Origin of the sequence: Chryseobacterium endalhagicum (assembly GCF_016745235.1) — a bacterium.
Lineage (GTDB): Bacteria > Bacteroidota > Bacteroidia > Flavobacteriales > Weeksellaceae > Chryseobacterium > Chryseobacterium endalhagicum.
The window spans coordinates 2032358-2090028 of record NZ_JAELVM010000001.1; the positions used below are offsets into that span (position 1 = coordinate 2032358).

The window sequence follows — 57671 nt, forward strand, 5'->3', positions numbered from 1 at the left end:
GGGATCAAATTTCGGATAATCCAGGATCTCATCCATTTTATCAAAAAATACCTGTGAATGTACATGTTCAAGCTGTTCTGCAATTTCATGAACATTTTCCCAGCCAAAGTTCATTTTTTTTACAAGAAACATCTCTGTAAGCCTGTGCTTGCGGACTACCAGAGCGGCTTCACGTTTTCCGCTTTCTGTAACGACCAGCGGCTTATACGTTTCATAAATGACCCATTTTTTATCTGCAAATTTCTTCATCATGTTATTCACGCTGGGCATTTTCACATTTAAAAATTTGCTGAGTTCATTGATCGTCACTTTCCCTTCATTGTCAACTAAATGAAACAAAGCCTTCAGATAATTCTCTTCTGTTAATGTTGTTCTCAAAATGTTAGATGATTTTCAATACAAATCTAACAAAATATTATGTAAAATCCTCTCTTGTTATTTTAACTTTTTTTAATTTTACTGTATGAAATTTTCATTTAGAAACGACTATTCAGAGGGATGTCACCCGAATATTCTCCAGGCACTTGTAAAATATAATCTTGACCAGCAAGCTGGGTATGGTGAAGACGAATATTCTCTGCAGGCCAAAAAACTGATCAAAGAAAAAATTAAAAATCCGGAATCCGAAGTCTATCTTGTTTCCGGAGGTACCCAGGCTAATCTTATTGTCATCTCATCCATTTTAAGGCCTTATCAGTGTGCCATATCAGCAGCACCGGGGCATATTCTGAACAATGAAACGGGAGCTATTGAAGCCACAGGCCATAAGATTTTGAGTATTGAAACAGAAGACGGAAAACTGAGACCGTCTGATATTATTCCTGTTCTTGAAGGCCACAGCAATGTTCCGCACCAGGTGATGCCAAAACTGGTCTATATTTCAAATTCTACAGAACTTGGGACGGTTTATCTGGCTGATGAACTGAAAGAACTTTCGGATTTCTGCCGTCAGAAAGGACTGTATCTGTTTATGGACGGAGCGAGGCTGGGACATGGCTTAACTTCTGAAATCAGTGATCTGACCCTGGAAAAAGTAGCAGAACTGACTGATATTTTTTACTTAGGCGGAACAAAGAACGGAGCTTTGATTGGAGAAGCTATTGTGATTAATAACAAAGACTTACAACCCGATTTTGCCTTTAATATCAAACAGAAAGGAGCATTATTAGCTAAAGGACGTCTTCTTGGAATCCAGTTTATGGAGCTGATGACCAATGACCTGTATTTTGAACTGGCCAGACATGCCAATATTCAGGCGATGAAGATCAAGAATGCAATGAAGGAGAGGGGAGTACAGTTTCTGTCAGACACCTATACCAACCAGATTTTTCCAATCATAAGCAATGAACTCATTGAAATTCTGTCTGAAAAGTTTGAATTTTATGTGTGGAAGAAAATGGATGAAAAATCTTCAGCCATTCGCCTCATAACCTCCTGGAATACGGGAGATGAAGCGGTAAATAATTTTATTTATACTATAAAAATGGAATTATAATGAATAAAATTCTTTTTATTTTGAATAGTAAATATGATTGATAATCCCTTCATTTGTTTTGTTATCTTTACCGATAAACATAAAACAAATGAATAGGACGAAAAAAAATACTCTTTTATTGTTGATTTTGTTAATTTACGGAATATCTGTAAACGGCCAAAATGGTGCAATAAATACATTGGCAGATAAATACAGGAATTGGCTTGTCGGAGAAAATGCAGATTATAACAATAATTTTGTGAATTTACGGTACACCAGTTTCAAAAATGCTGGTACGCAAGCCATGAACCTGCTGCAGTATGACTTTGTAAATCCCGGAAATCTCTGGGATTTTGGAGCAGATGCGGATAAAAATGAATATTTCAATATTACTGAAAAATCCCTCATCCGTCTTGTTTACCTGTATAAAATAAAAGGTCCGGCTTCTTCACCCAATCCATATTATAACAATACTGCTTTAAAAGAAGATATTTTAAAGATTTTCAAATATATTGAGGATAAAGGAGTCTCTGCTTCTACTAATTTTGAGTATGAAATTCTAGCTGATAATGAAGAGGTGATCACAAGCCATCATGGTGTTGCACTGAGGTCTTCCGCTTATGCTTCCGCAATATTGCTTATGAAGGACGAATTGAAATCTGTTGGGAAATTTAGCCATCACATGGGAGCTCTTGATGGTATTACCACTTTTCTGTCACCCGGATTTCCTCATTTTCACTTTACTTATCCTGGGTATAACAGTGATGTGATCAGGGCATCTTTGCAGCAAAGATTTTGTTATGTACTGGCCCAGGAAGATTCCGAAGTTTCCCGGGCAGGTAACATGGAACATCTGAAAAACTTTATTAACAATGCGCTGCTGGTGTCAAACGGATGGGCAGACGCCATAAAACCGGATTTCATTACCTTTCATCACAGGGGAGCTTATTCCAATTCCTATGGAATAGATGCATTACATCAAGCATCCATTTTAAATATGATGCTTAAAGCTTCTCCATACGAATTATCATCCATAGCTCAGCAAAATCTGAAAAAAGCTGTTATTAATTACAGAACCTTCAGTAAAGACTTCACCATGCCACGGGCTCTGGCCGGACGTTTTCCTTTTACAACTGCATCTTATAATATTTTAAGACCTGCGCTTGCTTATTTATATACTGCAGATCCTGTGGGGAATGAAGATGCGGGCAGGGAATTCGTAAGATTATGGAATATATCTTCAGATGCCAATAACAGGCTGGTAAAGGAAAATACAGTCAGCATTAATCTTATACACTCTCTTGGAGGGATGCAGAATATGGCTGATATAACAGGAGCAGGCCTGATCCCTCTCACTGAAATCAATTCCGGACATTTTGGATTTCCATATGCTGGTCTCAGTGTTCATAGATTTAATGGCTGGCAAATAAGTGTAAAGGGGACCAGTAAGCATGTCTGGCATTTCGAAAACAGCATGAGCGAAAACAGGCTGGGAGCTTATACTTCTGCCGGTGCTACGGAAATTCTTGCCCGGGGAAATTCTGTCATAACGAATGATGTGGCACAACTATATAATGGGTGGGACTGGAGCCATGTTCCAGGGACAACGGTTGCCAACGTTCCTTATAATATTCTTGCAGGTTACATCATGAGACAAATGAATGGTAAAAACTTTCTCGCTCATGCAAATCTGGATAAAGAGAAGGGGGTTTTTGCCATGGATTATAAAGATTATAATTCCCAGACAGGAATGACGGCTCTTAAAAGTTACTTTTTCTATGGTGGCAAAATTCTGTGCCTGGGCTCTGATATTAAGGATACGGGTGGCAGCTATCCTGTTCATACCACTTTGTTTCAGACGCTTATTCCCAACACAGCCAATACTTCTTTGATTAATGGAAATCCTGTTTCGGGCAATAATCATACTTTTAGTGCAAATGGAGGTGGATTATGGGCTACGGATTCAGACGGCAATGGATATGTCGTACCTTCCAGCAGCTACAACAGCTATCCGATAACCATCAAAAGAAGCACTCAAACCTCCCCAGACCAAGCCAATAACGGTAGTACAACAGGTGATTTCAGCATGGCTTTCATTGATCATGGAACAGCGCCTGTATCTTCATCCTATCAATATGCCATTCAGTTACAAGGAGGATCTGCCACAGAAGATTTACTGAATAATTTTAATGCCTATTTCTCTGTTTTGCAGCAAAATACCCAGGCGCATGTAGCAAGCTATGTTCCAGAATCTATTTATAATTATGTGATTTGGGATGCGACGGCTATTTTTAATTACGATGTATTGGAGAAGGCAGACAAACCGGCTGTGGTTATTACTCAGAAAACCAATAACAATAAAAAACTGAAAGTGAGCCTTACCAATCCTAATCTGGGTTTGCTGGCCAATAATGAAGCCTATACATGGGGACAGATAAGTGGTACGGCTTCCAGGCTGCACAGGGTTGCTCAAAATGAAATAGTAACCATCAGGCTGAAAGGTCTCTGGGAAATTGATCTTCCAAATCCAAATGTAAGCTTACAGATTTCCGGAGGTTCTACTGAAGTTTTATTTACTACTAAAAATGGCTTTACAGAGCAGATTTTACTGAAACAAGTACAGACATTGTCCTTGCCATCAGTATCAAAACGAAACCTTTATAAAGTGTATCCAAATCCTGCCACAGATGTGGTTAATATTATTGCGGATAGCAAAATAACTTTACCGGAAAACATCCGTATTTATAATAATGCAGGACATTTTGTAGAAAAAGGAATGAGCATCAAAATTACCGGAAACAAAATTTCGGTTAATCTTAAAAATTTACCTGAAGGTCTTTATTTTATACATATTGGTGATGAATCTTTTAAAATTTTGAAAAAATAAATCATAGAAATTAAAAAGGTGGCTGAGAAAACTCTAAGCCACCTTTTTTATTATTTTTGTTCAGAAAGGATTTTCTTAATTCCCTCAATAACTTCATTCTCAAACTGTTTTACTTTCTGTTTTTTCATCATCATATAAATGCCGATCGGAAAACAGAAAATAAGGTAGAGAACTGCGGAATCCAGACATGTTTCCGTGCTTAGTTTTCCTATTTCAGGATTGGTATTGAGTTTCACGTTTCCTGTTAAGGTGAAGCCGCTGGTTCTTACCTGAAGTGCTCCGAAGCCTGTCTGAATTTTATATTGAGGAAAAGTCTTCTTTAAACCTTCTACCAATTCGTTTTTTGAAAACGGCTGAAATTGAAAATGCTGCATAATAAGTATTTTATTGTTGTATCAAATTGAGACATTACAATAGCAAAAATCATGCAGAGTATTTCAAATATGGGAGAAATAATGTTTTTTCATTGCTTTAACCGGAATTCAGGCTAAAAAAATAAGAAGCTATTGATTGAACATTGTTAAGATAATCCTTGTCAAGATTCTAAATCTTGACAAGGATAAATAAAGAGTTCGTTTATTTTAAAGCTTTGGCAACTGCTTTACAGTCTGCAGATTCCAGTTTCTGTCCGTCTTTGTAGCTGATCTTTTTCTCATCGGCATATTTGGACTGGCCGTCTTCCTCTTTGTGATCACCAATTCCTTCCGTTAAGGTATTATCCTTCTGAATAAAGAAAATATCTCTTTTGCTTTTTGTTCCTTCAGATTGGAATTCATAGGTCAGTTTAAGGGTGTCGCCGGCTTTATAACCTGTAACATCGCCTTTTGAACTGTCCTTTTCATTGTTTTTATAGGCCAATTTTCCGGTAATGGTTCCAAGATTATCATCAATGGAAGCAAAAACACTGTCTTTACCGGTGACTCCCATGTAGCAGAATGATTTTGGTCCTAATGTATCTACCACAGGTTCAGTCACAGCCGCTGTGTCGGTTTCTACCTTTGGAGCAGGTGTTTCCGTTTTTTTATTGCAATTTATAAGCAAAACCGATACTGAACCCAGTAAGATTAATTTTTTCATACCCAATGTTGTTATATTAAATTCAAATTTCAGTGCACTAAAATAGCAATTGTATTTAAATATGAAAGATAATTGATTATAAATATTGATTATTTAAAAAGGATGTAAGAATTTTTTTTAAATATGATGAATGATTTTCTTTGTTTAAATCAAAAAATGTTTACTTTTATCACAACCAAGTAAATAACTCGTTTTGAGAAGAACTCTTAAACTTATTATCGCTTAGTATCAGTCTTACAACCACAGGCTGATCATTCTTCAGTTCGGATAATTCTATCTGAACCGGTTTTCATTTAATCCTATTATTTATCGTATTACCCTCTGTTATTTCAGTTTTTGAAGCTGAGATAGGAGGCTGGTTATTATTTGAACCTTTTAAAATGTTCAATTTTCAGGCTTGCTGTATCTTATTCCGGCATCTGCATCTGATCCTGTAATACGTGGATAATAGGTAAAACCCAACAAGAATATTAAGCGCGATTATAAGTAATGAGTATAGAATATAAATGGGAGGTAAAAGCGAAAAACTCGCCCCTTCTGAAAAAGAAATGCAGCCACTGTGACGGCAGCAGGTTTCAATGCAGTGATAAATTCAGGCTGAATGCCCAAAAGAAAAATATTGATATATGGTTAATTTACAGATGTGTAGAATGCAGCAGCCGGTATAATATGACCCTGTTTTCCCGGATCAGGACAGAGTCTATCAGTAAGGAACTGTTCAATAAAATGTCGGAGAACAATACTGAAACAGCATGGGAATATGCTTTTTCACACGAAATAAGACGAAAAAATAATGTGGAAGCAGATCTGAGCAGTGTTGAGTATGAGATTGAACATGAGGAGATTCCGGTAAAGGAAATAATAAATTCTACTGATGAAGTGATAACATTTAAAATAAAATGTCCTTACGATTTTAATCTCAGGATATCGGCCATTATCAGAAAATGTCTGAGCCTTTCTTTGAGACAGTTAGATCAGTTCGTTGAAAATGAGGTCGTTTTTCTCAATGAAAAACCTTTACAGAAGAAGCATAAAGTGAGAAATGGAGACCGGGTTCAGATCAACAGGCAGGATCTGATTGCTTTGTTTTTAGCTCAAAAAGAGGAAATCAATTGATCGATGTTTGAAATAATTAAACACAAAACCCACAAATTTCTGTTTGTGGGTTTATTTATCATTAAATCTCAGAAAAGACAGTTTAAATTTGAAGCCCGCATCACGAAACCCCGAAACTCGCACCGCGAATCCGAACCCCGTTACACCTTAAGCATTCCCCGAAATCCTCTTGCTGCATAATAAGAATCAGCTCCGTTGTGATACATAAAAACGGTATTGTATCTTCGGTCACAGAAAATAGCGCCTCCCAATTCCCGGATTTGAGCCGGAGTTTTTACCCAGCTTGATGTTTTAAGATCAAACTTTCCAAGTTCCTGAAGCTCGCGGTATTGTTCTTCGGTCAGCAGTTCTATTCCCATTTCGGCGGCTTTGTCGATGGCATTATTTTCAGGTTTATTGGCTTTTCTGGATTCCCAGGCCTGGTAATCGTAGCAAAGGCTTCTGCGTTTCGGGCTTTCGGGGGAACAGTCGAAGAAAATGTATTCATCTGTTTTTTTGTCGTAGCTTACCACATCGGGTTCGCCTTCTGTTTCTTCCATCTCGTTCAGGGCCCAGAGTTTTTCAGGAGCAGCTTCCAGTTTTGCCTGGATCTTTTCCCAGTTCAAACCCTTATGGCGATTCATATTTTTCTCAAAACGAAGTTGTAAAGCCTTTAAAAGTTCTGTACTTTGTTCAGTGGTTAATTTCTTTTTGCTCATATCAAATTTTGTTTAATCGTTTTTGTCAGTGACTGGTTTCCTAATGATTAATGACCGGTATTTTTCTGTCTGCAGGTCTGAAATACCATGAAATAAGGACTAAAACCAGCAATAATAAAGCCGGAAGAGTCCTTCCCAAAGTATCCCCAATAATGATGTGCGAGATCAGTGCACCCGACATGACGAAGAAAAATCCCGCATAGGCCCATTCTTTTAGCAGAGGGCGTTTGGGAATTAATACGGCGATAACGCCAAGAATTTTCCAGACTCCGATCATGATCATCAGGTACGCAGGATACCCGAGATTGGTGAAATTGGCAAGCTCGTCTTTGTTCTTCATCAGCTGTACAATGGCTGTAGAAAACATTCCCAGCGCCATCCAGATCGTGAAGATCCAGTAAATGATCTTGTTTCTTTTTTGTGATTTGTTGTTTGTTTCCATGAGTTTTGTTTTAAATATTAATCATTCAGTCCTTTTCCGGTAAGGATCTGCGGGATGTATTTTTCAATTCTTGCTTCCCTGGTTTTGGGTTGTTTTGCAGAAGAAAAGTGGAGGAGATAAGCCCTTTGTCTTCCGGGTGTCAGTGCTTCAAAGGCTTCTTTTAATCCTGAACTTTCATCCAGCTTATTTTTAAACTCTTCCGGCATTTCAAATTCCCGGGTTTCTTTCATCGGAACTTTTATACCTGATTTTTCTACTTCTAAGGCTTCATAAACATAGGTTTTGATCGCTTTTTCCAGATCCACAATTTCTTTAAGAGCTGTAAAACGGATCTGGCGTGCGGCCTGAACATTTTCTGTCTGCTGGATCAGAATGTTGTGGGTGTCATTTAATAAAGCACCTTTAAAAAAGAGCAGGGCACAATATTCTTTAAATCCGTGGATGAGCACAATATTTCTGTCGTGATAGGTGTAGCATGGACAGCCCCATTTCACGTCCTCTTCAAGTCCGGTATCAAGAAGGATGGTTCTTAATTTTTCAAATTCTTCCTGCCATTGAGCAGCTTTATCAAAGAAAAAATCAGCTTTTGGATTCATGTTTTTAAATTTAAGAGTGAGTGGATGGGTAAGGGGTTGGAGGGTATTAGAGTAGGAGTGTTGCGGGGTTCGGGTTAAGTGATCTTGGGAATAATTTGAGTGATCCACGGACCTACCACCCATGATCTGCTACCTGCTCCCTAACAACTCCTGTAAACGGTTATGAGCCATATTAATTCCCTGTGCAAATGGCATTTTCAGATGCTGGTCTCTAAAGTCTACAGATTTATAAATGGTTTGAATGGTGATTTTGCTGGTGGTATCCGTTAATTTTTCAAACTCTAAAAATTCGAACTGGACGGGGAAAGGCGTATTTTCCATCTGGAAAGTCCTGGTGATTTTTTGTTCAGGGATAATGTCATGGATGGTTCCATTGGCACTGAAAACGACGTCTCCATGCGGGTTTAATGTTTCAAAACGATAGCTTCCGTGTGGCTTATTTTCAAATTTTGTCACTTTTGTGCCCATCCATTGCTCGAAAAGCTCAGCTTCTGTATATGCTTTAAAAAGCAGTTCTACAGGAAGATCAAATTCTCTGGTAATGAATATTTCCTGTTTGCCGTCTTCGGCGTGGATTTTTGTTTTGAGTTCCATATTTTGAGTTTGAGGGTTTGTGTGTTTGAGAGTGGAAGAGTGTAAGGATAGATGGTAAAATATTACTTATTGCCCATTACTCATTACTTATCTTTTTCTGATAGGCTTTCATTACACTTTCCAGCTTATTGAACCGATCGTCCCACATTTGCCGGAAGGGTTCTATAAAATCAGCTATTTCTTTCATTTTATTGGGATTAAGGTGATAGATAATTTCGCGGCCATTCTGTTCAGATCTTAAGAGTTCGCATTCTGTAAGGATCTGAATATGCTTGGAAACGGTAGGTCTTGCGGTATCGAAATTCGAAGCTATGGCCCCGGCCGTCATAGATTGTGCGGCCACCAGCATCAGGATAGATCTTCTGGTAGGGTCTGCTATAGCCTGAAATACATCTCTTCTTAAATTCATTGTGTAGTTATTTGACTACAAATTTAAATGAAGTTATTTGACTACGCAAGTTTTTTTGAAGATCTTTTTATTCTGGAAGGTTAGATTTATACAAGAAAAAATATTCTATTGATGCATAAGAATTTTTTAAAATATTTCGATAGAGTAAAATTGTGAAGCAATTTATTGTAATGTATCAAAATCATTAATATATAAAGATGAAATATCACCAAGAGCTAAGTTTTTATTAGTATGTCCTATATCTTTTCTGATTTGGCTCATGAATTGTTCTTGATGAAGAATAATATCCCTTAAACTTACTCCTTGGTTATTTGAAAAATTAGTTAGATTTTGTTTCCATTCTATATATGATTTTAATATGTTATCAGGAAACCAAATAATCGCTTTTTGATTAAACTGTTGAAAAAATTTGACCATTTGGTCTGTTGTTATTTCCTCATCAGTATTACTTTTAAAGATGATGCTAAAGTAGAATTCGAAGAACTCTTCATATATTGGGATTTTTTTATTCCTTATTTCTAACTCAATAGTTTTTTTTCGCTCTAAATACCTTGTTATGAAAAAGCTAGTTATAGTAATTGTACCACCAATAATGGCTACGAAAATATTTATATCAATTTTATTGAAGTTTAGAAAAACAATAATGATTATTTTGTAGAGCAAATATCCAATTCCCACAATAAATAGAAGTGCTATTATCCCTCCAACTACTTCTGTAATTTTTTTCATGAATCTATAAGTTATTAATTTTTCGAAAATTTTTGATTTTGAACAAGTTAAAAAAGCTGTAGTTATTTGAATAATATAGATGATTACTTGTTTAGCAATTTTTCTAGCCTTTCCATCATCTCATCTTTTTCCTTTAACATTCTTTCATAAAGTGCAATCTTCTCTTCATGTAGTTGAATGAGTTTATCAACAGGATGAAATGTCGGATTGTTATTAATAACAGCTGAATTATCGTTGAAGGTATTAGCAATTACATTCACAGCCTGTTCCTCATCAAAATTCTCAATCGCCTCAACAGGCACTTTCAGAATCTGAGCTACCTGTGCCAGAATATCAGATTCTACCATTTCTTTTTGCTCTAAAAGGGAGATTTTCTTCTGGTTCCAGTCGTCGCCCAGCTCAAAAGCCAATGCTTCCTGTTTGATGCCCAGCATTTCACGGAAACGTTTGATGTTTCGGCCTTGGTGTATTTTTTTATTTTGCATATCAGTGTGAGTCATAATAACAAATATAAAGCTTTAAGACAAAAAAATAATGCTCCTTTTTAAAATAAATGATATTCTAAATTATCCATCTTTTTGAATAAAATATCCTTTTCCTAACTGGAATATCTTTGTGATTATTTCTTGATTTGCTGAAAAATAACAAAGATGAAAAAGATGATCAGTATCCGGGGTAAATATAAGATAATCACCCGCCGAAACCTTACGGTTTTCCATAAAGCATTTGGCAGAGCTTATCACAGGACAGTCTTTTTTCCTGAAATCAGGATCGCAGGGAAGTGGGTGCAGGAGTGCGGCTTTGAAGCAGGAGACAGGGTAGCGGTTACGGTATACAGAAACCAGATTGTATTGAGGAAAATATAGTGTTTTGCTATGATTTAAAAGGAATTATAGAGTGAATAATTAAAACGCAGGGAATAAAAATTCCCCGCGTTTCGTACAAATTGTCAGCTTTTCCGCCTAACCGAAATTAAAGTCTGCAAAACCACCGAAGCAATGATCAATGAAATTCCTATATAAAAGGAAAATCCGACTTCCTTGCTTTCGCCAAAGAATAAAAAAGCCATGATAATCGCATAAACGGGCTCCAGATTGAAGGTTAAATTCACGGTGAATGCAGGAATTTTTCTTAAAACTTCTGCAAATATCACGTAAAGGCCAACCGTACAAAAAAGTGCTAAAATGCCCAAATAAGCGGTGTTTTTTAAGTCAGGTACTATGCTATCTGACGGGAAAATAACGAGATAAACGGGCAAACATGCTCCAAGGCATAAAGTTCCGGCAAGCATCTGGTAAAAGTTGATGACTTTGGTGTCGAAATGCCTTACCAAGCGGTTATTATAGATGGTGTACAATGCACCAACCGCAGAAGAAATTACGCCTAAAACAATCCCCAGCTGGTAAGATGTATCAAAATGGAAGATCAGGCTGATTCCCATGATTGTAAACGTACTGAGGAGAAGTTCGGAAACCTTAAATTTCTCTTTATCGATCAAAGGTTTGAACACAGCGGTAAAGAAACTGGTCAGGCAGTAGCAAACGACGCCAATGGAGATATTGGAATATTTAATGCTGGCATAGAAAAAAAGCCAGTGAAACGTAATGAGCAGCCCAGGTTTCATTATACGGATCTTTTCCTGGGCGGAAATGCTGTAAGAGATTCTCAGCAATTTCAAAACTGCCCATAAAATGACGGATGAGAATAAAAGTCTGTACCAGACCAGAAGTCCTTCATTAAGTGTAATCAGTTTTCCGAAGACGCCTGTAAAGCCGGCCAGGATTACGGCCAGATGCAATAATAAATATGATTTTTTCATTGAGAATAAAACTGTTTGTAAGATTTTAGAAAATATTTTTTGTAAGAATCTGAAGCATTAACAAATAGGCCGGTAAAAATTTAACGGCAAAAAAAACACTTCAAAATTCATTTGAAAATATTATAATCCTGGAGGAGGCAAACAGCTTGCTTGGTTCATATTTATAGAATTGATGAACAAAGATAAAGAAAAAATAGCCTTTAAAAGGCTATTTTTTTATAAACAACAGGTTCTTGATTCAGGAATACAGCTGTTTGTTGGTCCGCACCAATATTGGCCTTTAGAACATACTGAGGCAGATCCTTTAATGGTTTTTAAGGCCTCGTTTGAAAGTTTTTTTAAATTTTTCATATCGAATAATTTTAATTTGGTCTACCAAATGTAATGAAAAAATAAGGACGAATAATTATATTTAATAATGAAACTCATTATTTTTCAAGTCATTAAATAAAGAAATTAAGAAAATCAGGGATTAACAGGATATTTGAAGATTAGGGCTGGAAAAGTTTGAAGTTGGCTATATACTTCCTTTGATAATTTTATCCTATAATTTATATTATGTTAAATTGAATATATTATGACATTTCAAAACCAATCTAAAAGACATTCAATTATCCTACTCATCTAGATATTTCCCTGATTGAGGAAAAATGATAATATAGTATCAGATATTGCAAAAAAAGATAAGCCTGAACAACAAGATATATAGTAATTTTAGAAATAGAAGATTATGGGAACATAATTTTCAAAAATGATCAGGAAGGGATAAAAAATTTCTTTAAGGCTTAGACTTAAAATTTTACTACTTTAAATATATCATTATGAAAAAACTACTATTGTATTTCTTTGTTTTATGGGGATCGCATGTGTTTTCACAGCTTTATCAGGTTCCCGTCTATTCAGGGACATCTTTGCAGCCGGCACAGTCTGGAGCTGAATTCGCCAAGTTGCTTGACGGCGATAATACCACGATTTACCATTCGAAATGGTCTCAGAGCGGGATTCCGGATGAGCTTAAATTTTATTTTACGTCCAATGTCACCAGCATTAAAAAACTGGTTTACACGCCCAGACAATCCGGGACAAACGGGATGTGGACCAATGTAAGTGTTTCCTACAGTACACAGGCCGCTCCCACTACTTTCATCCCGGTGAGCAATAATTTAATCTGGGCTGCCAATGCTCAGGATAAGGAAGTTATTTTTCCAACAGCGATCCAGAATCCTTACCTTATTAAAATTTCGGTAAATGCCGGCGTGGGAAACTTTTCAAGCTGTGCAGAGATGAAATTCTTTTCTGAAACACAGCCTGTGATTGCTGACGGTACAGACTGTACCATCAATACGTCAGAATTAAGTATTAATGGCGCTAACGATGTGAAGGCTGCCATCATCCCTTCAGGAACTACCGCATCATCTTATCAGTCGGGAGAAAATATTGATAAATCTTATGATAATAATGTCAATACGCTGTATCACTCTTCGTATGGGAATACCATTTTTCCGGTGGTGCTAAATTACAGATTAGATGGGGTCACTCCTATTGATTATCTGAAATATACGCCCAGACCCAGCGGAGACAACGGCCGGTTTGGAAGTGTGAGTATCAGTTACAATACTACGGCAAACAGTACATTTGTTACGTTGATGTCATTCGATTTTCAGCATTCTTCTTCTCCTGTAAATGTCTATTTTCCGAACCAGATTACTCCTTTAAATGTAAGAATTACCGTAAACAATGGCCAGGGAAATTTTGCAAGCTGTGCAGAAATGGGCTTTTATACAGCGGGCTCTTCAGGAGCTGTAAATCCTTACACAAATATTTTTGCCAATACTCTTTATTCAGCCTTAAAGCCTTCTGTGACTCAGGCGGATATAAATGGGATTGCATCGCCGTTCTATAAAGGATTGGCACAGTGCCTGTTCAACGGAACTTATGTCAATAAATACAGGGTTCAGGATTATAAGGTCTACCCTCCTATTGCGGTTACTACCGGTAATTTAAAGGTGGGAAGCGGTTATGACAGTTTTGAAAATCCTACAGGAATTGTGTTTGCACAGGGAAATAAGGTGGCCTTATTTGCTCAGAATATCCCTTCCGGCGCCAGTATTTCCTTGCAGGTGAAAGATTTTTCTACTGTTCTTGGCGGAACGACCTCCTATTATGAACTTCATAATGGTTTGAATGTATTTCAGCTGACCAACAGTGGTTTGGGATACATCAGTTATTATAACACAAATACGTCACTGCCTGATATCAAAATTAATATTGTTTCCGGTAAGGTCAATGGGCTTTATCATTATCAGACGTCTACGCAAGGTGACTGGCAAACGGATCTTACCAATTCAGCTTATCATATGATTGACGTTGTGGGACAGCATTCTCATTTGGTTTATAAAAAAAGCATGCTGAAAAATTATGTTCCTTTTAGTCCTGCGGAACTTATTTCAAAATACGACCTTATTGTAAAAAATGAGTGGCTGGTGATGGGATTGTATAAATATAATTTAGTTCCGAAAAACCGCATGTTCAGCTATAGTAATAACGGCGGAGGCTGGTATGCCGGTGGATTAGGGATCAATATGGATTCCGATTGGGGCGAAGAGAGTCTGGTTGATGTCAATCAATTGTCTTTATGGGGAATTGCGCATGAATTCGGGCATATTAATCAGATAAGACCGGACCTTAAATGGATTGGAACCACAGAGGTTACCAATAATATGCACAGTACCTGGGTAGATTATCATTTGAATCCGCAAAACGATGGTATGTCTCGTCTGGAAAGAGAATCTGTAGAACCGGCAACAGGAATGACCAGCATCGCGGGAGGAAGAATAAACGGAGCCATCTTGAATACAACCGTAAATCAGGAAGCTTTACAAGGGAATGCCAATACGGATGTCTTTAAAGTACTTGTCCCTTTCTGGCAGCTTGAACTGTATTATCAGCTGGCGGGAGCTTCACGAAATGCCCCGGTTCTTTCCTTAAATTATCCAACCAATTATACAGGAGTAGATTATGCGCACTGGTTTGGTACAGTTGCCAACAAAGCAAGAAGTTTCAATGCTTCAGGAGTTTCCAATGGTGAGCTGCTGCTTAATTTTGTGAAAAACACCTGCGATGCAGTTCAGGAAGATTTAACCGGATTCTTTATTAAAACCGGATTTTTAAAGCCAATAAACAGATCCATTGATGATTACGGTATTGGCCAGCTTACCATTACGCAGGCTCAGATTGATGCTACCATTGCATCCATACAGGCTAAGAACTATCAGAATCCTGTTTCCCCGGTAATGCATTATATTTCATCCCGCAGTGTCGGGGCTTTCCGTAACCAGCTTCCGTTAAGCGGACAGACAGGCCAGGGAGCTACTTTAAGCAGTAATTATCTTACGGTACAGCACAGTGTCTGGAAGAATGCAGTAGCTTATGAAACATTCAATGCCAATAATCAGCTGATTTATGTATCTGTTATGGGTACGGGTGACACGACCAATCAGACGACGAAAGTGTACTACCCTTCCAATGCGGCATCTGTTTATGCGGTAGGCTATGACGGCCAGAAAATTTTGGTTTATCCTTCTTCGCCACCTGGATCACTCAGAGTTACGGAAGCGGAAAACAAAGACTTTGAATTGGTGGTCTATCCTAATCCTGTGGAACAGAATGGCTCCATTCACATTCAATTAAAAAATGCATCAGGAGATTACAGTGCACAGATTTCCGCTATGGATGGTAAAGTACTATTCAGTTCGAAAGGAAATCTTGAAGCGATTGAAAAATCCATCAATGCAGATCTTCCTAAATATCCTGCTGGTACGTATTTGCTTTCTCTTAAAGATGCCAAAGGAAATATCTTTAAAACGGCAAAGATCATCAGGAAATAATATTTTTTGAATGTATTTAAAATAGAAAGCACAGATCTTTTGGTCTGTGCTTTTTAATTTGAGAAAGGATGACAAATGCCATCCTTGTATTATTAAAGTCAAACAATTTTATTTTAGAAATAAAAATCTTTGTGATAAATCGGATATTCTTTCTGGATAAGAGGAAATGTGCCTTCATACCTGAAAGGACTGATCCCGAAGCCATAAAACAGATTGGCCTGGATTCTGGCTTTCAAATCAATAACTCCTTTTCTTTCCGGGATAAGAACGACTCCTACAGAAGGAACGGCAGACACACGGCCTTTTAAACCTGAATTAGCAATAGGAACTGTAATAAACATCAGACCGACAGCGCCCTTCGCTTCTACCCCAGCCTCTGCATTAACGTTACCTTCCAGATTGGTTATTCTCAGATCATCTTCTTTTTTCAGGGAAACATTCATGGATGGATTTCTTCCGACCAAAATATTGGCATTTCCTGTAATATCAAGCAGTTTAATCTGTGCTTTCCCGGTAGCGGCTATTCCTACATAAGGACCTGCTGAAACAGTCGGACTTAATATAAGACCTGTAGGTCCCAGTACTATTGGCGCAATGGGGATATTAAGATAATCCGTTATACTGGCAGTGTAGCCCAGGCTTCCCTGAATGTTGGCAAACGTCTGCAGGGCTATTTCGTCCAAAATAAAGTTGACCTCAAAATTGGTTAATCTTCCGAAAGAGAAATTAATTTTATAATCAATTTTTGGAGTGAATCCTCCTTTTATATGAACATTGGATGCTACGGATACCGGACCTGCCTGTTGCGTAGGCAGTGGAATTGTTTTATCAAAATTGAAGCGGTTGAATTCGATAAGTTTTTGAGATGAGTTTGCCGATTTTCTTTCCAGATTTTCAATACCATTCACCAGATTTGGAGTAATGAAACCTTTCAAAGGGATATAATTGGCCATTTTTCCATTAATACTGATCGGTGTATTTTCAGCCGGATCATATGTTCCACTGATGGTTCCGCTATAAATAAATTCTTCAAGTTTTGCACTTTCCGTTTGTACGAAGATCTGATTCTGCACCTTAGATACGGAAGTAACTTTAGCAAGAATAGTATTTACCTGATCTCCGTCTAACTGCGTTCCGGTAACGATGCTTCCCGTATGGATACTGTCTGTTTGTGGTGAAGACCTGCTGAATATGATTTCATGATTATTGGTGGAAGAAATGTTTGATATCGATTCCTCATTCAGAATAATCACATTTTTCTGAAGGGTAATATCCCCCAGCTTTTTCAGATTTTGGGCTTCAGGAGCACCTGAAGTACCGTTCCCTTCCGGTTCATTTTGTTCACAGGAAGTAAGCATTAGAAATGAAAACAGATAAAAGATGATCAGTAAAGATCCTTTTTCATAAATTCTTGATTTTTGGTAGTTGTTTTTCATATTGTTAAATATTTCACAAAAGTTAGAATTTATATTTTTTATGACAAAAGAAAGGATATTAATTTTCTTTTAAACTGTATTGTATACATAATAAAATTATGTCTTAAATTTTACATTTTCTGTTCTTTTTGCCTTGTTTTGTTGTAATTCATAAACCAGATAAATAATATTAAACACATGGATGGGAAAGAGAAACTTATCCTTTGAAATATCTGCTTAAAAAAGCAAAAGCGATTCACCCGAACCGCTTTTGCTATTAAACTTATTTTTTTATAATCTTATGACTCTTTTCTGAATTTCCTTCTTTTATCCTTACAATATAACTTCCGGTTCTGAGTTCTGTTAAATTAATTTTAGCACTTTCTGAATTTACTTTTTCCTGTTTCTGCAGTTTTCCTGTCATGTCGTAGATATTAATTTCAGACATTTTATTTTTACTGTCAATATTTAATACATCAATAACCGGATTCGGATACATAGATACTGTTTTCTGTTTCGCCTCAGATACTCCAAGCATATTGCCTGATATTACAAAATCGTCTATCCCGATAAACCAGACATCTTCTGTTGTAGAATAAAAAGCAATATATATAGTTTGCCCAATATATGGGGTCAGATCATAGGTATATTGAGTCCATGTAGTTGGTGGCGTCAAAGCGCTGGCCAGGGTATTTGTTAAACCAGCCGCTGTGGGAGTTGTGGTTGATACTTTAATATCAAACTCTTCTGCAAGTCCGGCTCCTTTATTCCTGCTCCAAAATGACAATTTATCTGACACTCCTGCAGTCACTGTTATTGCAGGACTTACCGCATAATCGTCGTGTGCAGTGCTTCCGTATTGCAGCCCTAAGAAATGAGATCCGGAATGTGAATCAACAAGAGAGGAACTACCTGGGGCCCATGCTTCCCATCCTCCCGGATCTCCACCGTTAATGATGGTCCAATCTGCCGGCATGGTAGCCGAATCAAAACTTTGTGTATATTGCCCGAAAACAGATGCCGGCAATAACCCCAAAACAATTGCTAATCGATAAATTTGTTTCATATTTTATTTTTCATAAAAAATACGAATTTTTAAGGAATAATTTACTTTTTATTGATAATTTTTATTTATAAGTCACTAATTTGTATATAGTTGATGGATATCAAATAATTTGCATCAGCTTTTTTTTGTTCAAAATATCTTTTTTGTAAGCTCTCTTAATATGCGTTTTTTTGCCTGTAGAATAGTTTATATGATATGTATAAATGAAAAATGGAGCAGTCATCCTGTTCCATTTATATTGAATCTGTACTGCTGTTACTTCAGTTCCCAGATGGCTCCGTTTTTAGTGGTTGTCTTTTGCAGTGTTCCTTTGCTGGCCAGTTCGTTTAATACATTTTCGCTTTCCTTTCTGTTGATGCCGGAAAGTTCAGAAAATTCTTTGGCAGTAAGCGTCGGGAATTTTTGGAATAATGATTTCCAGTCTTTGCTGTATTCGGTCTTTTTAGCTTCAGGAAACAGTTTTAAAACAGAGGTTTCATAGAACGGATAAGGCTTGGAACCGTATACCGTTTCTTTCCCGTTTTCATTGGCAAAAAAGATAGTAGGAAAACCTCTTACCCCATACTGTCTTGCCAGCTGTAAATCTTCTTCAAACAGGGTTTTTGCCTTACCGGAAGCATCGGTTTTTAACTGGTTGACATCCAGTCCGGCTTTTTTGGCGGCAGTGGCTATATGTTCCCATTTCGCGATATTTTTCTTTTGTAAAAAGACCATTTCTCTCAACTCGCGTAAGAATTCAACGGCCTTATCCTTGTCCTGAAGCTGGGCTGCTTTAAAAGCAATAGAAGGCGGATAAGAAGAGTCCAGAGGATCTTCCAGCCAAAGATCTCCATCTATAGGCATATCATAATATACACTCACTTCATCCCAATGATGGGCCACATCAGATGGTTTACTGATGCCGCCGCTGTTATAGCTCCAATCCTTCAGAAGACCTCCCATATGGTAATCTATTTCTATATTGTTGCCGTATTCCAATTTCAGTTTTCTCAGCTGAGGCTCTATTCCCCAGCATGAAGAACAGATAGGATCGGTAAAATAGATCACTTTTACAGGTTTTTCCGTATGAACACTTACTTTTTGTTCCCCGGAATGAGAAGTTACTTCACATACACCGGTTGCGGGATCACAAATCAGAGGATTGCTTTTTGATGAATCTGGTTTCATTTTATCATTTTTGGTTGTCTGCCCTGTGCAGGTGTTCAGTGCATAGAGCAAGGAAATTACGGAGAGCAGTTTAATTTTGATCATTGTTTAAGGGTTATGTTGGAATAAGGATTTTAATTTTAATTTTTCAGAGATGATCCAATGGGAGCCTTATCGATTAAAGATAAAGTTTCATTGATATTGAATATCTTGATTTCTATATCGGTGTAGCCCCAAGTCTGAAGCCTTTCTGTATGTTTGGCGAGATAATTTTCGGCGGTTTCCCGGCTTTCGAAAAGATAGATACCGCCAGCAAGTTTCTCAGCGTGGTCTTCCGTCCAGATTTTCCATAGAAAGCCTGGTTCAGTGATGATGCTTTTAGCTAAATCTTCCAGCTGCATGGTCATTTCATCCCCGAAAGGACCCTGATGGGGAAATTTTATATAAATTACTACCTGATTCATGAGTGTTTCTAAAATTATTAAGTCATAAAAGATTCATGGAAAATATAACGTAATTATAAACATTATATTTCACTTAGATGAGATATTTTATCTAAAAATACCTTGACGATTATAATTTGAATAGCTTTTCAGCGGCTGCCGTATTGGCGTATTCTTCCAAACGGGTGATCAGCTGATTTTCTACCGTATATACCTGTACCCATTTCTGTTCCAGTATTTGGCCATTCGTCTTTATTCTCTGTTTTTCAGATCCTAAAACAACCACAGTTTGCTCATTGGAAATCATAGTATTCACCTTAAAATCCAGTATTTCAACCGCATCGTCAATGGCAGCAAAGAAATTTAAGACACCTTCTTTTCCCTGATATATTCCTGCGTAAGGAAGATCTTCCGGGCCTTCATAGACCCAAACCGTATCTTCTGACAAGGTATTCTTCAGGGCTTCCATATCCCCTGTCATAAAAGCATTATACATTTCCTGAACAACTTCCTCCGGTGTCTTAACGTTCATAACATCCGGTGAAAAAATGGTCTGGCTGTTTAGATTTTCCATTGTGATAAGATTTTATACAATTATATCACAAATGTAAGAAGTCCCCAGTTTCTTTATGCTATCGGTTTCCTTTTGGAAACTAATGTTCTTAATGAAACTGTCTGCTTATTAATTATATTTGTACAGAGTTTGTCATTAAGATACAGTACATGAAAAAGGAACCGATTATCAACAGTACACCAGTTTGTAAATCCAGCATTATGGCCATCAGAGATACCATGGAAATTTTATCCGGGAAATGGAAGTTTCATATCATCGGAACCCTGATATTTGGAGGAAGTCTTCGTTTTATGGATCTGCTCCGGGAAGTGGAAGGAATAGGAACGAAAATGCTGTCCAAAGAACTGCAGGACATGGAAATGAACCATCTGATCTCCCGGACGGTTTTGAACACCAAACCTGTAACCGTAGAATATGAAATAACAGAATATGGCAGAACCCTTACTCCTATCATTCAGGAAATAACCAATTGGGGAATTTCGTACAGAAATAATTTATACTGCTCGAAAGATAAATAACGGTTTTCAGACCTTATTTTCAATATAAACGCACAAAAAAACCGCTCTTTTCAGAGCGGTATGTTTTATTTTACCTGCCTGTCTTAGCAAGTAGATCCACATGAAAGCAACTGGATGTGTACTACTCCATTCACTACGCATTGTACCTGGCATAAAGTGTTTCCAACAAGAGTACCTGCAGCGTTCACTGCTCCTCCTACTGTATTACCAACACCACCTACAACACCTCCAACGATAGTGCCTACGCCGCCTACTACACCTCCTACTACGCCGCCCAGACCGCCGATAACTCCCCCGATGTTATCAAATAGTCCTTCACCTGAAATTGTTTTCAATTCGTTTCTGTTCAATTTTTTTAAGTTTTTCATGAGTATAATTTTATATTGTTAATACCTCACTAAGATAAGAATAATTATAATATAATGTTATTGTTTTAAAATAAATAATTAAAATTATTTATAAGTTCATATTTCATTAATATAAATGATATTTAATGAATATAATGTTATTTGACTTATTCTTCTTATTTTTATGAAAATGAATAATTTACAGTGTGTTTCTTTTAAATTGAATTTTTTCCTGAATTTTTAAATCCTGGTAAATGTTTATGGATACTTTCTATTTTGTATAAAAAAAATACCGGTAAAATTTAATTTTCCGGCATCAGATTGATCTCTTCTTTTGAGTGAAAATGATAAATTTTAAAAAATATCAACACATTTTGTTTGTATAATAGGGTCAGGAAGCCTGAAGCTGGAAGAGGGAAGTTATTGAAGTCCAGAAATAGGAATATAGCGTGGCTTATTTACTTTTAAAAAAAACGACTTTAATAAATTTAAAGGCAGCTGATTAATAAAATGTCTAATAGTAACTTCCAGCCTCCCTCTTCCGGCTTCCTGCCTTTTAATCTAACTTTTTGTCCTAAGTTTCAGTTATATTAAGTCATTTATTTCATCGCTGATCTCGTATTCACAAGTCAAAAGAGTGTGTCTGGCTGAAGCTCAAGAATTTCATATTTTACAGCATACCCACCCACGGCATCATTAATTTTACTTCTGACAGCTTCGGTAAGCATTCCGGTTGTGATCTTAACTTTCATTCCCAGTTTAGGATCCTGCTCCACATCTATTGTACAGGCAGGAAGTCCGGGAATTCCGGACAGCTCTTCTTCATAAACCTTTTTAATGATTTTCATACTTAATAAAGGTTTAAAAACTTTTCCAATGGCAGTGAGCGGAAGTTCATCAATAATAAAAATATGCTTGGGAACAGCGGCCTGTTCGGTAATATGCTGGCGTGAGAAATCTATCAGTTCATTTTCTGTGGCGGTCATACCTTTTTTAAGCTGTACATAGGCGACAGGTAATTCCCCGGATTTTTTGTCAGGCATTCCGATTGCGGCCACACCAGCTACAGCAGGATGTCTGGATAAGGGTTGTTCAATAGAATTCGGATCAATATTATGTCCTCCCCGGATAATCAATTCCTTTTTTCTTCCGGTGATCCAGTAGAAATGATCAGCATCCCGGCGGCCGAGATCTCCCGTATTGTACCAGAGGTGCTCTCCGTCATTCACCCAGATATTCTTATTGTGTGCATCATCTTTATAACCGGGAAATACATTCAGTCCCCTGCAGACAATATTCCCTATTTCATCCGTCTCTGCATCCCGGATATACCCGCCTGATCTTTCGTCCAGAATAACGGTCTTCATGAAGTGAAACGGTAAGGCAAGCCCTATGGAACCAATTTTCCGTTCTCCGTCGGGAGGATTGGCGGCATTGGCACAACTGCCCTCTGTAAATCCATACCCTTCTATTATCTTAAGTTTGGTAGCCTCTTCAAAATCCTGGAAAAGTTTTACGGAAAGTGGTGAAGCGCCGCATAATGCCAGATCCAGACTGCTGATATCTTCCCCTTTCAGAGGTACCTGCAAAAGCATTTGAAGAACGGTGGGAACAGCACTGAAGAATGATATTTTGTAATATTCCACTGTTTTCCAGAAATTCCGGATCACTCCTTCGCCTCTATATCCGGCAGGCGTACCCAGAAGAATTCCGTGGCCGCCGGACAGTGGAGCAAGACCTGTCACCATCACACCATTCACATGAAACCACGGCAGTCCGCAGAAAAAAGTTTTGTATTCCTTTAAATTAATATATTGGCTGAGTGCCCAGGCATTTGCTACTTCATTCCGATGGGTGTGAAGCGCAATTTTAGGCTTTCCGGTAGTGCCTCCGGTATGAAACATGGATGCGGTGTCTTCCGGCCTTATCGTACGTTGAAAGGACAGCATTTCCCGGCTGTATTTTCTGGAGGTCTGATGAAAATCCAAAACAGGAACAGAACCTGACATTCTCATCTTTTTCTGACCTGCTTTGACGATTAAACGTGGTAAAAAGCCGAGATATTTACCCAAATCTACGGTAATGACTGTTTTTAGGGAATGCACCTTATTCAAAACGGAAGATACTTTTTCCCAGATATCAGTTTTGGGAAAAGGAGCCAGTGTTACCAGAATTTTAGTTCCGGCTTCGTTCATAATTTCAGCCATTTGTTCAGGCTCCAGCAGAGGATTAATCGGATTGACGATCCCTGCTGCTTCTCCTCCCAAAAAAGTAAAGACGGTTTCAGGGGTATTGGGCAGAATGTAAGAAACTACATCGGTATCACGGATCCCCAAATCCCTGAACATATTGGCTGCCGCATTAATCTCAGCTATCAGCTGGCGGTAGGTCCAGGATGCATTTTTTTTATAATCTTTGGGCTGAAGATAAAAAGTAAGCGCTTTGTGCCCGGGGTTTTTAGAGGCACTTTTTAAAATTAATTCATAGGTGTTATCAGCCAGGTCAGGCTGGGTTTCCTGCTCGAAACGGCAGATATCATCATAATTATGAAACTTCATACTATTTTTCCTTCTTTTAATTAAAGGAATAGTTTTTCTGGATTTTATAGCTATGCCAGTTTTTAATTTTAATAGATTCCAGATGGAAGAAGTCAGGATTAAAAGACTTTAAGATGGATGATGGAAGTAGTATCGGGCAGAAAATATTAAACCGATATTTTTTAAAATAGCCAAACCAACTTGTTTTTCCAGCTTTTGATTTCTATAACTCCTCTCTTTGAACTTCTGATTTCCTGACCCAATTTCAGTGCTACAGAACGGTCGTTTCATCTTCCTGAATTCACTAACTTTGCAGTTCTGATTATTTAACCCAAAAGAATACTTATGTCTATAACCAATGAACATGAATTGGAAGGAATGCGGAAAGCGAGCGAGGCTGTTGCATACACTCTAAGAGAAATGATTCGCTATGCTCAGCCAGGGATGACCACAAAAGACCTGGATGAATACGGCGCAAAAATTCTTAACGGTTTTGGTGCCCAATCAGCGCCCTACCTTACGTATGGATTTCCCGGATGGACCTGCATCAGTGTAGATCATGAGTTTTGCCATGGAATTCCTACGGATAAAAGGGTTTTGAAAGAAGGCGATCTTATTAATATTGATGTTTCGGCAGAGCTGAATGGATATTGGTCGGATAACGGAAGTTCATTTGTGATTGGAAAAGATCTTCATCAGCATCAGAAATTAGTAGATGCTTCCAAAGAGATTTTACAGAAAACCATTAACAACATAAAAGGCGGCGTAAAAATAGCAGACATTGGATTCCTGATGGAAACGGAGGCTAAAAAAAGAGGATTCAAAGTTATCAGAAACCTGGGCGGCCACGGGATCGGAAAAAGCCTGCATGAGCAGCCGGATGAACTGATGAATTACAGAAACCGCTATGATTCCAGGAGGTTTAAGAAAAATTCTGTAGTGGCTATTGAAACTTTTATTTCCACTTCTTCCAATCTGGCCGTAGAACTGAATGACGGCTGGACGATGGTAGGAAACAAAGGAGGCTATATGGCGCAGCACGAACATACGATTGTAGTGACTGACGGAAAACCTATTATTTTAACGGAAATGAATAATATAACCTGATAGGTAAAGGATGGAAGATGGAGGAAGGAGGCTGGAAGTTACTATTGGGCATTCATATTAATAAGGTGTCTTTACATGGATTGAAGACATTTTAAAAAATTAATGAAACTCCGCTCTATTTCTATCTTTGAACTTCTATAACTTCAGTTTTCCTGCTTCAGGCTTCAAGACATAATTATTAAAATTCTCTGAAATAAAGTAAGCATCTGTTCAACGACAGATGTTTTTTTTATCCCCGAATAACAATCCTGTTCAAAAGATCTTTCCTTAATGGCTTGATTTTAGATGGCTATAACTCATTATCGTTGCAAATGTGCAATCAAAATTATGGATTTATGGAAAAGTTTAAAAAAATAATTTTGAAGATTCTGAAATGGACAGGAATTTCAATAGCAGCTATTCTGTTTTTAATGTTTATTATTCCCATTCTGTTCCCGGGAACCATTTCCGCACAGGTAAAACTGTTCGCGAACAAACATCTTGCGGGAAAACTGGATTATAAGAAAACGCATCTTACTTTTTTCCGCCACTTCCCTTCCCTTACGGTTTCTGTGGATGATCTTGTTTTGCAGGGTTCAAAGCCTTTTCAGAATGACACTTTATTGACTGCAAAGGAAGTTGCCGTGGGAATCAATCTTAAAAACCTGATCTTCAACCGTGAAGTGAAAATTGATGAAATTTATGTGACGGATGCCAATGCCAATGTTTTCGTGAACAGTAAAGGAGAAGCCAATTATAATGTCTATGTCTCCAAACCTTCCAAAAAGCCGAAAGACACTACAGAAACAGGAGCATCTATAAAACTGGATCTGATCAAATTTAAAAACTGGAATATAAAATACAATGACCATTCCGCAAGGGTTCTGGTGGATGCCAAAGGACTGAACTATACCGGAAAAGGCGGCCTGAGTGAAGATATTTTCGACCTTCAGACCAATCTGGACATCAACAAGGTGGATTTCAGCCTGAACAGGATTTATTACGCCAAACAGAAAACCTTGCATGCTGACCTGATCACGAGAATTAATACGAATGCCTTGACTTTTGTCCTGAAAAAAAATGAATTGCGGATCAACGAGCTGCCTTTAAAATTCATAGGTTTTATAAGTATTCTGAAAGACGGATATCATATGGATATTAAAGCTGCCTCGGAAAAAACTACGATCCGCGAAATGATCTCGGTGCTTCCACCGCAATATCTCGATTGGGCAAAAGACACCAAAATAGAGGGTAAGAGCGATCTTTATTTTCACATCAAAGGAAGGTTCAGCGAGCCTAAAAACGTTAAGCCACAGGTTAAAGTACGTTTATTGGTGAAAAACGGCTTTGTTTCCAACGGAAAAGCTCCGGTTCCGATGAACAATCTGAATATGGATCTTAATTTGGATCTCCCGTCATTAGACACCAATCAGCTTGCCGTGAATTTAAGAACACTGAGTTTTGATCTGGGACCTAATAATAATTTCCGCGCTCACGTCCAAACCAAAGGACTGAATGAAATGCAGGTGAATGCCGATATAAAAGGGGCTGTAAATCTTCAGACGCTGGATCAGGCACTGGGACTGAAAGATATTGACATCCGCGGTCTGATGGACACAAACATCAAAGCGAATGGAATCTTTAGTCTTGATAAAAAACTATTCCCGAAAACCAAGGGGTACCTGAATCTGAAAAACGGTCTGGTCAAAACAAAATATTACCCCAACCCTATTCAGAATATCAGTTTGATTGCCAATATTTCCAATACGGACGGTACTTTCAGAAGCCTCGGGGTGAAGCTGGATCCTTTCAGCTTTGATTTTGAAGGAAACCCTGTGTTTGTGAATGCCGATCTGCAGGATTTTGAGGATCTGCTGTATAAAGTACGGGCAAAAGGTGTGCTGAATGTTGGAAGAATTTATAAGGTTTTTGCAAAAAAAGGATTTGATATCAGCGGACTGATCATGGCAGATCTTTCGCTGAACGGACGACAGAGTTATGCCACTGCAGGTCAATACAGTAAACTTGATAATAAAGGAACATTAATTTTAAAGAATATTAAAGCCACTACGGAATATCTTCCGAAATCATTTTTTATAAGGGAAGGTAATTTTCAATTTGAGAATGAAAAAATGTGGTTCAGGAAGTTTTTTGCGACTTATGGAAAGTCTGATTTTGCTTTGAACGGTTACCTTTTGAATACGATCAACTATTTTATTGAAAGAAAAGGAACGCTTCATGGAAAGTTCGGGATGAATTCGAGTTATATTCTGATTGATGAATTTATGGCACTTAAAAGTGGTGACAATACCGATAAATCCATTGAAGTTGAATATGCAAAAGTTGAGAATCCAAAAAGCAGCGGCGTGGTTATCATTCCGAAAAACCTGGATGTTTCCCTGGATGTGAATGCTAAAAAGGTTGAATTTAAGGGTCTGGCCCTGAATCATCTTAAAGGCACCGCTTCTGTGAATACGGGACAGGTTTATCTAAAAAACACATCGTTTGACCTTATCGGAAGCCGTATGAATATTGATGCCCGTTACCAGGATGAGTCTCCTCTCACGGCCAATTATGATGTAGCGCTTAAAGTTCAGGATTTTGATGTCCAGCGTGCCTACAAAGAGATTGATATGGTGCGTGAAATGGTTACTGCTGCCAAAAATGTGAAAGGAATCGTATCGCTGGATTATAAACTGAAAGGTGATTTTGATCAAAATATGAGCCCTATTTATCCTTCACTGGAGGGCGGCGGAATGGTTAATCTGCGGGATGTAGAGGTGAAAAATTTAAAAATGCTCTCCGCTGTAGGCGATAATATAGGTGCAAACGCCTTTAACAACCCTGATATGAAAGGGGTAACGATTGAAACGAATATCAAAAACAACCTGATCCATGTTGATCCGTTCACCTTTAAGGTTTCTGTGCTTAGACCTTCTATCAGCGGAACGACGAGTTTCAACGGACTTCTGGACCTGAGGGTAAGAGTTGGTTTGCCTCCGGGCGGATGGATTGGTTTCCCGATTGTTGTGACCGGAACCCACAGCCAGCCGAAAATCAAAATTTTCAGCAAAACCGGCCAGGGAATTGTTGATGCACTGTATAATAAGAAGTCCAATAAAGTAATCCGCGAGGAAAAACGTGCCGAGAAAAAGACCCGCCGCCAGCAGCGTAAAGAAAAAGAAGCCCAGGAACAGAAAGCTAAGGATGCGGAAAAACGGATTGGTGAGGAGCTTAAGGGGAAATAGATGGTACTAGTAGGAATTCAGATGCTTACAGCAATGCAATTGAACCAACATTTTGAATATCCCCTGCACTATTCTCCATGAGTATATCTGGCTACCTCTTTGGTTTTTATATTTACTTCTGCATAAGCTACGCCGCCTATTGTCTGCTTAGGATATGTTCCGCGTACAATCCAGATACTATCATTTTTCTGTTTTACAATAAATGGTTTTTGTCTACTGATTGCAGATTGACCATAAACTTCGTTCCATTTTCTTTCTGCAAGAATCAAGGCAATCTCTTTATCAGATCCAACAATTTCATTTTTATTGATTGATCCATTTTTACAGCAGGAAAATAAAATAAATAATAATATATAGTTTTTCATCACCGGTCGTTTTTTGAGTTCATATCTATTTAATTTAAGGAATTCTAAAGTTCCATCTACCTTAGATTTTGAGCTATAGCCAGCCAATAATGTCTTCTTTTCCTTTACCAATCGGAAGCAAATACTTTAATTTACTATTTTCAATTTTAACAAAAAATGGGTCTTTCAGATTTTTGTTTTCTAAAATATAAACACCTTCAGTCATGTTATCTAAGTTAGGTTTTTCGCCTTTATATGAGCTATAATCTGTAATAGTAAATTCACAATTGTATTTCTTAAATTCTTTTAATATCTGAATGTATTCTTCCTTATATTCTATTGTTTTGTCTTTATAGTAAAAATTATAAAATTCTTCAACATTCTCTTTACTTAGCTTTTTGAAGAAAGTTGCAAAAACAGGATTTTTATATTGTTTTTCTGTCTTAGAACAACTAATACAGAATAAAACAACTATTAAGAAACTATAAACTAATTTTTTCATCGATACATTTATTTCATTGTGCTAAAAAAAGGCCAAAACAATAATAAAACATTAATGTTATAAACACTATAATATTTAATATATAATACATATATTTTTTCTTCATCTTACACATTAAAAAAAAATTTATAAACTGAAGAAATAAGATTATCGGAATAAACTTAAAAAAGTAATCATATTGAAAATATAAAAATAGTATAAGATAAATTATAGATAATATTAAAATAGATTGTACTAGGTATTTCATAATTATTAAGGTTTTAATTCTCTTTTTACAACTTCTCTTACTTGGTCTCTCAAATCATTATCAATACTTCGGTGAGTTGAATTTGGAGAAAGTAGATTTATGATTTTTGATGTTTTTATTATCCTTTCCTGCTTCAATTTTTTCACCTCCAAAAAAATCTTTATTTTGATAATAATTAACTGCTTTTGAAACATTTGAAGGGATGTTAGTATCAGAGTAGGTGTCTAATATATCTAAAGTAACTAATAGGTCAACTTTTAGATTTTTATTTTCATTTACAGACTCTACCAAATTATCACCTCCTAAGCTATGTCCAACAGCCGAGACAATACCATTAGGGTGAACTTTGTTAAAACTGGAAATTGTTGTTTTCAAATCATTTTTGGTATTCTCATTTTGTGAAGAGTCAAAAACTGCTACACGTGAATTAGAGTTTTCCAAACCAACCAGTCCTCCTATTCCAGGTAGATCAACATTACCCTTTCCTTTAAAGTCAGGATTACTAGTGCCTCCTACATTTTGAGCTTGTGTTTTGTTGGGTAATGTATCCTGGCCTCCTGGCCAACCTTGTACTACAACAACTAAATTTTCGTATCCATCATTTTTTCTAAAATCCACAGGTTCCAATCCCTCTAATTCTCTAGCATCTACCACTAAAACTATAAGGAGACCAAGTATTATATTTCTCGCTTAACGGATCTAAATTGAAAAACTGTCCCATTGCAGGATCATAGTTTCGCCATTTAAGAGCTCCATCCTGTATCTTTGCCTTTCCTGTCCCTGCGTGGAATAATTACAATTGGGAGATATTGAGTTGCCCATAAATAAAAAAATACCCCTCCAAATTCCGGCCCCAAACGAATAGAAATTAGCTATCCTATTTACTTAAGTATATTAATGATATCCTTATTTTTATTGATATATAGCTATTTATAGTTTGAAATATATTTATTTTTCAAAACAATTCTCCGAATTCCAATGTAATTTATGGGAAGATTATAAACAACTCATTGTTGGAAAATATTCTGAAAATGTAATACTCCATTTATTGTCAGTTTCTCCATTAATTATGATATAATCAATTCCTTTTTTTAAATCAAACTCCATGCTTTCTTTTTTCTTGGATGTTATCTTAATCTTTCGATCTCTTTTAAGAACTCTGATTTGTCTATATCCGCAGGTATAGTTATCAAAATTATAGGTTTTGCCATTTATAGTAATTACATCGTCAATAAAGGCAGCGTTATTAAAAAATAATAAGACTTCGTAATCTTTTTTAAGAAATTCTTTTGAAGTATTTTCTAAGTAAAATTTGTATCCGGCACTATCTGTTTCTGTTGCTTGCCTTTTATCTTGATAATGAAAATCAATATTATTTTGTGCAGAGCAATTATTATTGGTAAGTAAAACCATTATTAAAAAAAAAGTTATTTTCATTATTATTTATTTATTTATTTATTTATTTGAGGTAGCCTAAATGAGTTAGCTTTTACAGTTTTCCCTCAACGCATCTACATTAAAAACCTCTCCCATAATTTCGCCTTTTAAAAAAAAAAGCTATTTCTATTTGCTTTTCAGAAAATTATCGTATTAATAATACGTTAATTTCATACTCTTATTTTTTAATTGAATCAAATTGTTCTTTGGAAATAATGTTTTTCTCAAGCATTTTTTTTAGCCAGTTTTCAGCCTTTTGTTTCGAGGATTTATCCATCGAGGAAATATTAATCGAAGAATAATTACTGAAATCAACTTCAATATCATACTTTTCACAAAGAGCTTCAAAATAATCTATATACGCATGCTTATTATTAAATCTTTCAGCCATTATTTTTGAAAAATACATAAGTGTATCTGTTCTTGAGATTTTATCAGAATCTTTTAAGTGGTAAAAGAGTTCATTATATGCCAATGTATCACCTTTTGTTTTTACTAGATTGGAGATACTATCATAATTAGAGATAGAACTCATTGTGATTACATCATCCTGATTAACTGTTTCTAATGAAGGTGAGGTTACTTTTTCTTTACATGAAAATATAGATAAAACCATTAATATTACAATTGTTCTCATATATATAGTTTTTAATTAAATAATTTTTCGATAAAACTTCTATTGTCTTTTCCTTGGGGTTTTGTGTCTCCGGGTTGTTTATTTACCCTTTCTCCATTTTTAAAACTATTCCAATATCCAAATTTTCTAGTTTGTTTTGCTTTTTCTCCCTTCTTAACATCTCCATTATGATTTGCATTTTTAGTAACTTGAGGACCAATCTCTTTTCCATTAGCCGTAAAACCATCTTTGCCTTTCCTGTCCCTGGAAACCATATTTATAACTTGCCAGCTGCGTATTAGCTCCCTGAAAACCTTCATACTCCATCCCAAAAGGATAGTAATGGTTTCCTTATCAATTACTACTGCATCAACGCTGGTACTCTGATAATAGGAAAGCCTGATATTTCCTACATGGTCTTTATAATTGTAGACATATCTTTTCTGAAAATCAATTTAAAAATAACGCATCACTAACTTTGATACATGAGGAATGATCTTAAATCATTTAAGATCATTTTTAACAGCTAAAATAAGCAAGAGCAGGATAACCTACCCTTGCTATTTTAATTTTAAAATTTAATTACAATTGATTTTCAATAAGTTAACAACTGAAATTATTCTATCAGTAACTTTGGAATATTACCAAACCTATAATACCTTACTATTGACAAACATACAAACCTCTGATATATTCAGAGAAATACAATTTGTGACCTGAAGGAAGAATAAAATCGTCCACACCCATCATGTAAGTATTTCCATCATTTTGATGAGGAATAGTGAATTCAGACATTATAAGAGTGTACTTTTTACCATTATAAATTTTTAATCCATTTTCACAGGTGTCCTTTTTATAGGAGAAAAAGTAATCTATCTTTCTTGTCTTCAAATTTTTAAATTTAAAAACATAAGATTTTTCAAACTCAATTATTTTCTTTATTTTAATCTCAGTCTTTTGTTGAGCGTAAAGAAGCGAGCTTAAAATAAGTATTGGAATTAATGTAATTTTTTTCATTTCTTTAGTTTCTTAATCTAATATCTTTTGCTGTTGCAACAGGAACCTTAGTAACGCTCATGTCAGTGTTGGATAATGTATTAATTATAACCTAAAGGATACCATATACCCCTGAAGTTTGGCGGTAAGATATTTGGCAAAACATGGTTCTGGTCTAATGTGGTCAAATCTATATTTTCAATACAGTTCTTAATAATTATTTCTTCACCATTTAAACATATTTTTTGACGTAAAAGTGCTAAGGCATCATCAAAATTATATGCTGTAATACCACAACCTAATTTTATTACTGGAGGTAATGTTGATGAGCTTTCAAATGTAAACCAAAAACGAATTAATTTATTCATTTTAATAATTTTAATTAATATTCTATCGATTATTCAGTAAAGGAGTAACTATTGGTGCAGAACTCCCTCGGTTTGTAGTTTTATTTGTTCCCCCTGGTTCAAACCTAACAACAGGACCTATATTCGTATTTCCATAACCAGGTATTATTCCTGTATTAGGATCTATTGAAGGCAGTTTATATTGATCAAAGTATTGAATTGAACTAGGTGGAGAAATATAATCAATATCACTACGAGTACCTGCTCCTTTACCAATAGGGAGGTTCGAACCAACATTTCTTCTATTTCCTTCTGCTGCGCTTCCAACGATTTCCAAAGGCCTTCCAGCTTTGTTTACTTCGGTCTGTATTTGACGGGCTTCATTTTTAGTTAGGTCTCCAATAATAGAACTTTTACTATTAACTTTCGCTCCTATTTTATGAGTTCCAACTAAAGCTCCTGCGATAACAACTGCAGAACCAATAGATTCCGCATCTCCTTTAGCGACACCTTTTGATGTTTGAACAATTGCTTTTGCTCCACTTGTTTCATATACTGAATTAATATATTGGTTACCTGCAGCTTTTGCTCCACCCTTTTCGTAAGCATTATAGACTTTTGTCCATTCTTTTTTAGCATTAACCATTACGGAAACTGTATTGGCCTGAGCCAATCCACTAACCATTCCTTTTGTAGTATTCCACGCTCCTCTACCAAAAGCTTTTACATCATTCCAACTACAGCATCTCTCTGCCTCTCTCCCATCTGGATCAATAAACATGATTGGATTATCTAAAGCATAAGTGTATGGTGAAAATCTCCTTGATTTTTCAGCAAGTTCGTCCATAACACTCCATCTTCCTAGATCAGGCATATACATCCTTGCTCCATAATCATTCCATCCTGTTTCTTTTTGCCTTTCTTTTCCGTTATACCCGTAAGTATAACTTTGCAAATCTGTGTTTGCTCCTTGAAAACCTTCATACTCCATCCCAAAAGGATAGTAATTAATTTCTTTATCTACCACAACTGCATCTACACTGGTACTTTGGTAATAGGCAAGCCTGATATTTCCTAAGTGATCTTCATAATTGTAGACATATCTTTTCTTTTGGAAATCGTAATAGCCCTCTGCCGTTGGAAAAAACTGAAGAGTTACAGCTCCTCCACCTTCCTTTTGATACTGAAAACCATCAAGGTAGTCAGTATCATTTCTCATCATTAATCCACTTTTAGTGGCCAGGTATATAAATGTTTTCTTTAGCTTAATTCCATCCGCCCTGTAAAGAAACTGTAGGTTATTATTGCCCTCGGCAAACTTTACCTCTTTAGGCAAATTTAAAAAATTATACGAGATAGCAGTGATTCCTTTGTCCAAATGATCTGTCATATTTCCGTTCACATCGTAGCTAATGGTGTTTCCACCCGTTGGATAACCGGATGGGTTGGTGTTGATATCCGTTACTTTTTTCAGCCTGTTGCCCTCATATACCTCGTATTTAAGGTCATCTATCAACGCAGGGGTATTGGCCAAGGGCTGAAGTCTTTTCAGGGTCTGGATATTTCCGTTAAGATCATAAGTAAGCCTCTCGTTGTACCCATCAGTAACAGGAGCCGTGGCAAAGGGCTCACGGTAGGAACCGCTTTTCAGCCTGTTCAGCGCATCATAGGTGTAGGCGTACCTTCTCAGGAAGTCTCCGGTGGAGGTTCTCCAGTCGAATTCAGAAATATTGCCGTTGTACTTCGCAGGGCCAGAGGCGGCATCGGCCGGGTTTTCATATTTAAGCTCATATCCAAATAGCTTTTCGCCCAGATCAGCAGGATTATTAACCTTAGTAATCCAACCTCTGATATTATAAGCGTAATCTATAGACTGTAAAGGGGTTCCGGAAGTATTACCGGTTTTTTTATTGGTAAGCTGCCCAATCTCGTTATAAGTATTTTCAGCCAGAAGCTCTTCGGCATAGGTGCCTACCTGGTGGTAATGTTTCAGAACCCTGTTTTGCCCGTCATATACAAACCTTTCCTTAACCTGAAATTCCGTATCGGTTCTTGATCTTTTGTGCTTCGTAATGGTCTGCTTTACAGCTCCGCCAAAATCGTACTCTGTTTCTGTAATTGTATGTCCTGCCAGATAGTTCATGGAATAGGTTCCAATCACCCTTCCTTTGGTATCATACCAGCTATAATTCCTTGTCCATCCTACATCTTCTACATTTTTTATAAATGATGAAAGCGCAAGCCCGTTCGTATTTTTTAATGTGCCTTCGCCCGGCTGCTTTAATACTTTCTGGCCCAGGATGGAGGTAGGAATTTCCGCAGCCATAGAGGGAGGATAGGTGTCATAATAATTGATGGTAAGAACGGTCATACTACCTGTCGGAAAAGCATTTTTCGTATAATATACATTCAGATCCTGTGGTATAAAAGGAGTGGTATCAGAGCGGGTTTCATTGTTCGCCGCATTGGATGCCATATTATTAACAGCAGTCTGCATGGCAATTCTTGTTGCCGTATTGCTAAAAAATCCGGTATAAACAATCCGGTCAAACTGGTCATATTTGGTGAATAGCCAGCCTTTTGCCCCGAAGTTATTGGTAGTCGTTCGTAAAACCGCATCCTGAGTAAGGATCAATCTGTCCTGTTTGTCATACACCATAAATTCCCATCCTTTTCCGGGGAGCTTTTTCTCTGCAAGGCGGTATCTGCTGTCATATCTGTACTGATAGCAGAGGTTATCCAGTACTGTCCCATCAATACCCACCATTGCTGCCGCAGGAGGGATAACATACGAAAGCTGATTGTATTCATTATAAATGTAGTAGGTATCGGCATTTTCTGTGGTGCTTAGAACTTTTCGTACCAGTACAGCCTGTCCCTGGGAATTTTTAAATTCTATGGTTTTATTTCCATCTTCATCAGCCGTTGTATTTTTATACAGCTGTCCCTGAGCATAAAAAGAGGACTGAGAAACTGTAGAAGTATACATTTTACCGGCAGTATCCCATGAGGTAACCGTTTCATATTTCTTTACCTGATCCTCTTGCCTGTTGGCTCCATATGTGTAGCCAATAGGTTTTGTGCTCCATGCTGTTCCCGGCTGGATCATTTGATTAATTCTGCTCAGTGGAGAGTTTTCAAACTGTTTCTCAGCGTAAATCTTTTCTCCGGCATAGATATTTCCGGGATCGGCTACCGGATAAGGAACTGCTGCTGAATTCTGCTGATAAATGGCTCCGCCTGTGGTTCCGCTTTGAGGAACCGGGAAATATTCCCTTGCCTGTCTTCCAAAATTATCATAAGCAACAGCAATCACCAGGTCTTTTCCCTGAGGCGATGCTTTAACATTCACGATCTGTCTGGGTCTTCCGAGTCCATCAAAATACTGGACGGTTTGTATTCTCTTTTTGGCTGGATCGGATACTTTTGTAGAATCCAGATAGCTGATGGACTGTACATAATTTTCAGTTCCCGTTACCTGGGCGTGTATGAGTGCTGATACAGCAAAAAGGCTGTAGAGCAGGATTATTTTTGAAATTAAGTATTTTTTCATTGGTGTGTTTTTATGGTTTGAAGTTGTACCCGAATTCCTTCAGGATATTTCCGTTTTTATCGTTTTCCCGGACCTCTTTCAGTCTTCCATAGACATCGTAGATATAAACTTCCCTTATTCCTGATGGAGGGGTGATGCTGGTAACTCCCTTCAGAAGATCATAGGTAAAAGTGGTCACTTTATATCCTTTCAGAGCGGTATGGTTCCTGAAGGTATCAAGCGCAGTGATCAAGGCTGGTTCTGAATCAGGATTAGAGGCATCCTGATCAGAAGCAGATACAATGGAGGAAATGATTCCTAAGCCAGAAAGTTGGTCATAAGATATCCCTTCTATCTGCGCAATAGGCTGCGTCCCCCCATAGCCCCAAACAAATGCTACAGGTGTTCCGGTTTTTTCAGTGTATTGAAGGATATTTCCGCTGGTGTCATATTTATCGTATTTTATTTCAGTGCTTACCGTACTGTTTGGGGTGTCATAAAGCTTTACAGACTGCGGCAGGATCAGGTTTCCTGTTTCGGCAGAAGGGAGCGATACCGGATAAACCGTTTCTGTTTTTGATATGGTTTTTGTAGCACTTCCTATGGTTTGGCTTGCCACGGTTTCCAAAGGAATTCCCACCATATTCTTTCCAATCATCAGCTGGTTTCCTTTTTCATGGGCATAGCTATATGCTGTCTCACTAATCCTGCCATCCGAAGAAGTGGTTTTCTGGCGGCTTAGCTGATAATGTGCCGGATTATTATAAAAATATTCTGTTTCGGTTTTTACAGGGACTCCATCTAAATAATCAGTGGTCTTCTGGGATTTTAAATAATGCCAGTAGGAAACACTTCTGTATTCATTAATACTAAGGTTATCCAAATGTTCAAGATTGACAGGTGTATCTACTGCTTTTCCAGTACATTTATTATTAGGTTGGGCTATATCTGCTGCTGTACACTTATAAGGGTGCTGAAGGGTTCCACATGCCGGATCAAATAGTTTCTTCCCACTAAAATTCTTAAGTTCAAAAGTGGCTGAATCATTCTTCTCATAAATGTTTTCTTTTGTTTGAATAATATCCAGCACTGATGACCCGGAGTTTTTTCTAAGAATAAATGATTTTATTTCTGTACCATTGTCCCAGCCTTTATTAGTCCATGGATTATTACTGATTCCATTAGGTCCCCATATATTGGATCCGGGATCATCTCTGCGGATGGTAAATTCTTTCATTTCCCCTCCGTTCTCAAAGTTATCTCCTCCTTCACTGATGGTCACAAAAGGATAAAGGCAGCTCATAGTTCCGGTGTCATACAGGGGCATCAGACTGCTTGAAGAAAGAACAATATTAGTATTTTCTATGATACCTCCACAGCTTGTAGGAGTCCCTGAACCCGGCCCTCCGCCACAGGCAGTCTCCCATTTCTCCATATCAGTATAATAGGTTTTATTCCCCTTCAGACCGGAAGATTTGGAAAGATCATCTTTATGGGCGTAATGGTATCTTTTGTAAACTGGAATATTCGACACAGGATCAACATCTTTTGTTGACTTTACCCTCACCCCTCCGGTATCAAGATTAGCCATGAATGTTTGTGGGGCAGTCTTATAATAGGAAACCTGTCCATTAATGCTGCTGCACATAAAATCAGCCTTGAATTTAATGGTATACGTTCCTCCGGCAACGGCAGAGATTGAAATATGTTTTGTGATTCCATCTCTTGTCAATTGATAAATCTGACCCTGGTTAACCTGAACCGATCCTGCATAATGACCTGATCCTGCAAAGCTACTACATAGAGGTATTGAATTCGCATGCAGTGAAGCGCTAATCTTGATGGTTTGATCCACTGCCGATACAATGGTATATTCAAGTGTTCTTTCATCCGTCTGCGTATCCGTATCAACATCCAGGTATTCGGTAAAAAGAGGCGGATAAATGGTTTTTCACCCCAATAGGTATTCCCTTCATACTCCAACTCGGTATAGCCTTTGGTAGGATAGGTAATTTTTTTAAGCATTCCCAATTTTGAGTAAGCAGGATTAGGCTCTTTATTAGCGCCATAATAATTATACTTATAAAGTCCATAATCCTGAATATTTGCAGGAACCAGCACACTATTATAAAGTAGACCATTGTAGTATCCCCAGTGATCCTGATCCTTTGAAAGCCTTTCGGGTAAGTCCTGCGGTTTATCATACTCAAAGCTGTATTTCTTCTGAGGATCTTTAAAAGTAATACTGCTGAGGAAATTTCTTTTGTTGGTTGTATTAAGATAAGCTAAGGAAGCACTCTCGATAGTTTCCCCATTTCTGCCCAAAAGCTTGATTGTTTTTATTTTTGTGTTTCCATCAACATCCAGAGCAGTACTATTGGCTTCATATTCAAAAGTAACGGTTCCATCTGCCACGTTATTACTGCTGATGGAAAGAATTCGTTTTCCGGATACCTGCATAGTATTGCTCACGATAGCTCCTGTCGAAGGCCCCAATGAATATCCTGAGCCCTGGCACATGGGTTGCGTTGCTGGATACCCTACAGACACCCTTAAAGTCTGTGATTGCGAGGTGGTGTACTCAGAAAGCGTACTGGCCTCGTAAGTGAAATAAACTTCGTCTCCATTGGGATGTACAATTTTAGTAAGATACCATGCCGTAACGGCTCCGGAAGGTATAGAATGCCCGCTTCCCACACTTCGGTACACGGTAGTTTCTTTTTCAGTAAAGTAATATTGTTCTCCATTAGCCACTGTTAACAGAAAGTCCTGTCCGTCTCCATTGGTATTTCCGGTTCTTTCAATTTTTATCGCCTGCTGGTCTACAATATGAGGCTGATTATTCTGGTCATAGAAAAACTTCCCTGAATAGCCATTGAAATTAAAGGAATACAGATCTGCTTCTGTATCCAGAGCATCAGAGCCTTCTCCTACAGCAGATAAGAAATGATTGGTTACGGGATTGGTATAGGCTCCGCTTAGAATCTCCGGTGTAATAATATGGGTGGATGATTCATCAGCCCTGTCTCTCACCATTCTGGTAACAACCCCTCCAAAATTCAGGTTCCAGCCTAAACCAACATTGGTGGAAAGCTCATCAACCCTGATCCCGTTTGATGAGTAGGAAAGGCTTAATGGAAGATTGATATTTCCGGTTTGATAGGTAAATAGCGGAACCGAAATATTAGGTGAGCCTGTAAAAAGTCCTACCGGTACATTCCCGTAATTTCCCAGTACATACGCTGTAGGGGAAGGTGGAATGATTTTGGGCAGTGATGCATTGGCAATAGACTGCTGTGCTCCGATAAAGCTTACCAGTAGCAGCGCAGCCGGAATTAAGATTTTTTTCATTTGGTTTTTGTTTTATTTTTTGATGAGCTTGGCACTCGCCGTTTTATTCGTATCTGTTTTTATGGTCACCAGATAAGCCCCCTGAATTAAATTCTGGGTATTAATCTTCGTCACTTTATTCTTAGTTTTCAGGTTCTGAAGTTGTCTTCCGCCCATGTCATACAACAGGATGTCCGCCTCTTTGAAATCGAAGCCTATTTCTACATAAGCATACTCTGAAACTGGATTTGGATAGATTTTGATATCCTGCTTTTCAATCAGCTTATTGATTTGACTGTCACCCAACTTTAGAATCTTCCAGTTCTCTTTTCCTAATTCTTTGGCACTGGTTCCGGCAAGAACAATAGAACCGTCTCTGTTCAGCTTAATATCTGAAAGTCTTTCTTCTCTTTTTTTGGATTCTCCTTTCACATGTTTCCTCCACTGTTCATTACCATCCTGATCCAGATACAGCATCCAGAAAGTTTCGTCATCAGTTTCAATACGGTTTTCTGCTTGAGTATATCCACCCAATAAAATTCCTTTTGTAAAGTCTTGATTCTTTGCTCTTGAATCCTGGCTCTGAATCACACTTGCTCCCATCAAAATATCACGATTCCCGAAATTGTAAGATTTCTGCCAGATCTCTTCGCCTCTTTCGTTTAAAGAAATCAACCACAGATCAGTTCCTTCTTCTATTTCCACCGTTTTATTGCCTGATCTTTCCGATCTGGATTCTCCACCGATTAAATATCCAGCTGATGTTAGCGAAAGTGTTCTGATATGATCATCTCCTTTGCCTCCAAAATTCTTTTCCCACTCTACTTTTCCTTCTTTGGAAAGCTTTACAATCCAGTAGTCACCTTCGCCGTAGTTGTCTGTGGATTTCGGGGTGCGAGATACGGGATTCGCGGTAGTCCAAGCCGTTTTAGCACCAGAACCCGAAACATGAATCTCGGAACTTCTTGAATATATCCCTAGCAATGCACCTCCATCTTTCGTTGGAATCATTTTTTCAACTTCATCAAGACCTTTTCCGCCAAGAATGGTTTCAGAAAGAATTTTTCCGTTCTTATCAAGTTTTGTGATCAAAACATCTTTTGAACCGTAACCACTAGTTCCCTGAGGCTCTCGAAGGGAACTTTGTTTATTTCCGGCCACAACAAATCCAAGATCTGTAGTCTGGATAACAGATCTGGCTTCCTCATCCGAGGAAGTCCCCAGCGTTTTCTGCCAAAGCTCATCACCAAATTCATTGATTCTGATCAGCCAGATATCCGATCCTCCTTTAGAATCTTCTTTTTTATCTAAACCTTTTCCGGAATAGGAAGTTCCTGCAATCAGAAATCCTCCTTCCTGAGTAGCTACAGAAGCGGAAAGATAGTCATGGTTTTGTCCTGAGAAATATTTTTGCCAAACCTCTTCTCCTTGTTGGCTAAGTTTAATTAAGTGGAAGTCATAGCCATTGTTTTGCTTTCCTGTTCCCTGAGGCAGTTTACCCTGAGCGGAGTCGAAGGGAAGGGAACCTACCTGAATAGAGCTACCAGTTATCAAATACTGCTGATCAATCGTCGTCGTTATCTGGCTTAGAAAGTCCTGTGTAGAAGATTTGATATCTTTCTGCCACAATACTTCCTGGGCAGACAAGCCCAGAAGCGTGCATAAAGTACATGCACAAGAATAGAATTTCTTCATCTGTTTGTGTTTTAATTTTTGTCCGAATTTAATATAAATTTCAATACCTCTTGAATTATTTTTTCTTTTTCCGGCAATATTTTTTTGCTGAAATTATGAACTCGTTTTAAGCCCCGATCCCCGATCAATTCACCTTTTTTAAATAAAGCAATTATGTTTTTTAAATCGTAATTCGTACTTTTGATGATATATTTCGTATCAATGTCAATTTTTTCAAATAACATACGCTTTTTAAGAGCAAAAAGAGAACTTTCCCAACAATCTGTAGCAACTGAACTGGCCATTTCCCGGGTTCGATATTCCAAATATGAAAACGGAATTTCTGAGCCGCCTATTGAACTGCTGGTAAAGATGTCCAAATATTTCCACGTCAGCATCGATCTGTTGGTGTCCGTAGATATTCACAAATATCCGATGGATGAAATGCTGAAGCTTCCGGACAACAGGATTGTTCTTCCCGTAGCGGTGGACAGCCTTGGAAATGATACTATTGAGATTATTCCGCAGAAAGCTTCCATGGGATATCTGGAAGGATACAGCGATGTTGGTTATATCGAAAGCCTGCAGAGAATTGCGCTTCCTTTCCTTACCAATGGCAAATACAGGGCTTTCCCGGCTGATGGAGATTCCATGCCGCCGTTCAGAAACGGTTCATTTATTGTAGGAAAATATGTAGAAGGAATCAGTGAGCTGAAACCGGGGAAAACGTATGTTTTTATCACGTTAAATGATGGAATTACCTACAAACGTTTTAAAGAAATAAAAGGAAATGCCGTTTGTGTAAGTGCGGATAATTCTTTTTATGAACCTTATGATATCCCGTTCAATGAAATTGTAGAGATCTGGCAGTATGCATCAGGAATTTTCCCGGAAGATTTTGAGCCCGGTGATTATGAAAGCTATAATTTCAAGGAAATGTTCAGGGAGCTGAAACAGGATATCAAAGACCTGGACCGTAAAGTTTCAAAACGCCGGAAACCACAAGCTTAAAAGACGGGGAATTATAATAAACAGACCTAAATCTGTGTCTTTAACATTCATAACTTCCCTCTTCCAGCCCCCGGCATCCTTACTTATTAAACATGGATCAGCTAAGTTTATTCAATTCAGAGGACTACTTCCGGTTTCCAACAGAACTGCTGGAATATACAGAACACTTCATGCCGGATGATGAAGCTTCCCAACTTGAGGAGCTCCTGATCCGGACTGTCCCCTGGAAACAGAGAACCCAGAAAATGTACGATAAAACGGTTCTTACACCCCGGCTCACGGCCTGGTATGGTGACGGAAGCAAGAACTACAGGCTGGGCGGTAATGATTTCAAAGTCAATCCCTGGCTGCCGGAGTTATCAGCATTAAAACAGCAGATTGAAAAATCATCCGGATACCGCTTTAATTCTGTATTACTGAATTTATACCGCGACGGCAATGACTCTGTTGCCTGGCACCGGGACAAAGAAAGTGAACTGGGAAACCGTCCTGTGATTGCTTCTGTGAGTCTCGGACAGGTAAGGAATTTTGATTTCCGGAAAGCGGATGATCACCGGAATAAATACAGCTTGCCGCTTCAGCATGGTTCATTGTTAATTATGAAAGGAGATCTCCAGCTGAATTGGGAACACCGGATTGCAAAATCTGTGAAACCTATGAAACCGAGGATTAATCTTACGTTCCGGCTGGTTCATGAAGAAAAGGGATGAAAAGTTAAGAGTAAAGGACTGGAAGATGGAAGAGGGAGGATGGAAGTTACTTTTAGACAATAATATTAAACAGCTGCCTTTAAGTGGTTGAAGCAGGATTAAAAAAATTAATAACAATCACAGTGTATTTCTGCCTTTGGACTTCAATAACTTCCCTCATCCATCCTCAAACTTCCTGACCCCATACATTATTTTTCCAGTTCAATCCATACGGGAGCATGATCACTGCTTTTCACCCAGCCACGCACGTGACGGTCTACTCCACCGGATTTCAGGCTTGAATGAAGATAAGGACTCAGAAGAATATGATCCAGCCTGATGCCTGCATTGCGGTCATAAGCTTTGTACAGATAGTCCCAGAAAGTATAAATTTTTTCTTCCGGATACAGCGTACGGATCGTGTCCAGCCAGCCTTTCTTCAGGAGATCTCTGTAAGCTTTTCTCACTTCCGTTCTGTATAAAGCATCATTTTCCCAGCGTTCGGTTTTGTATACATCTATGGGTTCCGGAATAATATTGAAATCACCGATAAGTATGGCGGGAAGCTCCATTTTTATAAGCTGGCTGGTTCGTCTTTTCAAACGCTTGATCCATTCCAGTTTATAATCAAATTTTGGTCCCGGGTAAGGATTCCCGTTCGGAAGATACAGGCAGCTAATCACCATCTGATCAATAATAGCTTCAATATAACGGCTCTGCATATCTTCGGAATCTCCGGGTAAATCGTTTTGAACTTCTGTGATTTCCAGATCTTTGGCGAGTATTGCTACTCCATTCCAGCTTTTCTGCCCTTTCCATAGGGCTTCATAGCCGGCTGCGTTGATTTCTTTTATCGGAAAACGTTCCTGCGGAGCTTTCAGTTCCTGAAGGCAGACAATATCGGGTTGGGCCTCTTTCAGCCATTGAAGCAAGACCGGAAGACGGCCATTGATCCCGTTTACATTATAGGTTGCTATTTTCATATTTCCGGGTGATTTAAGGAGATTGGGTGTATTTTTAACTGGCAATAATTATTCCACACTATTGAGTAAAAGGCGGGAAGATGGAAGAAGGAGGCTGGAAGTTACTATGAGTCAATAATATTAAACAGCTGCCTTTAAGTGGTTGAAGCAGGATTAAAAATAAGAATAAAACCATCCTATATTTCTATTTGGACTTCAATAACTTCCCTCTTCCAGCCTCAAACTTCCTGACCCTATTATACAGGCTGGATTTATATTGGCATAATTTATTCATTATTCAGAATATAAAAATCTTGCCCCATGTTACAGAAAAATTTTACCAAAGCAGAATTTGTACTGAATAGCGAAAATCAGTATCAGTTGGAATATACCATTGAAGAAATCGGTCAGGGATCGAATTTAACGGTTGAAAAGAAAAAAGACGATGGAGAATTTGAAACCCTGCAGGTTATGATTACAAGGCTGAATGACCACATCTTTATAAAATGGAGCGAACCCTTTGACGGCAGACTTATTTTTGAAAAGTAAAAAATGATCTTATGAAATACAACGAAGCCTTAGCCTATAAAAAAGAAGCATTAAAGAAAGCGGATGAATCTGTACTCCAGAATTATCATATCGTTATTGCTCCTGCCGATACTGCGGAAAGTGCAAAATATATTGCAGATTTTTCAAAAAAGCCTGATGATTTTAATGACAGCAGCTGTAAAAAATACAGCTCCAATGATGAGTACGAGGTGATGAGCTTTAAGAAAGAAGCAGATGAATAAGCCTATTCTTCCATCGTTTCGATAGACTGTCATTCCTTTATCCTGGAATACAGGATATCTTCTACCTACCACATGAATACCCGGATATCCAGGCTGGTCCTATAATTGCAGGTAACTAGGGTATCTAAATTAATCACTAAATTATAATAATATGGAAACGAAAAAAACAGCGAAAAAAACGGTGTCGAAAACCGTTGCAAAGAAAACCGGAAAAACACCTGCCAAGAAAAATGCTGCCAAACAGTTGAAAGATTTGTTTGAAGATTCCCTGAAAGACATCTACTGGGCAGAAAAAGCTCTGGTAAAAGCCCTTCCTAAAATGCATAAAAATGCGACAGATAAAAAACTGAAAGCAGGGATTGAACTGCATTTCAACGAAACCAAAGTTCATGTAAAAAGACTTGAAGAATGCTTTAAAGCACTCGGAAAAAAAGCCCAGGCCAAAAAATGTGATGCCATGCAGGGATTACTGGATGAAGGGAAAAGCATTATGGAAGAAACCGAAGCAGGAGCCGTAAGAGATGCCGGTATCATTGCCGCCGCCCAGAAAGTAGAACATTATGAAATCGCCACATACGGCACACTGGCTGCCTATGCCAAGGTTCTGAAAGAAAAAGACTGTCTCAAAAATCTGCTGGCAACGCTTGCTGAAGAAAAAAAATGTGACGAACTGCTGACCAAAGTTGCTGACACAGCCATCAACAGCAAAGCAAAATAGTTAAAACCCAATATAAAAGAGGCCTGTACAAGGTCTCTTTTTTGTTTGTGGACTCAAGAACTTCCCTCTTCTCTCCTCAAGCTTCCTGACTTTTCCTATCATTTATTGGCGCTTGTGATCTGCTCACTGATTTTAATCCAGTTGATACTGTCTAAAACCTGAAGTTCCTGATCAAACTGCTGTTTCCAGTTCTTTCCCAGCTTTTTTTCAAGGCTTTTAAAATATTTATCATTAGACCGGTCAGCTTCTTTTTGTATGGTTCTGATGCTGTCGTTGACCTCACATCCGGTTTCTATACGTTCATAGCACAATCCCCACTTTTTTACCAGACTGTCGATGGCATAGTAAGCCCCTTCAGGAGGAAGTTCCCCGGCCTTGATATCCTTCCAGCACAGAATTTCTGCTTTTTGCAGGGATGATTTTGATGGTTTTGCCTTCTTTGAAGCATCCGGGCTGCATGATCCCATGAAAAAAGACAGGATAAATGCTGCAATTGAGATCGTATTTCTTTTCATAACGGAATTTTTAGATCATTGTATAGTAAGGTCAGGAAGAGGGAAGCTGGAAGAGGGAAGTTATTGAAGTCCAAAGGCAGAAATACACTGTAGTTGTTATTAATTTTTCTAATTCATTTCAACCAATTTAAAGGTAGCTGTTTAATATTATTGTCTGATAGTAACTTCCAGCCTCCATCTTCCCGCTTCCCGCCCTTTTTAAACTTTTCAGGTTATTATTCTATAAATTCCAGCAGACGTTTCCGGGTAATCACCTGGTTTCCCACGTAAAATTCTTCGTCATCCAGTCGCGCCAGTGAAGCTGTAGACTGTGCGGCCAGCCATGTAACAAACAGATCTCTGTTTTCAAATATTCTTGGATCATCAAAATCACCGTCATAAATTTCCCCGTAGAAAAACCTGTGGTTATCAGCTTTCATGCCCATTCCGCAATAATCACGGTGGCTGTAACCTAAAATGTCTCCGCTCTGCAGTTTATCAGCAACAAGATTTGCGATCCTGCCACCAAATGCTTCCGTATTCTCGTCTGATAAATCTAAATAATGTTTCTGTTCCATATTTTGAATGGTTTGATTGTCAATAAACGGTCATTCAGGTTTGAAATTAATCATTTTTTATTAAAGTTTTATTTTTTAAGCTGAATGATTACCAACCGGGGAATTATTGTAGAATTTATGGTTCTATTAAACGTTTTGATAATAAGCCTCAGATGTTTACATTTGTTCTGTTTTAAACCAAAAATCAGCAGATTTGAAATTACTCCTTTCCTATTACCTGAATCAGGATGTTATCTTTCTGGCCAAAGACCTTTTGGGAAAAATCCTTTTCACAGAAGTGGACGGAGAGATTACAGCCGGAACGATTGTAGAAACCGAAGCCTATTTCGGGGTTGTGGACAAAGCTTCCCATGCATACGGAGGCCGGCGTACAGACCGGACTGAAACATTATACAGCCAGGGCGGCGTTTCTTACGTATATCTGTGTTACGGAATTCATCATCTTTTCAATGTGGTAACTTCTGTGGAAGGTGAACCGCATGCCGTGCTTATCCGCGCAGTAGAGCCATTAATAGGACAGGAAATGATGGAGATCAGACGTAAGATGTCTTCAACGAAGGCTGCTATTTCATCAGGCCCCGGTTCCGCAGCTAAAGCATTGGGTATTGACCGTAATTTTAATAAGAAAGATCTTACCGAAAACGAAATATGGATTGAGGACCACGGGATCAGATATACTCCGGACGAGATTATTGCAGGCCCGCGTATCGGGGTTGCTTATGCCCAGGAAGATGCCTTGCTGCCCTGGCGTTTCTACGTGAAAGGGAATCAATATGTAAGCAAGCCCAGGTCTTAATAAAACTCTTCTTTCCAAAATTTCAATATCTGGTTTCCCTTCTGGTGAAATCTATTCTCCTGTGAAAAAGTATTTTCAGGCTGTTAAATATTACCCTTTTGTGTACTAAGAGGTTAAGGATAATTTTATTAATTTTAATGTAAAATTAAAACCAAAACCATTAAAACTTAAAGCCATGAAATCTATTCTTATTGTATACCAGACAGGTTAAGATTCTTTATCCTTAGAAAAGAAATACAAGCCATAAAACGCGCCGGATGTAATCTCTGATTGGAGATTGCAGTATACTGTTATACTTACTTATTAAATTCAATCTGTAAAATTATTGCCATGGAAGAAGAATTAAAAGTAGAGCAATTTACGGGTGCAGTAGCTCATCTCGTAGCTCATCTTAAAACACTCTATAAAAATAAACCGTTAACGGTTTCTGATGTAACGGACGATGTTGACTGGAGTGATCCGTCAAAAGACAAATTGCGCGAAAAATATAATATCGGCAAAGAACCCCGCCAATACGTAGATCTGATTCAGGAAGGCGGCGGCGTACACGGAATTGCACTGGCCGGATATACCTATATCCTTGAAAAAATGGGAATTTCCTTTTTAAACAGTGCAGGAACAAGTGCGGGAGCCATCAACACGATGATGCTCAACTGTGTTTATTCCCAACGGGATGCCATTATTATGGGCGAAAAAGAAGAATTCATCAGCCGGTATTATGAAACAAGATCTGAAAAAATTGTCGAATACCTTTCAAAGAAAGATTTAACGGAGCTTGTGGACGGGCATCCTTCCTGGAAATCCCTTATACTGAAAATATTTTCCAAAAAAGACAGAAAGCGTATCCTGGATAAAATAAAATTCAGAGCCAGGATTTCCGTATATTCTTTTGCATTTTTTCTGCTTGTGATGGTCGTGGCTTCAATAGGTGTGGGAATACTCCTGGGTAATGCTGTCCAATGGCAGATCTGGATTCACAGGATGCTTATTGTATCTGTAATTGGAATGGTACTCTCCATCTATATGATAATTAAAAACCTGATGATTCTGAGGATGCTTTATTTTCACAGTGAAAAGATGGGCGTGAATCCGGGTGATGATTTTAAAGAATGGATACAGGATCTTATGGAAGAAAACAGAATAAGCAGCGTAGCCGATCTTAAAAGTAAAATGCTGAGAGAAAACGAAGTCTACCGTTGCCGGTATTCCAGCCAGGAGCAGTCTTATAATATATCATTAACGTCCGTGGCAGAGAAAAGCGAAGGCAATGAACAGCTCCTGAATATTACGAAAGAAGTTAAACCCAATATCCCTCCCGGTTCCCCTGAGGAAATGTATGAAGCCCCTAAGCCGGAAAAAGAAGAAGTAATCGTTTGGGGAGATTTAAAAAACTCTTTAATTGATGAAGATATAAAACACACCATAGAAGATTATCTGCTGAAAAAAAGATACTACAAGAAGGAACAGGACTTTGCGGATGATCTGCTGAATCAGATTATTATTGACATCAAATATTTTAATCAGGTAAGCTGGCAGGATCTGAAAACAATTAATGATCAGCTTATCGAGAAAAACCTGATTCCTATTAATGCCAACGAAAAATTAATAGAAAAAATCATCGGTGAATTATTTAAAAACACCAAAGCGATTGTGGCCGCCGAAGGAAATAAATTTCCACAGCAGCTGGTGGTGGTAGCAGCAGATATTACGAACCAGATCAAGGTAGAATTTCCGGGAATGCATGAATTTTACTGGGGAACGGACGAGTCCATTTCTCCTGCAGAATATGTGCGGGCATCCATGTCGATTCCTTTCTTTTTCAAGCCGTATAAAGTGACGATGTCCAATACACAGCTGATTAATATCAATAACACATGGAAAGTGAAGCTGGGAGCGTACAAGAACTTTATCCAGGGGAATAATGAAATCCTTTTTGTGGATGGTGGAGCCTTATCCAATTTTCCGATCAATGTGTTTTACAGTAATACCCACTCTATTCCTACCCGCCCTACTTTCGGAATCAAACTGGAATATGACAATGATGATCTGTATAAACTGATTGATAATGAAGCAAAGCTCACCCTGTCTATGATCTCAACCATGAGGTATTTCTATGACCGTGATTTCCTGATCAAAAACAGTAATTTCAAAAAAACGGTACGCAGCGTAGATACGGGAAACATCAGCTGGCTGAATTTTAATCCTTCCACCAGCGAAAAGATCGAACTGTTTTACAGAGGAGCACTGGCTGCCGCTATTTTCCTCTCCGGGAAAAGCCTCACTTTTGAAGAAAAAAATAAGCTGATGCAGAAAGCCCAGAAAGATTTTGGAATTTCAGAGTTCAGAACAGAAGATTTCATCTATCCTGATGTTTTCTTTAACTGGGAAAGCTATAAGAAAGAAAGAGGAATGGCCGAGATTTATAAAAATCTGAGTCCTAAAATGAAAGAAAAATCAAGTTTCACCCAATAAAAATTTTAATCATGATAACGATTTTAAGCTATAAACTGGATGAGCGTATTTGTATTGAAAATTTTGATCAGCTGATCCTGTGGTTTGCTATTTTAACGGCCGTTGGAACGATTACGACCGGGGCTTATCTCGCCTCCTTTTCCAAAGGTTTCCTGTATGCTGTGAAAACCTATGAAAGCAAAGATAAGTTTAAAAAGTTTTCTTTAACCGATCTGCAGCTTCCATTCAAAAAATCCCATTTTAAAAATATTCTTTGCGGCATTAATTCCAAGACGAACAGCATCATTCATAAATCATTAAAAGCCGATGCTCTTTTTATGCCTTTTGCGTATGGAGGTCTGCTGCTGCTGTTTTTTTATTTCTGGTTAAGGTTTATCAATGAGCCCCACCCCGTTATGAGTTCAGTGATTTTCTACTCCTGGTATTTCCCTTTGATTGCCTATGCTATGGATATATTTGAAAACGGTTTTACAGCATCTCTCCTGAAAAAACTGGAAATTCTAAAGCTGGAAAAAACCACCAATGCTCAGGACAGAAAATTAAATGAAAACGAGAAAGATAAACTCATTGCCCGGGCCAGAATCAAAATACTGGCAGCTTCAGGCTTAAAATGGCTGACAGCGGTTTTAAGTATTCTCATCATATTGGCTGCATTATTGGTCCTGTTGTTGTAAAAGGCTGGAAGCTGGAGGAGGGAGGCTGGAAGTTACTATTTGACATTCATAGAAAGCAATTACCTTTAATTGGGTTGTGACAGTTTAAAAAAAATTAATAAAACCGTTTTCACTTTATGCTTTGATATGATTAAGCGTAATGTCAGCCACCAGCTTCATCAATGGCGCAGCACTGATTAGATAAAATGTAGATTTTATTAAGAATTAATGCAAAGCCTGATTTCCATACGGTGTATTTTAAGGCTGCAAAGCCAGGATCAATCAAAAATTGATCTAACTAAGCACATGTTTTATCCACATAGCTTCATCAGCGACTCTGTCGCCTCCTTTGCATTCCTTAAAATAAACGTAATTTTCATAAAACTTTGCGTTGAAAAAATATAAAATTTACCACGCAAAGTTTCATGAATACATGCTTGATGTAAGTAAAGCAAAGAATTTTAACTTCATCAGTAACTAAGCTCAAATAAAACATCCGCCTATAGAATTTTCATATAAAAAATACACAAATAGTCTGCCCCTTTTGAGACAAACTATTTTTAATTTCGTATTATATAAGAGTTAAATCTGTGCCGCCTTCAGCATCAGGTAATGCAAATCCGTATTTTTTATAAAGGCCGGCAAAAGCTCTTTCCCCGGACCATACACCGCCACTTCAACATAATCTCCTGAGTGATCCATACTGATCCACCCCACGGAATTATGCTTTTTCTGAATATCGGAATACGCTTTGAAAGGCAGTTTTTTGTAATTATAAATCCCGCTTTCCTGTTTTTCAAGCCCCGAATAGAAACTTAATAAGTGTTTTGCATCGTCATCAGCAAGGCTTATTTTGTTCGTTTCATAGATCCAATCTTTCATTTTCTGAAGATTAAAATCCGGATGAATCGCATTCAGGATATATTCGTTGGTATACCGGTAATTGGAGATACTGTTAAAATTTTTAGTGGCATCTGCTCCGTAAATGGTGCCCGGATTGGCATTTCCATGGTCTGTAGTAATGATCACCAGTGTATTCTGGTCTTTTTCAGCAAAATCCATGACCGTTTTTATAGCTTCATCAAAGGCAAGCTGATCGTGGATCAATGCTGAAATATCGTTGGCGTGGGCGGCCCAGTCTACTTTTCCGCCTTCAATCTGTAAGACGAAACCTTCCTTATGGTCTTTCATCTGATCGATGGCGGTTTGAGCCATTTCAGCAAGAGAAGGGCTATTTTGCAGCTCAGGAATATTAGCCCTGTCGATAGAATACGGCAGACCACCGGAATTGAAAACGCCTAATATCTTCTTTCCTTTTTCTGTATTTTTTAAATCTGTTCTGTTTTTAAGAACCTGATATCCCTTTTGTTTGTAAAGAGCATACACATCTTTTTTATCCTCTCTTTTTAAGGGATTAAAGAACTCATCGCCTCCACCCATCATCACATCAAAACCTATATCAGCATACATTTCCGCAATTTCATTTTCCGCATTTCTGCTGTCTGAATTCACACAGAAACCAGCGGGCGTGGCATGGGTAATCGTAACTGTGGTGACACAACCTGTCTTTTTTCCTGCTTTTTTAAACTTTTGCCAGGCCGGAACATATTTTTCACCATTGGAACCCATATTAAGAACCCCGTTTTTCACCCGGAATCCTCCTCCAAAAGAAGAGCTTGCCGCCGCAGAATCTGTAACAATGGAACTTGCAGAGGCTGTATCCATCAACGCTCTGGAAACTTTATTTTCGTGATACAGACTCATCCAGTTTCCTGTTTTGCCTAAAATATTGCGGGAATACAGATCGGCCATAGCCAACGTCCCCGAGCTCATTCCGTCACTGATCATGAAAATAATGTTTTTTGCTTTTTTCTTCGGATCCGGAATTTCTTTTGCAGAATTGGCGAAGAAATCAGCCGGATTTAAAGTGAGCAGGCCTGAAAGTAATGCTGAGCCTTTTAAAAATTTACGTCTGTCCATGGGATAAAATTTTCCTAATGCAAGGTATTGGGTAATTGGAAAGAATGAAACAAAGTGGCATTAATTAATTGTGAATTTTCCGTTTAATGCTTATGATTTTTATAATTAATAATGTGGCCTGTGATCAGTCCTGCAGCCCCGGCATAAATTAAAGGGATATGAATTTCAAAGATAAAATCAGCCAGAACAGAGATCGAGATCAAAAGAATAGAAACCCAGAACAATATTTTCAGCCAGCCGCGGGTCATGTTTTTCGTAATTCTGTATACCACTACTGCTCCGATGATCAGGAAGGCCAGGTCAATATAAGGATTGTGCGATATTCCCAGAGGAATAATCATCAGTAAAGGAAAAGCAATACAATGAATAAGACACAGAACTGCCGCAGAAATTCCCACTGCATCAAGGATTTTCGATTTCATAAAATAAGGGATTTAAATTTCTTGTTGTAAGTCTGGGACAAAGGTAGAGATAAAATTTTAAATATTGCAACTTTGTTGCGTTAAAATAAAATGAACGCTTTATCTACTGCTGCTACTTTTAATACGCTTTAATCTTTGCTGGAGCGAATAAAAGTGCTATTTTTATTTTCTCAAAAGAAAACACCCATTATGCCGACTGAAGCTTCCCACAAGCTGATCCCGATGACGGACTTCGTGATTGAATATTACGCCAACGAAGGATATGCAGATCTCCAGACGCTGAGACTGATGAAAAACTATGCCAGTTTCCTGAGAAAACCATTGACTCTCGGAATGCTGGTTCCGCTGGATACCAATGGAAATGTCCTGAAAGAACCAAAAAATTATTCCTCCTGGAAATCCCTTGACCACAATGACGGGAAAAGAAATGATACGACAGGATTTGAAGAATACATCCAATACCAGAAGGCAGAGCAAAACTGTATGTTTGACGGTTTTACCATAGCTTACAACGGATATTCTGTGATAAGGCTGGAAGCTTCGTATGACCCGTCCATTGAACTTTCTTTTAATAAAAATGACCTCATGTCATCCACATTTGCAGACATTGAATCCCTTACCGCTTTTGATGCAATTTACTTAACGGTGAATGCCTTAAAAGCAATCGGAATCAAAAAATAAATTCTCACTCATAACCATTTATAGGTACCACACTTTAACGATTATCAATGATTTATCTCATTAAGGCATAAAATATGTATTAATTGATGGGATAACATTAAAATTTAAAGTCATGAGAAATTTATTATGGTTAGTAGCAGTCATTTGTATTATCGTTTGGCTTCTTGGAATGTTAAACATTGTGCCGGGGATCAGTACCGGTTATTTAGTACATGTTTTATTGGTTATTGCCATCATCGTTGTACTTTACAACATTATTTCCGGTAAAAAACCGCTTTAATAACTAACTTAAGTTTACAAATAAAAACAGGCTGTCTCAAAAGGGACGGCCTGTTTTTTATATTAGAATTGTGAAATCCCAACGGTATTACAAGCAGAAATGATCTGTGTAATCAGCGGGATCTGTGGGAGATTTTGAGGAAATATTTATAATTCAGGTATATATCAAATGAAGACTTTGTGTGAATTTTTCCCACAGATCATACAGATCCCACAGATTTTTATTTACTCAGGCACTTCACTTCATCAAATAAGCTCCGTTGATTTTAACTTTGCTCTCCTTAAAATAATAAGAAATTAAATGTAAATCTTCATGATAAAAAATTGAAATACTATTTTGATAATTAATCACAAAAAAGACCGCTTCACTTTTGAGACAGTCTTACTTTTATGTTTCCAATTTATTTCGAACCAAAATGCTTGCTGAGGAAATCTTCCAGCTCTTTGCCGTGAAGGTTTTGAGCAATGATTTTTCCCTGCCCGTCAATAATGATATTAAAAGGAAGTTCCTGGATCTCATAAGCCTTAGCTACAGGACTTTTCCAGAATTTAAGATCACTCACCTGCGGCCAGCTGATTCCAAACCGGTCAATAGCTTTCTGCCAGCTCTCTTTGCTCCGGTCTAAAGAAACCCCCAGAATTTCAAACGCCTGCCCTTTCACCTGTGCAGAAAAAGTTTGGTAAAGGGTTTTCAGTTCCGGCTGTTCTTCCACGCAGGGTGCGCACCATGTTGCCCAGAAATCAATCAGGACCACCCTGCCTTTTAAAGAGGAAAGATTGAATGTTGAACCGTCATTTTTTGACAGGGTAATTTCTGGTGCCTGCTGCCCGATTGTTATTTTAGACTGCTGTGCAGATGTGTATCCTGTAAGAATCAATACAGAAAATAAGGTAAGAAAAGCTTTCATATTATTCATTGATGGGATAATCTTTATCTAGCCAGTCTACCTTGATGTTTTTGGGAAGATTCAGAAGTTTTGCATTGTTGAAACCCATTTCCTGCAACAGTTTAAATGCAGGACGGATGTTCGGGCATTTTACAAAAGGACAGCATCCACAGTAAATAATAACTTCCCTGTCTTTGGGAATATTCTTTAAATAATTTCTTAGTTTTTCAAGATTTTCAGGTTCCCGGGTAGGCCCGATATCTACGGAACCTTTAATAATTGCTTCTGGTCCTACGGAAATAATCACCGCATTTTTTGTTTTATTTTCAGTGATTCTTGAGGCTAAAAGTGCCGGATCCATCAATTGACTGTCAGTCCACGGATCCTGTTTCTCCTGGGCAGAAAACCGGCTGAACATGGAAACTACCAGCAAAGCCATCATAAACAGATATTTCATTCTTCTTTTTTAACAAAGATAGGAATTTAGAGGCAGCCGTATGACAAGCATAATTATGTTTGGAATAATTGATGGATCTGATCTTAAATATTTTATATATTTATTCTAGGATATATCACTCAAGTACAAACAAAACCGAACCGAAAATGGAAGAAAAATTCCAGCCTGATGTTATTGTTACAGGAGCCGGATTAGCAGGGCTTACTGCCGCTATGGAAATTACAAATGCCGGAAAAAAAGTGCTTCTGCTGGATCAGGAAACGGAGCAGAATATTGGCGGACAGGCATTCTGGTCATTCGGAGGTCTGTTTCTCATCAATTCTCCCCAGCAGCGGAGGATGGGAATTAAAGATTCTTATGAGCTTGCTCTTCAGGACTGGAAAGGGACGGCCGGGTTTGACCGTAAAGAAGATTACTGGCCCAGAAAATGGGCAGAAGCCTATCTGAAATTTGCAGCCCACGAAAAATATGAATATGTTTCCAGACTGGGCATTAAGTTTATGTTTATGGTAGGCTGGGCAGAACGCGGTGACGGATCGGCAACAGGCCATGGAAATTCTGTACCCCGCTTTCATGTGAGCTGGGGAACCGGGACAGGCATTGTAAAACCTTTTGTGGATAAAGCCTATGAAGCAAAGAAAAAAGGTCTTTTACAGATGAAATTCAGGCATAGAGTCACTGAACTGATTGTCGAAAATGATAGAGTGAAAGGCGTTAAAGGAGATATTCTTGAAAACGATCACAAAGAAAGAGGTGCAGAAACCAACAGAAATGTAATTTCCAGCTTTGAGTACAATGCTCCTCATATCATCATCGCATCCGGAGGAATTGGTGCCAATCATGAGCTGGTCCGTAAAAACTGGCCGGAAAGATTAGGAAAAGCTCCGGAAAATATGGTCTGTGGAGTCCCCGCTTATGTCGATGGAAAAATGATTGGAATTGCAGAAAATTCAGGGGCACATATCATCAATCCGGACAGGATGTGGCATTACACGGAAGGCATTCAGAATTGGAATCCGATATGGCCGAAACACGGCATCAGAATACTTCCGGGACCTTCTTCTTTATGGTTTGATGCGAAGGGAAACCGCCTCCCTGCTCCTTATCTTCCGGGGTTTGATACACTTGGAACCCTAAAATACATTCAGGAGACAGGGTTTTCCTATTCCTGGTTTATTCTGACCCAGAAAATCATCAAAAAGGAATTTGCCCTCTCCGGATCAGAACAGAATCCGGATATTACCAATAAAGATTACGGACTTTTCCTGAAAAGGATCTTCGGAAAGAAAGCCCCGGGACCTGTGGAAGCTTTCAAAGAGCATGGCAAGGATTTTATTGTTTCGAATGATCTGAAAGACCTTGTGGACAGGATGAATCAGCTGTCCGGTGATCATCTTTTGAATTATGATAAAATTAAAGAACAGATTGAGGCCAGAGATAGGGAACTGAACAATAAGTTCTCAAAAGATACACAGGTTAATTACATCAGGAATACAAGAAATTATTTAGGAGATAAACTGGGACGTGTGGCCGCTCCCCATAAAATTCTTGACCCGAAGAATGGTCCTCTGATCGCTGTCCGCCTCAATATCCTTACCCGCAAAACACTGGGTGGAATAAAAACAAATCTCAACGGACAGGTCCTGAGAGAAGATGATTCCGTGATTGAAGGCCTTTATGCAGCAGGAGAAGCTGCTGGCTTTGGCGGAGGTGGAATGCACGGCTACCGCGCGCTGGAAGGAACCTTTCTTGGAGGGTGTATCTTTTCCGGAATGAAAGCGGGGAAATATATTGCAGGACGTTGAAAAGTGAGATGTGAATGGTGAATTTCTTCTTCGAAGGTGAATGGTCAATTTGCTTTGCCTGTGAATGATGAATTTTTAAAACAAGGAACAAAAATTAGAAAAAAATAAAAACACAAGGATGAATACTTATTTTAATAACAAAACAGTCTGGATTACCGGGGCTTCATCGGGAATCGGAGAAGCGCTAGTGAATGAGCTGGCCCAGAAAAGCAGTGCAAGAATTATTCTTTCATCAAGAAATAAAGACCAGCTCTATGCGGTGGCAGAAAAAGCAGGACTGAAAACCGACCGTTTTACTGTTTTACCCTTAGATCTGGAAGATTACAAAAAGATGCCCGATATTGCCGCTGAAGCCATAGAAAAGTTTGGAAAAATTGATATCCTGATCAATAATGCAGGCTTGTCTCAAAGATCTTTGGCCATGGATACAGATATAGAGGTGGATAAACGCTTAATGGATGTTGATTTTATCGGAACCGTTGCCCTTACGAAAGCCATTCTTCCCTATATGGTCAGGAGCGGCGGCGGACATATTGCCGTAGTTTCCAGTCTGATGGGTATCTTCGGAGGCCCGATGAGAAGCAGTTATGCCGCGGCAAAACATGCCCTTCACGGCTTTTTCGACTCATTAAGGGCAGAACTTTTCACAAAGAAAATTGTAGTGACCATCATCTGTCCCGGATTTATACAGACCAATATTTCTATTAATGCCGTAACGGGTAACGGCTCTTCGCAGGGAACGATGGACGATGCAACAATGAAAGGCATGCCCGCTGATGTTTTTGCCCGAAAAATGCTTTCAGCGATCGCGAAACAGAAAAACCAGGCTTCCATTGGCGGTCAGGAAGTAATGGGAACTTATC

The 57671-nt window shown here is 38.2% G+C and carries 58 protein-coding genes (2 of these 58 running past the window's edge); 20 read left to right on the forward strand and 38 right to left on the reverse strand.

Going from position 1 to position 57671, the window contains the following annotated elements; genetic code table 11:
- Positions 1 to 378, reverse strand: the 5' portion of a protein-coding gene (locus JET18_RS08930) for a metal-dependent transcriptional regulator (protein WP_202090255.1). The gene continues 276 nt to the left of window position 1, outside the view; 378 of the gene's 654 nt are visible here — the first part of the coding sequence; it begins with the start codon at positions 376 to 378; the stop codon falls past the left edge of the window.
- Between the two features lie 85 nt (positions 379 to 463).
- Between JET18_RS08930 and JET18_RS08935 the strand changes: the two genes are divergently transcribed.
- Both JET18_RS08935 and JET18_RS08940 read left to right on the forward strand, forming a co-directional pair.
- Positions 464 to 1495, forward strand: coding sequence for a threonine aldolase family protein (locus JET18_RS08935; RefSeq protein ID WP_202090256.1), 1032 nt, complete (start codon positions 464 to 466; stop codon positions 1493 to 1495).
- An 88-nt stretch (positions 1496 to 1583) separates the two neighbouring features.
- Complete coding sequence (locus tag JET18_RS08940) at positions 1584 to 4361, forward strand: polysaccharide lyase family 8 super-sandwich domain-containing protein (RefSeq protein ID WP_202090257.1); 2778 nt, start codon at positions 1584 to 1586, stop codon at positions 4359 to 4361.
- A gap of 50 nt (positions 4362 to 4411) precedes the next feature.
- On the opposite strand, the gene JET18_RS08945 is transcribed toward JET18_RS08940, so the two are convergent.
- Together JET18_RS08945 and JET18_RS08950 are read right to left on the reverse strand one after the other, a co-directional pair.
- The gene (locus JET18_RS08945; RefSeq protein ID WP_202090258.1) at positions 4412 to 4735 is read right to left on the reverse strand and encodes a hypothetical protein; all 324 of its coding nucleotides are present in this window, start codon (positions 4733 to 4735) and stop codon (positions 4412 to 4414) included.
- A gap of 202 nt (positions 4736 to 4937) precedes the next feature.
- Positions 4938 to 5438, reverse strand: a complete 501-nt coding sequence (locus JET18_RS08950; protein WP_202090259.1) for a hypothetical protein — start codon at positions 5436 to 5438, stop codon at positions 4938 to 4940.
- A 489-nt stretch (positions 5439 to 5927) separates the two neighbouring features.
- Here JET18_RS08950 and JET18_RS08955 point away from each other — a divergent pair, with 489 nt between their 5' ends.
- Complete coding sequence (locus JET18_RS08955) at positions 5928 to 6554, forward strand: DUF1062 domain-containing protein (RefSeq protein WP_202090260.1); 627 nt, start codon at positions 5928 to 5930, stop codon at positions 6552 to 6554.
- 140 nt (positions 6555 to 6694) lie between these two features.
- Here the strand turns inward: JET18_RS08955 and JET18_RS08960 are convergent, their stop codons facing one another.
- The 7 genes from JET18_RS08960 to JET18_RS08990 all read right to left on the reverse strand — a co-directional run bounded on the left by JET18_RS08960 (position 6695) and on the right by JET18_RS08990 (position 10522).
- The gene (locus JET18_RS08960; protein ID WP_202090261.1) at positions 6695 to 7252 is read right to left on the reverse strand and encodes a DUF4256 domain-containing protein; all 558 of its coding nucleotides are present in this window, start codon (positions 7250 to 7252) and stop codon (positions 6695 to 6697) included.
- A gap of 40 nt (positions 7253 to 7292) precedes the next feature.
- Positions 7293 to 7694: a DoxX family protein gene (locus JET18_RS08965; protein WP_202090262.1), complete on the reverse strand. Its 402-nt coding sequence runs from the start codon at positions 7692 to 7694 to the stop codon at positions 7293 to 7295.
- Positions 7695 to 7711: 17 nt separating this feature from the next.
- On the reverse strand, positions 7712 to 8290 hold the full coding sequence (locus tag JET18_RS08970) for a YdeI/OmpD-associated family protein (RefSeq protein ID WP_202090263.1): 579 nt from the start codon (positions 8288 to 8290) through the stop codon (positions 7712 to 7714).
- Positions 8291 to 8419: 129 nt separating this feature from the next.
- Positions 8420 to 8884 (reverse strand): SRPBCC family protein, encoded by a 465-nt coding sequence (locus tag JET18_RS08975; RefSeq protein ID WP_202090264.1) that lies wholly within the window; start codon positions 8882 to 8884, stop codon positions 8420 to 8422.
- 76 nt (positions 8885 to 8960) lie between these two features.
- Positions 8961 to 9293 (reverse strand): ArsR/SmtB family transcription factor, encoded by a 333-nt coding sequence (locus JET18_RS08980; RefSeq protein WP_202090265.1) that lies wholly within the window; start codon positions 9291 to 9293, stop codon positions 8961 to 8963.
- A 162-nt stretch (positions 9294 to 9455) separates the two neighbouring features.
- On the reverse strand, positions 9456 to 10022 hold the full coding sequence (locus JET18_RS08985; RefSeq protein WP_202090266.1) for a hypothetical protein: 567 nt from the start codon (positions 10020 to 10022) through the stop codon (positions 9456 to 9458).
- An 83-nt stretch (positions 10023 to 10105) separates the two neighbouring features.
- Positions 10106 to 10522 carry a helix-turn-helix transcriptional regulator gene (locus JET18_RS08990; protein WP_202090267.1) on the reverse strand — a complete coding sequence of 139 codons (417 nt, stop codon included), beginning with the start codon at positions 10520 to 10522 and terminating at the stop codon, positions 10106 to 10108.
- 150 nt (positions 10523 to 10672) lie between these two features.
- Here JET18_RS08990 and JET18_RS08995 point away from each other — a divergent pair, with 150 nt between their 5' ends.
- Complete coding sequence (locus JET18_RS08995; RefSeq protein ID WP_202090268.1) at positions 10673 to 10888, forward strand: SymE family type I addiction module toxin; 216 nt, start codon at positions 10673 to 10675, stop codon at positions 10886 to 10888.
- An 83-nt stretch (positions 10889 to 10971) separates the two neighbouring features.
- Here the strand turns inward: JET18_RS08995 and JET18_RS09000 are convergent, their stop codons facing one another.
- Complete coding sequence (locus JET18_RS09000; protein WP_202090269.1) at positions 10972 to 11841, reverse strand: DMT family transporter; 870 nt, start codon at positions 11839 to 11841, stop codon at positions 10972 to 10974.
- 216 nt (positions 11842 to 12057) lie between these two features.
- On the reverse strand, positions 12058 to 12192 hold the full coding sequence (locus JET18_RS21990) for a bacteriocin-like protein (protein WP_449507490.1): 135 nt from the start codon (positions 12190 to 12192) through the stop codon (positions 12058 to 12060).
- 470 nt (positions 12193 to 12662) lie between these two features.
- Here JET18_RS21990 and JET18_RS09005 point away from each other — a divergent pair, with 470 nt between their 5' ends.
- Positions 12663 to 15728: a M60 family metallopeptidase gene (locus JET18_RS09005; RefSeq protein ID WP_202090270.1), complete on the forward strand. Its 3066-nt coding sequence runs from the start codon at positions 12663 to 12665 to the stop codon at positions 15726 to 15728.
- A 113-nt stretch (positions 15729 to 15841) separates the two neighbouring features.
- Here JET18_RS09005 and JET18_RS09010 read toward each other — a convergent pair whose 3' ends face one another.
- The 5 genes from JET18_RS09010 to JET18_RS09030 form a co-directional block, all read right to left on the reverse strand.
- Positions 15842 to 17164: a hypothetical protein gene (locus tag JET18_RS09010; RefSeq protein ID WP_202090271.1), complete on the reverse strand. Its 1323-nt coding sequence runs from the start codon at positions 17162 to 17164 to the stop codon at positions 15842 to 15844.
- A 262-nt stretch (positions 17165 to 17426) separates the two neighbouring features.
- Positions 17427 to 18209 carry a T9SS-dependent choice-of-anchor J family protein gene (locus JET18_RS09015; RefSeq protein ID WP_202090272.1) on the reverse strand — a complete coding sequence of 261 codons (783 nt, stop codon included), beginning with the start codon at positions 18207 to 18209 and terminating at the stop codon, positions 17427 to 17429.
- A gap of 255 nt (positions 18210 to 18464) precedes the next feature.
- Entirely contained in the window at positions 18465 to 19376 is a 912-nt protein-coding gene (locus JET18_RS09020) for a ClpXP adapter SpxH family protein (RefSeq protein WP_202090762.1), read from the reverse strand.
- A 119-nt stretch (positions 19377 to 19495) separates the two neighbouring features.
- Positions 19496 to 19819: a monooxygenase gene (locus tag JET18_RS09025; RefSeq protein ID WP_202090273.1), complete on the reverse strand. Its 324-nt coding sequence runs from the start codon at positions 19817 to 19819 to the stop codon at positions 19496 to 19498.
- Positions 19820 to 19928: 109 nt separating this feature from the next.
- The gene (locus JET18_RS09030) at positions 19929 to 20372 is read right to left on the reverse strand and encodes a nuclear transport factor 2 family protein (RefSeq protein ID WP_202090274.1); all 444 of its coding nucleotides are present in this window, start codon (positions 20370 to 20372) and stop codon (positions 19929 to 19931) included.
- Positions 20373 to 20521: 149 nt separating this feature from the next.
- Between JET18_RS09030 and JET18_RS09035 the strand changes: the two genes are divergently transcribed.
- Entirely contained in the window at positions 20522 to 20890 is a 369-nt protein-coding gene (locus tag JET18_RS09035; RefSeq protein WP_202090275.1) for a winged helix-turn-helix transcriptional regulator, read from the forward strand.
- 83 nt (positions 20891 to 20973) lie between these two features.
- On the opposite strand, the gene JET18_RS09040 is transcribed toward JET18_RS09035, so the two are convergent.
- Together JET18_RS09040 and JET18_RS09045 are read right to left on the reverse strand one after the other, a co-directional pair.
- On the reverse strand, positions 20974 to 21258 hold the full coding sequence (locus tag JET18_RS09040) for a bacteriocin-like protein (protein ID WP_202090276.1): 285 nt from the start codon (positions 21256 to 21258) through the stop codon (positions 20974 to 20976).
- Positions 21259 to 21866: 608 nt separating this feature from the next.
- Positions 21867 to 23795 (reverse strand): acyl-CoA synthetase, encoded by a 1929-nt coding sequence (locus tag JET18_RS09045; protein ID WP_202090277.1) that lies wholly within the window; start codon positions 23793 to 23795, stop codon positions 21867 to 21869.
- Between the two features lie 324 nt (positions 23796 to 24119).
- On the opposite strand from JET18_RS09045, the gene map reads away from it, so the two are divergent.
- Both map and JET18_RS09055 read left to right on the forward strand, forming a co-directional pair.
- Positions 24120 to 24881, forward strand: a complete 762-nt coding sequence (gene map / locus JET18_RS09050) for a type I methionyl aminopeptidase (RefSeq protein WP_202090278.1) — start codon at positions 24120 to 24122, stop codon at positions 24879 to 24881.
- Between the two features lie 335 nt (positions 24882 to 25216).
- Complete coding sequence (locus JET18_RS09055) at positions 25217 to 28108, forward strand: AsmA-like C-terminal region-containing protein (protein ID WP_202090279.1); 2892 nt, start codon at positions 25217 to 25219, stop codon at positions 28106 to 28108.
- 68 nt (positions 28109 to 28176) lie between these two features.
- Here the strand turns inward: JET18_RS09055 and JET18_RS09060 are convergent, their stop codons facing one another.
- The 12 genes from JET18_RS09060 to JET18_RS09115 form a co-directional block, all read right to left on the reverse strand.
- Complete coding sequence (locus JET18_RS09060; protein WP_202090280.1) at positions 28177 to 28473, reverse strand: NTF2 fold immunity protein; 297 nt, start codon at positions 28471 to 28473, stop codon at positions 28177 to 28179.
- Positions 28474 to 28546: 73 nt separating this feature from the next.
- Entirely contained in the window at positions 28547 to 28954 is a 408-nt protein-coding gene (locus tag JET18_RS09065; RefSeq protein WP_202090281.1) for a hypothetical protein, read from the reverse strand.
- A 307-nt stretch (positions 28955 to 29261) separates the two neighbouring features.
- Positions 29262 to 29855, reverse strand: coding sequence for a hypothetical protein (locus JET18_RS09070; RefSeq protein ID WP_202090282.1), 594 nt, complete (start codon positions 29853 to 29855; stop codon positions 29262 to 29264).
- A 342-nt stretch (positions 29856 to 30197) separates the two neighbouring features.
- Positions 30198 to 30638, reverse strand: a complete 441-nt coding sequence (locus JET18_RS09075; protein WP_202090283.1) for a hypothetical protein — start codon at positions 30636 to 30638, stop codon at positions 30198 to 30200.
- Between the two features lie 178 nt (positions 30639 to 30816).
- Positions 30817 to 31275 (reverse strand): hypothetical protein, encoded by a 459-nt coding sequence (locus JET18_RS09080; RefSeq protein WP_202090284.1) that lies wholly within the window; start codon positions 31273 to 31275, stop codon positions 30817 to 30819.
- Between the two features lie 11 nt (positions 31276 to 31286).
- The gene (locus JET18_RS09085; RefSeq protein ID WP_202090285.1) at positions 31287 to 31529 is read right to left on the reverse strand and encodes a hypothetical protein; all 243 of its coding nucleotides are present in this window, start codon (positions 31527 to 31529) and stop codon (positions 31287 to 31289) included.
- Positions 31530 to 31917: 388 nt separating this feature from the next.
- Positions 31918 to 32271 carry a hypothetical protein gene (locus JET18_RS09090; RefSeq protein WP_202090286.1) on the reverse strand — a complete coding sequence of 118 codons (354 nt, stop codon included), beginning with the start codon at positions 32269 to 32271 and terminating at the stop codon, positions 31918 to 31920.
- A gap of 80 nt (positions 32272 to 32351) precedes the next feature.
- Positions 32352 to 32618 (reverse strand): hypothetical protein, encoded by a 267-nt coding sequence (locus JET18_RS09095; RefSeq protein ID WP_202090287.1) that lies wholly within the window; start codon positions 32616 to 32618, stop codon positions 32352 to 32354.
- A 22-nt stretch (positions 32619 to 32640) separates the two neighbouring features.
- The gene (locus JET18_RS09100; RefSeq protein WP_202090288.1) at positions 32641 to 36150 is read right to left on the reverse strand and encodes a DUF6443 domain-containing protein; all 3510 of its coding nucleotides are present in this window, start codon (positions 36148 to 36150) and stop codon (positions 32641 to 32643) included.
- A gap of 10 nt (positions 36151 to 36160) precedes the next feature.
- Entirely contained in the window at positions 36161 to 37861 is a 1701-nt protein-coding gene (locus tag JET18_RS09105; RefSeq protein WP_202090289.1) for a hypothetical protein, read from the reverse strand.
- On the reverse strand, positions 37858 to 39480 hold the full coding sequence (locus JET18_RS09110; RefSeq protein WP_202090290.1) for a hypothetical protein: 1623 nt from the start codon (positions 39478 to 39480) through the stop codon (positions 37858 to 37860). The genes JET18_RS09105 and JET18_RS09110 overlap by 4 nt, the downstream gene beginning before the upstream one ends.
- Before the next feature lie 12 nt (positions 39481 to 39492).
- Positions 39493 to 41154, reverse strand: a complete 1662-nt coding sequence (locus JET18_RS09115; RefSeq protein ID WP_202090291.1) for a T9SS type A sorting domain-containing protein — start codon at positions 41152 to 41154, stop codon at positions 39493 to 39495.
- Between the two features lie 201 nt (positions 41155 to 41355).
- Here JET18_RS09115 and JET18_RS09120 point away from each other — a divergent pair, with 201 nt between their 5' ends.
- Together JET18_RS09120 and JET18_RS09125 are read left to right on the forward strand one after the other, a co-directional pair.
- Positions 41356 to 42144 carry an XRE family transcriptional regulator gene (locus JET18_RS09120; RefSeq protein WP_202090292.1) on the forward strand — a complete coding sequence of 263 codons (789 nt, stop codon included), beginning with the start codon at positions 41356 to 41358 and terminating at the stop codon, positions 42142 to 42144.
- A 92-nt stretch (positions 42145 to 42236) separates the two neighbouring features.
- Positions 42237 to 42854, forward strand: coding sequence for an alpha-ketoglutarate-dependent dioxygenase AlkB family protein (locus JET18_RS09125; protein ID WP_202090293.1), 618 nt, complete (start codon positions 42237 to 42239; stop codon positions 42852 to 42854).
- A gap of 188 nt (positions 42855 to 43042) precedes the next feature.
- Here the strand turns inward: JET18_RS09125 and xth are convergent, their stop codons facing one another.
- On the reverse strand, positions 43043 to 43816 hold the full coding sequence (gene xth / locus JET18_RS09130) for an exodeoxyribonuclease III (RefSeq protein ID WP_202090294.1): 774 nt from the start codon (positions 43814 to 43816) through the stop codon (positions 43043 to 43045).
- A gap of 300 nt (positions 43817 to 44116) precedes the next feature.
- Between xth and JET18_RS09135 the strand changes: the two genes are divergently transcribed.
- The 3 genes from JET18_RS09135 (at position 44117) to JET18_RS09145 (ending at position 45304) form a co-directional block, all read left to right on the forward strand.
- Positions 44117 to 44344: a glutathione synthase gene (locus JET18_RS09135; RefSeq protein ID WP_202090295.1), complete on the forward strand. Its 228-nt coding sequence runs from the start codon at positions 44117 to 44119 to the stop codon at positions 44342 to 44344.
- Positions 44345 to 44355: 11 nt separating this feature from the next.
- Positions 44356 to 44586, forward strand: coding sequence for a hypothetical protein (locus JET18_RS09140; protein ID WP_202090296.1), 231 nt, complete (start codon positions 44356 to 44358; stop codon positions 44584 to 44586).
- Between the two features lie 151 nt (positions 44587 to 44737).
- Positions 44738 to 45304 (forward strand): YciE/YciF ferroxidase family protein, encoded by a 567-nt coding sequence (locus JET18_RS09145; protein WP_202090297.1) that lies wholly within the window; start codon positions 44738 to 44740, stop codon positions 45302 to 45304.
- Between the two features lie 98 nt (positions 45305 to 45402).
- Here the strand turns inward: JET18_RS09145 and JET18_RS09150 are convergent, their stop codons facing one another.
- On the reverse strand, positions 45403 to 45819 hold the full coding sequence (locus tag JET18_RS09150) for a hypothetical protein (protein WP_202090298.1): 417 nt from the start codon (positions 45817 to 45819) through the stop codon (positions 45403 to 45405).
- A gap of 215 nt (positions 45820 to 46034) precedes the next feature.
- Positions 46035 to 46376, reverse strand: coding sequence for a hypothetical protein (locus JET18_RS09155; RefSeq protein ID WP_202090299.1), 342 nt, complete (start codon positions 46374 to 46376; stop codon positions 46035 to 46037).
- A gap of 193 nt (positions 46377 to 46569) precedes the next feature.
- On the opposite strand from JET18_RS09155, the gene JET18_RS09160 reads away from it, so the two are divergent.
- The 3 genes from JET18_RS09160 (at position 46570) to JET18_RS09170 (ending at position 50318) form a co-directional block, all read left to right on the forward strand.
- Complete coding sequence (locus JET18_RS09160; protein WP_202090300.1) at positions 46570 to 47172, forward strand: DNA-3-methyladenine glycosylase; 603 nt, start codon at positions 46570 to 46572, stop codon at positions 47170 to 47172.
- Positions 47173 to 47502: 330 nt separating this feature from the next.
- Positions 47503 to 49644, forward strand: a complete 2142-nt coding sequence (locus JET18_RS09165; RefSeq protein ID WP_202090301.1) for a patatin-like phospholipase family protein — start codon at positions 47503 to 47505, stop codon at positions 49642 to 49644.
- Between the two features lie 11 nt (positions 49645 to 49655).
- On the forward strand, positions 49656 to 50318 hold the full coding sequence (locus JET18_RS09170) for a hypothetical protein (RefSeq protein WP_202090302.1): 663 nt from the start codon (positions 49656 to 49658) through the stop codon (positions 50316 to 50318).
- A gap of 561 nt (positions 50319 to 50879) precedes the next feature.
- On the opposite strand, the gene JET18_RS09175 is transcribed toward JET18_RS09170, so the two are convergent.
- Together JET18_RS09175 and JET18_RS09180 are read right to left on the reverse strand one after the other, a co-directional pair.
- Positions 50880 to 52277, reverse strand: a complete 1398-nt coding sequence (locus JET18_RS09175; protein WP_202090303.1) for an alkaline phosphatase — start codon at positions 52275 to 52277, stop codon at positions 50880 to 50882.
- Positions 52278 to 52360: 83 nt separating this feature from the next.
- Positions 52361 to 52699: a MerC domain-containing protein gene (locus JET18_RS09180; protein ID WP_202090304.1), complete on the reverse strand. Its 339-nt coding sequence runs from the start codon at positions 52697 to 52699 to the stop codon at positions 52361 to 52363.
- 189 nt (positions 52700 to 52888) lie between these two features.
- Here JET18_RS09180 and JET18_RS09185 point away from each other — a divergent pair, with 189 nt between their 5' ends.
- Complete coding sequence (locus tag JET18_RS09185; RefSeq protein ID WP_202090305.1) at positions 52889 to 53380, forward strand: hypothetical protein; 492 nt, start codon at positions 52889 to 52891, stop codon at positions 53378 to 53380.
- A gap of 112 nt (positions 53381 to 53492) precedes the next feature.
- Positions 53493 to 53660, forward strand: coding sequence for a lmo0937 family membrane protein (locus tag JET18_RS09190; protein ID WP_202090306.1), 168 nt, complete (start codon positions 53493 to 53495; stop codon positions 53658 to 53660).
- Between the two features lie 400 nt (positions 53661 to 54060).
- On the opposite strand, the gene JET18_RS09195 is transcribed toward JET18_RS09190, so the two are convergent.
- Positions 54061 to 54576, reverse strand: coding sequence for a TlpA family protein disulfide reductase (locus tag JET18_RS09195; RefSeq protein ID WP_202090307.1), 516 nt, complete (start codon positions 54574 to 54576; stop codon positions 54061 to 54063).
- Entirely contained in the window at positions 54569 to 55003 is a 435-nt protein-coding gene (locus JET18_RS09200; RefSeq protein ID WP_202090308.1) for a rhodanese-like domain-containing protein, read from the reverse strand. Before JET18_RS09200 ends, JET18_RS09195 begins: the two co-directional genes overlap by 8 nt.
- A 146-nt stretch (positions 55004 to 55149) precedes the next feature.
- Here JET18_RS09200 and JET18_RS09205 point away from each other — a divergent pair, with 146 nt between their 5' ends.
- Entirely contained in the window at positions 55150 to 56808 is a 1659-nt protein-coding gene (locus tag JET18_RS09205) for an FAD-binding dehydrogenase (RefSeq protein WP_202090309.1), read from the forward strand.
- A 118-nt stretch (positions 56809 to 56926) separates the two neighbouring features.
- Positions 56927 to 57671 carry the 5' portion of an SDR family oxidoreductase gene (locus tag JET18_RS09210; RefSeq protein WP_202090310.1) on the forward strand. Its footprint extends 59 nt past the window's final position, so the window shows 745 of its 804 coding nt (coding positions 1-745); the start codon lies at positions 56927 to 56929; its stop codon lies beyond the right edge, outside the window.

Excerpts from the sequence above, each read along its gene's own strand:
- xth (WP_202090294.1), bottom strand. The coding sequence starts at position 43,816 with ATGAAAATAGCAACCTATAATGTAAACGGGATCAATGGCCGTCTTCCG.
- JET18_RS09170 (WP_202090302.1), top strand. The coding sequence starts at position 49,656 with ATGATAACGATTTTAAGCTATAAACTGGATGAGCGTATTTGTATTGAA.
- JET18_RS09040 (WP_202090276.1), bottom strand. The coding sequence starts at position 21,258 with ATGAAAAACTTAAAAAAATTGAACAGAAACGAATTGAAAACAATTTCA.
- JET18_RS09155 (WP_202090299.1), bottom strand. The coding sequence starts at position 46,376 with ATGGAACAGAAACATTATTTAGATTTATCAGACGAGAATACGGAAGCA.
- JET18_RS08960 (WP_202090261.1), bottom strand. The coding sequence starts at position 7,252 with ATGAGCAAAAAGAAATTAACCACTGAACAAAGTACAGAACTTTTAAAG.
- JET18_RS08935 (WP_202090256.1), top strand. The coding sequence starts at position 464 with ATGAAATTTTCATTTAGAAACGACTATTCAGAGGGATGTCACCCGAAT.
- JET18_RS08955 (WP_202090260.1), top strand. The coding sequence starts at position 5,928 with ATGAGTATAGAATATAAATGGGAGGTAAAAGCGAAAAACTCGCCCCTT.
- JET18_RS09000 (WP_202090269.1), bottom strand. The coding sequence starts at position 11,841 with ATGAAAAAATCATATTTATTATTGCATCTGGCCGTAATCCTGGCCGGC.
- JET18_RS09125 (WP_202090293.1), top strand. The coding sequence starts at position 42,237 with ATGGATCAGCTAAGTTTATTCAATTCAGAGGACTACTTCCGGTTTCCA.
- JET18_RS09015 (WP_202090272.1), bottom strand. The coding sequence starts at position 18,209 with ATGAAACAAATTTATCGATTAGCAATTGTTTTGGGGTTATTGCCGGCA.
- JET18_RS09075 (WP_202090283.1), bottom strand. The coding sequence starts at position 30,638 with ATGAAAATAACTTTTTTTTTAATAATGGTTTTACTTACCAATAATAAT.
- JET18_RS08995 (WP_202090268.1), top strand. The coding sequence starts at position 10,673 with ATGAAAAAGATGATCAGTATCCGGGGTAAATATAAGATAATCACCCGC.
- JET18_RS08950 (WP_202090259.1), bottom strand. The coding sequence starts at position 5,438 with ATGAAAAAATTAATCTTACTGGGTTCAGTATCGGTTTTGCTTATAAAT.
- JET18_RS09120 (WP_202090292.1), top strand. The coding sequence starts at position 41,356 with ATGTCAATTTTTTCAAATAACATACGCTTTTTAAGAGCAAAAAGAGAA.
- JET18_RS09110 (WP_202090290.1), bottom strand. The coding sequence starts at position 39,480 with ATGAAAAAAATCTTAATTCCGGCTGCGCTGCTACTGGTAAGCTTTATC.
- JET18_RS09080 (WP_202090284.1), bottom strand. The coding sequence starts at position 31,275 with ATGAGAACAATTGTAATATTAATGGTTTTATCTATATTTTCATGTAAA.
- JET18_RS09005 (WP_202090270.1), top strand. The coding sequence starts at position 12,663 with ATGAAAAAACTACTATTGTATTTCTTTGTTTTATGGGGATCGCATGTG.
- JET18_RS09100 (WP_202090288.1), bottom strand. The coding sequence starts at position 36,150 with ATGAAAAAATACTTAATTTCAAAAATAATCCTGCTCTACAGCCTTTTT.
- JET18_RS09165 (WP_202090301.1), top strand. The coding sequence starts at position 47,503 with ATGGAAGAAGAATTAAAAGTAGAGCAATTTACGGGTGCAGTAGCTCAT.
- JET18_RS09200 (WP_202090308.1), bottom strand. The coding sequence starts at position 55,003 with ATGAAATATCTGTTTATGATGGCTTTGCTGGTAGTTTCCATGTTCAGC.
- JET18_RS09140 (WP_202090296.1), top strand. The coding sequence starts at position 44,356 with ATGAAATACAACGAAGCCTTAGCCTATAAAAAAGAAGCATTAAAGAAA.
- JET18_RS09045 (WP_202090277.1), bottom strand. The coding sequence starts at position 23,795 with ATGAAGTTTCATAATTATGATGATATCTGCCGTTTCGAGCAGGAAACC.
- JET18_RS08970 (WP_202090263.1), bottom strand. The coding sequence starts at position 8,290 with ATGAATCCAAAAGCTGATTTTTTCTTTGATAAAGCTGCTCAATGGCAG.
- JET18_RS08940 (WP_202090257.1), top strand. The coding sequence starts at position 1,584 with ATGAATAGGACGAAAAAAAATACTCTTTTATTGTTGATTTTGTTAATT.
- JET18_RS09185 (WP_202090305.1), top strand. The coding sequence starts at position 52,889 with ATGCCGACTGAAGCTTCCCACAAGCTGATCCCGATGACGGACTTCGTG.
- JET18_RS09115 (WP_202090291.1), bottom strand. The coding sequence starts at position 41,154 with ATGAAGAAATTCTATTCTTGTGCATGTACTTTATGCACGCTTCTGGGC.
- JET18_RS08975 (WP_202090264.1), bottom strand. The coding sequence starts at position 8,884 with ATGGAACTCAAAACAAAAATCCACGCCGAAGACGGCAAACAGGAAATA.
- JET18_RS09190 (WP_202090306.1), top strand. The coding sequence starts at position 53,493 with ATGAGAAATTTATTATGGTTAGTAGCAGTCATTTGTATTATCGTTTGG.
- JET18_RS09035 (WP_202090275.1), top strand. The coding sequence starts at position 20,522 with ATGAAAAAGGAACCGATTATCAACAGTACACCAGTTTGTAAATCCAGC.
- JET18_RS08945 (WP_202090258.1), bottom strand. The coding sequence starts at position 4,735 with ATGCAGCATTTTCAATTTCAGCCGTTTTCAAAAAACGAATTGGTAGAA.
- JET18_RS09085 (WP_202090285.1), bottom strand. The coding sequence starts at position 31,529 with ATGGTTTCCAGGGACAGGAAAGGCAAAGATGGTTTTACGGCTAATGGA.
- JET18_RS08965 (WP_202090262.1), bottom strand. The coding sequence starts at position 7,694 with ATGGAAACAAACAACAAATCACAAAAAAGAAACAAGATCATTTACTGG.
- JET18_RS09145 (WP_202090297.1), top strand. The coding sequence starts at position 44,738 with ATGGAAACGAAAAAAACAGCGAAAAAAACGGTGTCGAAAACCGTTGCA.
- JET18_RS09135 (WP_202090295.1), top strand. The coding sequence starts at position 44,117 with ATGTTACAGAAAAATTTTACCAAAGCAGAATTTGTACTGAATAGCGAA.
- JET18_RS09020 (WP_202090762.1), bottom strand. The coding sequence starts at position 19,376 with ATGAAACCAGATTCATCAAAAAGCAATCCTCTGATTTGTGATCCCGCA.
- map (WP_202090278.1), top strand. The coding sequence starts at position 24,120 with ATGTCTATAACCAATGAACATGAATTGGAAGGAATGCGGAAAGCGAGC.
- JET18_RS09205 (WP_202090309.1), top strand. The coding sequence starts at position 55,150 with ATGGAAGAAAAATTCCAGCCTGATGTTATTGTTACAGGAGCCGGATTA.
- JET18_RS21990 (WP_449507490.1), bottom strand. The coding sequence starts at position 12,192 with ATGAAAAATTTAAAAAAACTTTCAAACGAGGCCTTAAAAACCATTAAA.
- JET18_RS08990 (WP_202090267.1), bottom strand. The coding sequence starts at position 10,522 with ATGACTCACACTGATATGCAAAATAAAAAAATACACCAAGGCCGAAAC.
- JET18_RS08985 (WP_202090266.1), bottom strand. The coding sequence starts at position 10,022 with ATGAAAAAAATTACAGAAGTAGTTGGAGGGATAATAGCACTTCTATTT.
- JET18_RS09195 (WP_202090307.1), bottom strand. The coding sequence starts at position 54,576 with ATGAATAATATGAAAGCTTTTCTTACCTTATTTTCTGTATTGATTCTT.
- JET18_RS09030 (WP_202090274.1), bottom strand. The coding sequence starts at position 20,372 with ATGGAAAATCTAAACAGCCAGACCATTTTTTCACCGGATGTTATGAAC.
- JET18_RS09090 (WP_202090286.1), bottom strand. The coding sequence starts at position 32,271 with ATGAAAAAAATTACATTAATTCCAATACTTATTTTAAGCTCGCTTCTT.
- JET18_RS09175 (WP_202090303.1), bottom strand. The coding sequence starts at position 52,277 with ATGGACAGACGTAAATTTTTAAAAGGCTCAGCATTACTTTCAGGCCTG.
- JET18_RS09065 (WP_202090281.1), bottom strand. The coding sequence starts at position 28,954 with ATGAAAAAATTAGTTTATAGTTTCTTAATAGTTGTTTTATTCTGTATT.
- JET18_RS09060 (WP_202090280.1), bottom strand. The coding sequence starts at position 28,473 with ATGAAAAACTATATATTATTATTTATTTTATTTTCCTGCTGTAAAAAT.
- JET18_RS08980 (WP_202090265.1), bottom strand. The coding sequence starts at position 9,293 with ATGAATTTAAGAAGAGATGTATTTCAGGCTATAGCAGACCCTACCAGA.
- JET18_RS09010 (WP_202090271.1), bottom strand. The coding sequence starts at position 17,164 with ATGAAAAACAACTACCAAAAATCAAGAATTTATGAAAAAGGATCTTTA.
- JET18_RS09150 (WP_202090298.1), bottom strand. The coding sequence starts at position 45,819 with ATGAAAAGAAATACGATCTCAATTGCAGCATTTATCCTGTCTTTTTTC.
- JET18_RS09180 (WP_202090304.1), bottom strand. The coding sequence starts at position 52,699 with ATGAAATCGAAAATCCTTGATGCAGTGGGAATTTCTGCGGCAGTTCTG.
- JET18_RS09095 (WP_202090287.1), bottom strand. The coding sequence starts at position 32,618 with ATGAATAAATTAATTCGTTTTTGGTTTACATTTGAAAGCTCATCAACA.
- JET18_RS09025 (WP_202090273.1), bottom strand. The coding sequence starts at position 19,819 with ATGAATCAGGTAGTAATTTATATAAAATTTCCCCATCAGGGTCCTTTC.
- JET18_RS09055 (WP_202090279.1), top strand. The coding sequence starts at position 25,217 with ATGGAAAAGTTTAAAAAAATAATTTTGAAGATTCTGAAATGGACAGGA.